Source organism: Collinsella sp. AF23-2 (assembly GCF_003459245.1).
Lineage (GTDB): Bacteria > Actinomycetota > Coriobacteriia > Coriobacteriales > Coriobacteriaceae > Collinsella.
The window spans coordinates 1-57671 of record NZ_QRVG01000012.1 but is presented as its reverse complement, the minus strand read 5'-3'; the positions used below and the strand labels follow the sequence as shown (position 1 = coordinate 57671).

Below are 57671 nucleotides of genomic sequence, written 5' to 3'. Positions count from 1 at the left end.
ACTGCTCCAGGCAGTACTCGATAACGTTGGCCTCGGGGTTGTTGTGCAGCGGGGCGAGCGGAGCGACCTCGCGGATCTTGGCGAGGACATCCTCGTCGACGAGGGAGGAATCGCCAAAGTACCAACCGCCCTGAACGATACGGTGGCCGATACCCTCGATCTTGACGCCGTTGGCCTCGAGGTCCTTCAGGACAACCTCGATGGCGACCTTGTGGTCGGGGAACTCGATGTTCTCGGTCACCTTCTTGGAGCCGTTGGCAGCATGGGTGAAAGTGCCGCCGGTAAAGCAGACGCGCTCGCAGGAGCCCTTTGCGGACACCTTATGGGACTTGGTATCGATGACCTGATACTTAAGGGTCGAAGATCCTGCGTTGACGACCAGAACGTTCATGTGTCTCCCTACTAACAGGCGGTGTGGCGCCGCCAGGTTACATACGCTTCAATAATAAACCCAAACGCCCTCGCGCTCGGGTTTATTGCGTTGATATATATGTTATCGGTGTCTAAATACTCATGTCCTTTGGCTTGTAAGACGAAAGAGCGCGGGGATATACACCAAAGAAGAGATTCCGAGTGCGACAAGCAATATGACTCGAATGCCCGCGATGCTGCTCAACACAGCATTGAACAGATAGAAAAGGATGGCGCCCACCGCCACCATCTGGCTTTGAACCGAAATCAGTGAACAGCGCATCGAAGAATCGGCTGCTTTTTGAAAAATTGAGTATTTAATTGGAGCAAATAACGAGTACGCAACCGTCTGCAGCACATAGAACACGGGCAGCAAATTAGCCGGAGTAAGGGGAATCAAAAACAAAGCTGTCAGGAAAAGGCGCACGATGCCGCAAATACGCGCAAAGCGGCCCTTGTCGACATGAGCAATCGCACAGGGCACAATAAGTCCCATGGAGGCCGAGGCAAGGAGCTGGACCGCAATGGTCACACCCGAAGCGACGGCATTCATTCCGCGACCCGCAAGCAGCAGTGAGAAAAAGTCTTCCAGGGCGACAAAAGCAAATGCCTGAGAACAGTCCATGATGAACGCTGAACGAAGAATGCCATTACCCGTAATAGCGGCACCGATCATCTTCGGGCTAATCCCATGTTCAGGTGTCGTCGCAGTGCCCCCTCTTCGCATCTCAGGAATGCAGACAACGACAACCAACGTCAACACCATTGCGATGATATCTGCCGAAAGACCAATGAGATATGCACCGACGGACGAAATGAAACCGCCCACGCAAGCGGAGATGGCATAAGAGGCATAGAAAACAAATCGCTCAACGACATTAAGTCTTACGAGCTGGTCATGAGAGACGCTGTCAATGTAAATCGCTTCGATGGATCCGCTCACACACGCAACGGCAAAACCCTTGAGAGCGAACGCACCGATTAAAAGCAGGGGAGAACGGACGAGAAGCAGGGCGGCGTAGTATCCAAGCATTCCCGCGACGCCAACGAAACCGCTTGTCTTTCGTCCAAACCTATCAGCAATATAGCCAGTGGGAACTTCAAGGATGAACTTGCTCACTTGATATGCAATCATCATGCTAGAAATCGATACCATCGAAAGTCCGACGAACTCAAGGTAGACAGTTAGAAAATACAAGATGGTGCTGAAGTTCGACAGAAAAACGAACGTCATATAAAGCAAAACCGTACGGTTTTTCATGCTCCGCCCTCCAAGAGTCAGCAATCTAAATCGGAATCTTGGAAAAGCATGAGGGCAAAGCTGTCAGCTATGTGTTACAAGGCGTCAATAATCACTTGATGCCTCGAAGCCAATTAATCTCACGAAGCAAGATGACGCAATAGGTGCAGAAAAACCGTCTGGTGTCGATCAGTCCAGGAATTTTGCCGATAGCAAAAGTAGATAGGCAAGGTTACATCACGCGAACCTTCAATGGAGCACTCACTCACTTCTGACCCATCCGATGCGAGAGAGGACCCAGACAAACTCAATATCAATCCCCCGGCTTGAAGAAACTCAGTCTGAGCCCTGCTTCCGTATTCAACATCACGGAAGCGAAAATTGACGAGCTGGGCTTCGGGACATTGATTGATTGCATTGAGACAGGGTGACAAATTAATGGGAACAGCGAGCCTGCCGCCCAGTAACTCGCGAATGGTCATGGCGCCCACAGATTGATGACCCGCTGGGCATGAAAGAACCTTGAGCTCCTTTTCACCCAAATATTTTGAAGAAAGGACGCTGTCCCGTGGTTCCTCGAATGAGATAGCCGCATCCGAAATGCCGAGCACAAGTGATTCAAAGCATGTAGCCGTTGGCTGATGCCACACATCAAGGTGAATCTGAGGGTGCGAGCGTTCAAACGAGTCATACCAGCTTTCGGCAAAAAGGCGCCCCCGCCCATGAAGGCAGGGGGCGTAAAGACGAAAGTGGCCATCGGGCGAAACGCCGTCGCCCCTCGATTGAGCGTACTTTTTGAGATCGTCGACTTGTGTCAGGATCACGCGTGCACGACGCGCAAATTCTCTGCCCGCCGGAGACAAAACAGCCTCCCCCGCCGATCGGTCGAGCAAAACAATCTGATACTCAGATTCCAACTTTTTGATTGCCGACGAAACGGCCTGCGGACTCACATGAACGGCGCGAGCTGCTTTGCGCACGCCGCCATAGTTCGCTACCGCTTGAAGGTATTCGAGTTGAGAAAGCTGCATAGATTACTCCAAAGGCAGCCAAGTCGACGGGCTACGCGTCCTCAGATGAGGTTCTCGCCCAGGCTCTTGCCACCGAGGACGTGCATGTGGAAGTGCATGACGGTCTGGCCGGCGTTAACGCCCTTGTTGGAGATGACGCGGAAACCGTCCTCCAGTCCCTTGGCCTTGGCGACCTCCTGGATGGCGTGAGCCATGGCGCCCATGGTCTCGGCAGGCACGTTGTCGGCGATGTCGCTGTAGTGCTTCTTGGGGATCACGAGCGTGTGGACCGGCGCCTGCGGGTTGAGGTCGTCGAAGGCGATGACCTGGTCGTCCTCATAGACAACGGTCGAGGGGATCTCGTGGTTGGCAATTTTACAGAAGATGCAATCGCACATAGCTGGTTCCTTTCTTACAGACCAAGGTAATTATATTTGGTCGAGATGCTTAGAACGAAAGGTTATCATCGGTGTTGGCGGCCTCGCCGTCGGCGAGCACGTCGTTGCCGTCGACGTCCTTAAGGAGCACCGAGACCTTCTGCTCGGCATCGGACAGGCGGGTGCGCAGGCTTTTGAGGAGCTCGACGCCGCGGGTGTAGCTCTCGAGCGACTCCTCGAGCTCCATATCGCCCGACTCAAGGCTGCGGATGATGAGCTCCAGCTCCTGCGAGGCCTGCTTGTACGTAAGCTGCTCTACCGGGGTCTTCTCTGCCATATCTGTTTCCTTTCCTAAGGGTCTATCACTGCGAAACGCGGTCTACTCGACCGTATCGACCGTTGCTGCCACGTTGCCGTCTGCCATGCGCACGCGAATGGCGTCGCCAGGCTTAAAGGTCTTGGCACTCGTAGCCACACCATCATCGCTGTACGCGATGGAATAGCCGCGAGCAAGCACTTTGAGCGGCGACAGGGCATCGAGCGACGCTGCCGCACGGCTCAGGTCGGACGCTGGCTTGCTGAGCATCGTGCGCCCTTGATGCTCTAGGCGGGAACTCGCAAGCGTGAGCGCATGGCGCTTACCATCGAGCCCCGAGGTGCTTGTAATCAGACGCTCGGGAAAGCGCTCAAAGTTGGAGCGGAATGTCCCGACCGAGCGTACTATGGCGCCCGACAGGCGATCGGCAGTCAGCGCAAGCTCCGATTCGCGACGCTCGACCATAAATGTGGGGTCGTTGAGGCACGGGCGACACGCAGCGGCATCGAGCGCATCACCCAAGCGAGCCGTATAGGTATCCCAGGCACGGCGACCGCGCTGATCGAGCATCTCCAGGTCGACCTGGGCCGACCCAATCATCGATGCCATCGCGGCACCCAGACGCTGATGGCGCGCCTCGAGCACATCGGCCAACTCCGTCATAGCCGGCGCCACCGATTCTGCCGCCGCCGTGGGCGTGGAGGCGCGTCGGTCGCTCACCATGTCGCAAATCGAGGTATCGGGCTCATGGCCAATGCCGGTCACCACGGGCACAGGACAAGCCGCCACCGCGCGGGCAAGCTCCTCGTCATTAAAGGTCATGAGGTCCTCAAAGGAACCGCCGCCGCGCACCAGCAAAATACAGTCGGGCGCCGGCGTAATGGAAGCGGCGCGGCGCAAGCCCTCAATGAGCTCGGCCGGCGCACCCTCGCCTTGAACCTTGGCGCCCACGCAAACGAGCTCGACGAGCGGGTTGCGACGACGCAATGTACGCTTGACGTCGTCGATTACGGCACCCGAAAGCGAGGTGACGACCGCCACGCGCGAGCAGAACACCGGGATGCGGCGCTTGCGCGCTTCGTCCATCAGGCCCTCGCGGCGTAGCTTTTCGGCCAGTTGCGCCACTTGTTGACGCAGCAGACCCTCCCCCGCCAGCGAAAACGAGCGAGCGACAAAGCTCATGCGGCCCGTGGCCTTATAGAGATTGAAGCTGCCCTTAAAGCTTACCTGCATGCCGTCGCGCAAGTCGAAGGTGCGCTTAAGGTAGGCGCCCTTCCAGATGATGCAGTCAACGGCGGCCGAGTCGTCTTTAATCTGGAAGTAGCAGTGGCCGCTTCGGGCGTTGGGACCACGGAAACCCGTGACCTCGCCCAGGACACTCAGCTGCGGAATGGCATCGAGCGCACCGGCGGCGATCTCTACCGCCTGGCTCACGCTGAGCTCCTTACGCTCCTGCTCGTCCGAACCGTCGAACTCGGCGGAAACGGCATTGCCGGTTAGATTCCAGCCTGCCACGCAGCCTCCTTTCGTCATCGTGCATAAGGGCTCCGGCCCTGCGCAAATTCAAGTCCAACACATAGTACAGCGCCGCGAGGACACGAATCCCCGCGGCGCCTGCCTGTCCCATTTGTTATCGGTTGGAGTTTCTGTTGTAGCGAGCCATAAGATAGAGCAGCTGAATAATCGAGGTGAGCGCAGCGGCAACATAGGTAAGCGCGGCGGCCGTCAGCACCTTCTTGGCACCGTTGACCTGCTTGGAACTCATGCCCGACTGCTCGATATACGCCACGGCGCGGCGGCTGGCGTCAATCTCGACCGGCAGCGTAACGAGCTGGAACAGCACGCTAAACGAGAAGAAGATCAGCGCGAGGGTCGTGAGTCCCGCGATGTTCATAAACAGGCCCAAGAGCAACACGATGGTCCAGGTGTTCTGGGTAAAGTTGACGACCGGCACGAGGGCGGTACGTACCTTCATCATGGCATAGCCGCTTTGACGCTGCGTGGCATGGCCTGCCTCGTGACAAGCGACAGCAACGCTTGCGACCGAGCCGCCCGAACGGTTGGAATCCGACAGATACAGGTTGTTGTCCTGCGGGTTGTAATGGTCAGTGAGCTCACCGGCAACACCCTTGATACCCACGGCATTGCAGCCGTTGGCGTCGAGCATGCGGCGAGCGACCCTGGCGCCCGTGTCGCCGTCCGAGCGAACCTTGGACCACGTCTTGTACGTCGAATTGATATAGCTCTGCGCGGCAAGGCCAAGCACCGTGCAGACAAGCACAACCAGCAGGTACAGCGGGTCGATGCCAAAGCCATATCCATAGTAATAGGGCATGCGAATTCCTCCAAATCGAGTTACACGTTGGAGGCATTTTACCCACTCAAGCGGCTAGGCTTCCTTACAGCAATTCAATTTTGCCATCTTTGACCGTCAACCCCATATTGCCCGAGAGTAAATCGTCCAGGCGCGAACCCACAAGCTCAAAACGCCAGCCTTCGCGCAGGGGGCTTTGCTCAGGATGCTCGATGTAATCGGCCAGATCATCGCGCGAGGCAATGACCGAGGTCGCCACCCCCGAGCGCTCGGCAACCAAGCGAATAAGCGCATACATCAGGTCCGTCACGCTCTCAAGCTCCGGCGAAATCTGGCGATGCCCGCGCACCATGAGCGGCAGGCGATCGTGCGGGCAGCTTGCGCCGCGCTTGATGGCCATGAGCGCGCCGTCCACGTCGCGCTCCCCCAGCTGATCGGTACCGCGGATGCTACGGAACTCCTCAACGCGAACGGGATTGCGCTTGACGAGCGCCAGCAGCGTATCGTCGGACATGACCCACTTGCGCGGGATGTTGCGGCGCTCGGCGCGGTCCTCGCGCCAGGCGGCGAGCTCGCGCGCAATGCCCAGCTGATGGCGGCTGCACGAGTTGATGCGCTTGACCTTGCGGAATGCCTCATGGCGGTCGGCGCGGTAGTGCGACTCGTCTGCCAGCGGGCGCAGCTCATCGAGCACCCAATCCACACGGCCCAGCTCGCGCAGGCGGCTCATCATCTCGGTATAGGCAACGATCAGATACTTGACGTCATCGATCGCGTACTCAATCTGCTTATCGGTCAGCGGGCGGCGCGACCAGTCGGTCAGCGACTCGGTCTTAGGCAACGAAACGCCGCAGAACGTCTGCACGAGCGCACCGTAGGAAATCTGCTGGCGCTCGCCCAAAAAGGCGGCGGCGACCTGCGTGTCAAAAATCGGACGCGGCAGCGCGCCCACGGTATGAAGCATGACCTCCATATCCTGCGAGCAAGCGTGGAAGACCTTGGTCACGCTCTCATCGGCCATAAGCTCGGCCAGCGGCGAAAGGTCGTCGATTACCAGGGGATCGACCGCTACGCTCTCGGCAGGGGTGGCAATCTGGACCAGGCACAGACGCGGATGGAACGTGCGCTCGCGCAAAAACTCGGTATCGACGGCAATCGCGTCGAACTCACGGGCGCGCTGGCAAAAGTCGAGTAGAGCCTGATGTGTGGAAATGTACATATCAACCCATCGAATAAGGTTAGGCCCGAAAAACACGGGTAGGATATCGGCATTGCCTTACAACTATACTCGGTTAGTCACAGAACGGGAACGTAAGTATGCGCTGCCTTATCATCCACAACCCGGCATCGGGCCCCAGCTCAGATGAAATCTACGCGTTCACGCACGCCCTCGCGCAGGGCGGCGACGAGGTCGTGATGCGTTTTATCGGCGATGGCATGGAACCCGAGGACGCCGTGGCGGACGTGCGCGAGTTTGATCGCGTGGTGATTTCGGGCGGCGACGGCACCGTCTCCAACGTGCTCGACCAAATGCGCGGATGCGGCGTCCCCACGCTCGTCTTCCCCTCCGGTACGGCCTGCCTGTTCTTCAATAACATCGGTAATGCCCCCGAGGCAGCGGCACTTGCCAAGGCCTGCCGCGCCGGTCGCACGGTCAAAGTAGACATGGGCGAGCTCTTTTGGCTCGACGAGAACGGCAACGAGAAGCGCCACGGCTTTATCATCATCGCCGGCTCGGGCTTCGACGCCGAGATCATGATGAAGGCCGCCCCCACCAAAAACGACATCGGCGAGATCGCCTACTTCCTCTCCGCGCTCGCCACGCCCAACCCCACGGTGGCGCACTTTACCATCGAGCATGACGGCATTGTCGAGGAGCTCGATGGCATCTGCTGCATGGCCGGCAACACCTCGGTCATCCAAAACGACATCAACCTGTTCCCCGATTGCCGCATGAACGACGGCATGGTCGACATCGCGGTCATCGAGCCCGTGCGCACCGTGCAGCTGCTGCCTACCGTGATCACCGCTGCGCTTGACCCCGCCGGCAAGGTACTCGGGCGCCCACAGTTCAAGATCATCCAGACCAAGGAAGCCAAGATCACCTGCACCCCGTCACTGGGCATGCAGTTCGATGGCGAGATTATCTCCAGCAATTCGGGCGTCTTTGGAGCCCGCGCGCTTCCGCAATGCCTCGACCTCATCGTCGACGAATTCTCCCCGCTCGGAAAATAGGAGGACCCCATGAACGACAATCCCCTGATCGGCTTTATTGTCATCGTCTTGGCCATGCTCGTCGGTTACGCCATCAACGTGATTCACCGCCGAAAGAAGTAAATCCACATTGGTATGATATTCATCCAGTTATCGACTCTCCCGCTGTTTATGCATTCGTCAAACAGCGGGGGATTTTCATTTCGGGCATTCCCAGCTACTTTATTCGGCTACAGTAATTACAGGGCGTCTTTATTAAAGTAAAGCTGCAAACTGAGTACGATTAACCGTTCATCGCATATTTCATCACGCTTATCGAGTAAGCTTCTTTCATAGATGAATATTGTTTCCAGTTCGTTACGCTAATGAGGTGTCTTTATTGGCTGAAGCCCTCTGGCGACAGAGGGCTTTCGCACGCTGGGAGGGAAAATGAGGAAAACTCGCCCCGTCAACGCGCTCAAGAAGCTAGGCATAGGCCTCGCCTTTGGAGCTGCGACCATCATGTCCATGCCGACATCTGCGCTCGCCTGCACGCAGATGTACATGGGCAAAAACCTAACAGCCGACGGCAACACATATTATGGTCGCGCCGAGGACTTTGGCCCGCGCTACCTCAAGCACTTTGGCATTGAGCCGTCGCATGCCCCCGGGTATACCTACGGCTCAGACGAGTCCGACTTCTCATACAGGTCGACCAAGACTACATATCGTTATAGCTACGTGCGCGATCATCCTTCGCAGTGGCACGGGCGCTATGATGCCTACTCTGAGGCAGGCATCAACGAGAAGGGCGTGTCCTGCTCCGCAACGCTGACCACCAACATGAACGATAAAGCCGCCAAGGCAGACCCCCTGACCGACACTGGCATTGGCGAGTATAGCTACGGCAGCGTTATCTTAGGCGAAAGTGCCAAAGCACGTGAGGGTGTCGAGCTCCTCGGCAAGATCATCGACGAGCAGGGCGCCAACGGCAACGATCAGATTATCATCGCCGACAGCAACGAGACTTGGCTGTTTGCCGCACTTTCCGGCCACCAGTGGATCGCCATGAAGCTCGCCGATGACGTCGCCTCACTCAACCCCAACATCGGCGGACTCAATTACGATGTCAACCTTGATGACGCCGAGAACTGCCTCCACTCCGAGGGCATCCAGACCATGCCCGAGAAAAATGGCTTCGCCGAGTACACCGACGGCAAGTTCGACGTTGCCAAGACCTATGGCAAAAGCGTCGCCGATTCCGGCGTTCATCAGTGGACTCGCTATGTCCAGGGCCGCGATTACTTCATGGCCCCGTTGACCAAGGGTGCAGATTACGACATCGTCACGGTTAAACCGGAAAAAGGCCCCGACCAAATCGGAGCCATGGTCAGCGAGATCCAGCCCCTGTTCTTCAAGCCCGGCAAGTCCGACTGGAACACCTTTGAGATGATCCGTGCATTTGGCAACCGCGGCGAAAATGTCCCCGGCCTCAACGCCAACACCGACGGTGTCTACGCCATCGGCACCGAAAGAAGCACCGAGACCAACCTCTTCCAGATCCGTCAGGGCATGGACCCCGAGATCGCGACCATTCAGTGGGAGATGCTCTCCCGCGCCGCCTACTCCGTCGCTATTCCTCTGTACTCTGCACTGCTCACCGAGGTCAGCCCCTACTTCAGCAATCAGGATGTCTCCTACGATCACTGCGAAGAGACGGACATCGTGAACAACGAGGAGCCCGAGAACTCCATCAACTACGTCCTCATGGACATTAGTTCCCTCTGCTACGAGCACCGCGAGCAGCTCGGCACCGGCGTTCGCGCCTACCTCGACGCTCTCCAGAACGAGCTCATCGAGCAGAACCTTGAGGTCGATGCTGCTATGCAGGCCGAGACCACCACTGAGGGCCGCACCGCCCTGGCAAACAAGGCCGGCAAGGCTGCCACTGAGAACACCTACGTCAAGTGCAAGGCCCTTCTCCAGGAGATGCGCGCTTATCTGAAGGCTGAGGATTTCAGCACGCCCTTCACCCCGAGCGACCTGAACACCGAGACCAACGGCCTCAAGGTGTCCATCACCTACGCCAAGGACGCTCTTGCCACCGACCCGGTAACCCCGGATCAGCCTGGCACCCCCGAGCAGCCTGGTACTCCTGAGCAGCCCGGTACCCCCGAGCAGCCCGCTAAGCCCGAGCAGCCCGCTAAGCCCGAGCAGCCCACCACCAAGCCCGAGAAGCCTGGCAAGTCCGACACCACGACCACAGTAACCACCAACAAGACGAACACCAAGGGCGGCCTGCCCACCACCGGTGATCGTTTTGATGGCCGCGTGGTGGCTGCATTCGCCATCGCTGGCGTTGCCGTCATCTCCGCAGGCGGTTACTTCCTCTACCGTCGCAATAAGGAGTAACGTCTTAGCTGAGCGGGCGAGGCAGCAATGGCAGCCTCGCCCGCTTAGCCCGCTCTTTTGACCGACGGGAAACCCACCTGAAATCTTTTTAAAAAAGATTTCCCCGCACACACTTCGCTGTGCTATAGTGCAGCGCAACAGCAACTAGGTGCGACCGCGCCACGGCATCACGAAAGGAGCCACCAACATGAAGAACACGATGAAGTCTCTCAACAACTGGTGGTGGCGTGATGCGAATACGATCGGTCGACAGTGAGTCCCTCACGCCTGTTTTTGCGCTCTAGGTGATTGGAAGGCCTCCGGTTTCGACCGGGGGCCTTTTTCTATCTCGAGCCCAATCGCATTCGCATCACGCGCCTCCGCTTTTCCCTTGCAATCCCCTTCCGAAAGGATTTTCACCATGTCTCAGAACACCACCGCCACCCAGCCCCGCACCGTCCAGACCGCCGACCGTGGCAAACTCGATGTCCGCGCCCTCGTCCTGCTCGCCATCCTGCTCGCCGCCGGCTTCATCCTCAACTTCACCGTCGGCAAGGCAATCTCGGGCATCTCGGGCGGCATGATCAGCCCCGAGTTCATCATCTCGGCCTTCTGCCTCACCATCCTAGTCGTTCGCCCCAATATCGGCCAGGCGCTCGTCATTGGCCTCATCTCGGCTGCCGTGATCCAGATCACCACCACTTCGCCGTTCGTCGATTTTGCCGCTGAGGGCATCGCCGCCATGCTCATGGCCGGCATCGTCAACGCCGCCGGCAAGAACGGTCAGGTCAAGCCCGCCATCGCCATTGTCGCAACCTTCCTGACCACCTTTGTCTCAGGTGTCATCTTCATGGTCATCAAGATGGCCATGCTCGGCGTGGTCGGCGAGCTCGCCGCCGCCATGCTGCCCGTCGTCGCCATGACCGCCGTCTTTAACGCCATTCTGGTCGGTGCCCTCTACCTGCCCATTCAGAAGGCCCTGAAGCTCAACTAACCCACTCGGCTTTACGAGCCACCCCATCTTGGCGTTCATTCGTCGCTCGCGTACCCAAGTACGCTTCGCTCCTCTTTCGCGCCAACCTGGGGCCCCTCGTAAAGCCGTATCCGTGCTCCACCACCAAAGACTGTCCCAAACAACTAGCTCTTGGGGACGTTCTCAAACGACTAGTCATTAAAGAACGTCCCCAATGACTATGAAAGGTATCCATGGAAACGATCATCAACGTCGACGATGTCTCGTTCTCCTATGGCACGCAGACCGAGCAGGCGCTCAGCCACATCTCGCTCAGCGTGAACAAGGGAGATTTCATCGGCATCATCGGGCCCTCGGGCGCCGGCAAGTCCACGCTTGCCGCCTGCCTGTCGGGTGCCGTGCCCCACCACTACACCGGCACGTTCTTTGGGTCCGTCATGGTTGACGGCCACGACACCTGCGAAGCCTCGCTCACCGACGTGTCGCAAATCGTCGGCAGCGTGCTGCAGGATATCGACACGCAGATGGTCGCCTCGGTCGTCGAGGACGAGATGCTCTTTGGCCTCGAGAACTTTGGCGTTCCCCACGACCAGATCGAGCAGCGCGTGAGCGAAACGCTCGAGACCGTCGGCATCAGCGACCTGCGCGACCGCGAGATCGCCACCCTCTCGGGCGGACAGAAGCAAAAGGTAGCCATCGCCGCCATCCTAGCCATGCGTCCGCGCGTCTTGGTTCTCGACGAGCCCACCGCGGCACTCGACCCCGCCAGCTCCACGTTGGTCTTCGAGACGCTGCGTGAGGCAAACCGCACACTTGGAATCACCATCGTCGTCGTTGAGCAAAAGGTCGCCCTGCTCTCGGAGTACTGCAACCGCGTGCTCGTGCTCAACCATGGCGAAATCGCGCTGCAGGGCGAACCACACGAGGTCTTCGCGCATACCGACGAGCTCCGTGCCATCGGCGTCGACTGCCCTCGCGTCACGCGTATCTTCAATAGCCTCGAGGCCGATGGCCTGGTAAGCGGTACCCCTTGCTTGGATGTCGATGAGGCCGAGCGCCTGATTTCGGGCATCGTCGACCCCGCACACGCGGCCAGCGAAGCCCAGGCGCCCGCCGGCTCACCGCACGCACCGTCGTTGCGCCCTCATGCCAAGGACGCCGAACCCGTACTCACCTTCGACCATGTTGAGTTTGCCTATCCCAATGGCGGCGCCGCCGTACACGACCTCAACCTGACGCTCTATCCCGGCGAGCTCGTGGGCATCGTCGGCCAAAACGGTGCCGGCAAGACCACGCTCACCAAGCTGCTCACAGGCCTGCTCAAGCCCGCCTCGGGCAGCGTGCGCGTCACGGGACTGGATACCGCGGCCGTTCCCACGAGCCGCATCGCCCGCGAAGTCGCAACGCTCTTCCAAAACCCCGACCGCCAGATCTGCAAGGATACCGTACTCGACGAGGTCGCTTTTGGCCTGGAGCTTGCCGGCATCGACCGTGCCGAGGCTCTGCGTCGTGCTCAACTCGTTATCGACCGCTTTGGCCTGCCTGCCGATGAGGCACCTTTCTCACTTTCGCGCGGCCAGCGACAAATGGTGGCGCTTGCCTCCGTCGTAGTGGTTGAGCCCAAGATCGTCGTGCTCGACGAGCCCACGAGCGGCCTTGATTACCGCGAGTGCATGACCGTCATGGAAACGGTGCGCACCATGGCCGAGCGCGGCTGCGCCGTGATTATGGTCTGCCACGATATGGAAGTCGTCTCGGATTTTGCCGAGCGCATTGTGGTAATGGCCGACGGTTGCATCCTCGACCGCGGCCGCACGCACGAGCTATTCTCGAACATCGATCTCATGCAGCGTGCCTATGTTGAGCCGCCCCAGGTTATTGAACTCTCGCGCCGTCTGGCATCTTCCGTCTCGCCCGCTTTTGCGCAGGTGAGCGAGGTCACCGATGTCGTTCGCATTACCAAGGAGATGGTCCGCCGTGGTTAACGTCATCGACTACATGCCAGGCGATACGCTACTGCATCGCCTGAACCCCGTCGTCAAACTGGGCCTCGCCGCCGCCATCATCGTCGGCATCTTCTTGTCCGACACCTACGTGGCGCTGCTGGGCTTTTTGGCACTCACCCTTGCACTGGGTGCCTATGCCGGTGTCGTCGACCGTCTGTTCTCGCTGCTCAAGTTGCTGATTCCGCTCGCGCTTATCATGCTGGTACTCCAGCTAGCCTTTATGCGCGATGGCAACGTGGTGTGGGGCTTTATCACCGACACGGGCCTCATCACAGGATCGAAGGCCTGTCTGCGCCTGCTGGGCGTGGCGCTGCCACTCATCCTCATGCTCATGGTGACCAAGCTCAACGACCTTGCCAACGCCTGCGTCGAGGTGCTGCACGTACCGTATCGCTATGCCTTCACCTTTACCACGGCGCTGCGCTTTGTTCCGGTGTTTGGTCAGGAGATGAACGCCATCATGGAGGCGCAGACCGCACGCGGCGTCGAGTACGACACCAAGAACCCCATCAAGAAGCTTAAGCTCATGCTGCCACTGTGCGTGCCACTGCTCATCTCGAGCGTGGGCAAGACCGATGCCACAGCCTTGGCGGCAGAACAGCGCGGCTTCTATCTGCGTACACGCGTCAGCTCGTACAAGCGCTACCCCATCAAGGGCCTGGACATCGCCGTACTCATCGTCAGCATCGCCCTCATCGCCATCGGCTTCCTGTTCTAGTTCGCTACCGACAGCAACCGCCCAACGCAAAAGGCCTCGGCTCGCACCAAACGAGCCGAGGCCTTTACTGTTTCACCAGATAAAACCTACCAAAATTAACCTGTCCCTTTTTGACAGGTCGGAAGCTAGAGGCGGTAGGGGGCGCCGCTGCGGATGATGGATTCGCGCACCAGGACATCCATGGCATCGAGGGTGATCTCGGGCATCTCTCGATACTTCTGCAGCACCGATAGCTCGGTGCAGGCCAGAATGACACGGTCGCAGCCGCTACGGGCGAACTCCCACATCACGCGGTCGAACTTATCCATATCGGGCTCACGTCCGGCTTTCACATCATCGTAGATAAGCGACATCACATCGTTCTGACGTTTCTCGCTGGGATAGACGACCTCAACACCCGCAGCCTCGCATTCGCGGCCGTAGACGCCCGCGCCCACGGTTCCGTCGGTGCCCATGATGCCAATCTTGCGCACCGGCTCGGCCGGCATACTCAGGTTGGGGTCGAACTCGCACTCCCCCATCACCGCACCCGCAAGGGCATAGCGCACCGACTCACGCGGCATGTGGATAATCGGCACCTTCGTAAACGACTGGATCTGGTCGTAGAAGTAGTGTGACGTGTTGCAGGGAATGGCAATGTGCGCACAGCCCAGCGACTCGAGTGCCTGGGCACACTCTTTCATGGTCGCCAGCAGCTTGGCGTGCTCGCCGGTCTTAATGGCCAGCGTGCGGTCGGGCATGGTCGACTTGGAGAGCACCACCATGTCGATATGTTCCTGATCGCAGGCAGCAGCCGTATGACGCACTACCTGGTCGTAGTAATACGACGTGGCCTCGGCGCCCATGCCGCCGATAACTCCCAGCTTTTCCATCGCCGCCTCCTTGGTGACGCTTGCGCAATTGCGCGTATCATACCCGCGCCCGCCCGATGTAAACCGGACGGGCGCCGCACTCATCTACTTGTAATACGTCTTGAACAGCTTAAAGTGGCGCAGCTTGGTGTGCCACATGCGCAGCCAGCGGTTAAAGACAAAGTCGCCCTTCATAAACGAAGGGTCGGCGCCCTTGCCTTCCTTGTCCAGGCGATGCACCTTAGCGCGCAGCTCGGGATCCTTGACGTACTTGTCGACGACGCCCATGGGGACGACCATCCACAGCGCCTCGTCCTGCGCCGTCACAAATTCCGGCTCAAACGGGCGGTTGAACACATACTCGTCCACCACATACTTGGCAACGTTAAAGCCGCTGTTAGTGACGTAGTAGTTGCTGCGACCTTGGCGCGTGTTGAAATCGAAGAACTTAAACGAGCCGTCGCGCTCGTCGTACTTAACGTCAAAGTTGGAATAGCCCACAAAGTGAAGGTCCTCGAGCAACTTGCGCACGCCGCCCATGAGCTCGTCATTGGGCTCGGTGATGATACAGGCGTGGTTGCCGACACCGTGAGGCTGATGCTCCTCGAGCAGCACGTGACCCAAGCACATCATGCGCACCTTGCCGTTGCGGTCGGAATAACTGGTGAGCACGCGCATGTACTCGTCGTTGCCGGGCACGCGATCCTGCAAGATCAGGTCGTCGGTGTAGCCGCTGGCATACGAGTCGCGAATGACCTGTTCCAGCTCGGCACGGTCGGCAATCTCATAGGCCTTTTTCTGGCCCTCGAACTCGTGCTGCCACCACATGATGCCGTCAGAAGGCTTCAGAATCATCGGATAAGGGAAGTCGATCTGGTCGAGCACTTCGGCAGGCGCCTCGCCTTTGGCGTTGAGCATCGCCATGGTGAAGGTAAAGGTATGCGGATAGGGCACGCCATGCTTCTCGCACAGCTCGTAGAAGATCTCCTTCTTCTGACACTGCTCAAGCATGCTATAGGGAGCGTAAGGCGCGACGATATTATCCGCCAACTCATGGGCATCCTTGGCCTGAGCCACGAGGGCAACATAGTTATCGCCACAGCCCACAAGGACAATCGTCTTATCGGCATGCGCTTGGGCAATGCCGTTGACGGTCCTGAGCATCACGGGCATGGTATCGATATCCACGTTGGGCGTGTAGTCGATAATCTGGCTGCGGTACGCGGGACCCGTCTGGTACTTGCCAAAGACCAGACTCTTGACCTGGTACTCCTCGTAGAAGGCGCGCGCCACCGAATAGGCGTTGATGTCGCCACCGAGCAGCACGGGAATGAACTCGCGCTCTGTAAATTGCAATGCCATGGAAACTTCCTATCATGAACTGCCCACACAACGGGCGGTCTTTGCGCAACTGATTTATTCTAGCGTGCCAAGCCGCCGGCGCCCAAAGCTCCACCGTATCTATGGCAATCGACGTAATCGTCCAGCATGAAGACGGCGCTCACCGTTGTATGACAATGGGCAATGAACCTACCATTGTTGTAGGATTCAGCGTATTGACATCCTCAAACGAAAGGCGCGCACGTGCCCCAAGACCATCCGACCGATAACCCCATCCTCAATGCCGCGAAGCGCGAGCTGGCGGAACGCGCACAAACGGCCGTTCCCCTACGCACAGCAAACGATGCCTACGACAGGCTCGCCCGCATTGTCTCGATCAACACGTCGGCGCGCAAGGGCACGCGCAAGTCGCCCGTCGCGGATGGACACGACACCGTTACAGAGCAATTTGGCCTCGCCTCCGACGCACACGCCGGGCATTGGCACCGTCAGGTTTCCTTTTTGGCCGAAGAGTCCATCCAGACGGCGCAGGCCCGCGGACTCGATGTGCGCCAGGGTGACTTTGGGGAGAATTTCACCACGCAAGGCATCAATCTACTCTCGCTCCCCTTGGGCACGCAGCTCAAGCTTGGCAGCGAGGTGCTTGTCGAAATCAGCCAAATCGGCAAGGTCTGCCACACACGCTGTGCCGTCTACTATCTCGCCGGCGACTGCATCTTTCCCCACGAGGGCGTTTTTGGCGTGGTACTAAAGGGCGGAGAGGTCCATATCGGCGACGACATCCAGGTGGTCAAGTTCGGCGACGGCACCTGCTCGTTCACCCCTGCCGAGGCCCTCGAAGAGATTGAGCGGGCTCGTCAGGAGGGCACGCTGTAGTTGTAAAACCCCACGTTGAGATAGCTTTTACAGCCCAAAACACCTCTCAAACAGGGCTCTGTAACGTTAAAGTTGAACTCTATGGTTTCTCAACAATTCATCATAACTGCAGGTCAAAGCCAAAGCCTCAAGTTCAACTTTACCCTTTGGAACCTTTAAGGTTCAAGTTGAGGTCGAAAGCAGTAGTAGAATACCGTTCGAACCATAACCTACGATTGATTGCAGAGGGACTGGATGCAGCATTCGAATCATCGCACCGCAGCGCTCATTGCGTCGAAGCCGGCTCGTATCATCACGAGCGCCGCGCTCGCCGTTGCGCTGACGGCCACGCCGATGCTCTCCCCCGTTGCGGCGTATGCCGCCTCGCAGGCAACGCAGGACCAGCTTTCCGCAGCCCAGCAGAAGATTGAAGCCGCCACGAGCGCCTACAACGAGGCCCGCACCAAACTCGATGACCTGCAAAAGCAGATTGACTCCAATGAGGCGAGCATCGAGGAAATCGAGGCTAAGCTTCCCGAGCAGCAGGCCAAGGCAAGCTCCGCCATGCGCGATCTGTACAAGTATCAGAAGGGCACCAATCCCATTGTGAGCTTCCTGGTCAACGCGCAGAGCCTAGGTGAGTTCATCACGACCTGTAAATACACCAACCAGATCACGAGCTCGAGCGTCGACGAGATCGAACAGCTCAATAACATGCAAACCGAACTCGAGCAGAACAAGGCTGAGCTCCAGCAGGCCAAGTCTCAGCTTGAGACAGAGCAGAAAAACGCCGAGGATGCGTTGGCTCAGGCCCAGCAGCTCCGCAGCGAGGCGCAGGCAAAAGCCGAGCAGGAAAATGCCGCCGAGCTTGCCAAGCTTGAGGCCGATAAGGCCGCTGCCGCCGAGAAGCTCTCGGGCGAGGGCGTAAGCGGCAGCAATTCCAGCAGCCAGGCCACCAACACCAACACCACCATCGACACCACGGTGAACAACGCCAATACCGGTAGCTCCGATTACGATTCGTTCATCAATGAGTGGACGAGCCGCATCGACAATTATCTCGCCGGCTCCCCCATGGCAGGCCAGGGCTATAACTTTGCCGTCGCCGCTTGGAATACCGGTGTCGACCCCCGTTGGTCCCCCGCCATCGCCTGCATCGAGAGCACCAAGGGTGCTTATTGCGCCAATTCTTACAACGCCTGGGGCTGGAGTGCCCGTGGCGGCGGTTGGCGCAGCTTTGGCAGCTGGAGCGAGGGCATCTCCGCTCACGTTGCCTATCTGGGCGCCAACTACGGCTCCACCCTTACCCCGGCAGCGGCCAAAAAGTACTGCCCGCCCACGTGGCAGGACTGGTACAACAAAGTCGCCGCTCAGATGAACCGCATCTAAGCGCAACTGCAAAGGGCCCCAATGGGGCCCTTTTCTTTTAGGTAGCGGAGGTATCGACGACGCCGGTCGCATTGGCAACCGCGACTATGACGATCATGCATAGGAGCAGCACACCCAATGCCTTGAGCCAGAGTTTCGCGAGTTTCTTGCCGCGATAGCTGTCGAGCAGTGCGAATCGCCGACGAAGACGGCGCTTATCGAGCAGCGCAAAATGCATAAGCACCATAAGGCCATCGACAAAGAAAAAATACTCGATTACGAGAAGCCACGTCGGGTAGCTTTGGTTTGCTCCCGTGGGGTGAAAGACGGCAAAGTGACTTCCGGCAAAGAACACAAGCAGCGAGAAGCAGACAAGCGTATTCCAAATGCGCCCCAGAGACTCCGGAACGCGAGAGAGCAGACCGCATGCAGCGGAGGCGGCAGGCCTAGGAAGCCCTGCGGGGTTCTGGAGCCCTTGGGGCGTCAGCTCCGTCTCCGATGCCGGATTACGGACAGGCGCAGGCGCAGGGGGCCGCACGGGGCGACTCAGGTCGTATGCCGCGCGCGTCGCCCGTCCCAATGCCTCCGCACTCGCAAAACGCTTGGCCGGGTCGAGCGCCATCGACATGCAGACGGCATCGGCAAGTGGAGTGGGAATGCCACGCGCCTCGCATTGCTCGCGCATGTCGAGCCCTGGTTTAGGGTCGACTCCCGTCAAGCAGAAGAACAACAGGGCGCCAAGTGCGTAGACGTCGCTGCGCACACTCGTCTGCCCAAACCCATACTGCTCGGGCGGCGCATAGGGTCGCGTGCCAAACTTGACGGTGTCGGCATCGGCGCCATCGCGCCATACGCGCGCGATCCCCAAGTCGATAATCACCAGCGACGAAAACGTCAGGCCGTCATCAGACGTATAGTTGGCACCCGTCACGATGATATTCGACGGTTTGAGGTCGCGATGGATCACCGGCGCCGACGTCTCCCCCGCCATTGCAAAACCGGCATGGAGCTCGCCCACGGCATCGCATAGGGCAGGATACATTTCGTGCGCATAATCGGGGGTGGCTCCCAGACGGTCCACCAGCGCCCCGAGCGTCTCCCCTTCGATGTATTCCATAACCACGTTGAGCTCGTCGCCCACACGACGACAATCGACGATTCTGGGCAGGTGCTCAAAACGCCTGCCTGTCCGCTGGGCGGCAAACAGACGCTCGTATGCCCCGCCGATTTGAGCCGAGGCATCGATGCGCTTACGGACAAAGGGGCCGAGCGAACCACCACCGGTTCCTTCAAAGTACACGAGCTCGGTTGTTTCAACGGACGAGCGCTTAAGCACACGCTCCACGCGATAGCTGTCGTCGCGATCGAGCGACGCCAGATGTTCGGCAAGTGCTGCGGTCAGCTCGTCATCGAAATATGTTGGGGTCTGAGTATCCATAGCCTCCATCATAGCGCAGGGCGCAGACACCCCATGGCATCCGCGCCCCGTTCGCTTGCATCGTTGTTCGGCAGCCCCGCCGGCTCAGATATCAGTCGCTAACTCACCGTCTCCTCGCCAAAGCGATACAGCTCCTCGTTGACCTTTTGGAGGCTGCACCCGCGATCGATGCAAAAGATGATAATCGCATCACGGCGATCCTTGCAGTTGAGGACGCTTACCCCGGCAGCCGTCAGTGCACGGTTGGCCTCTTTGAGCGTCAGCGCCATCGCAAAGGCAATCTGCAGCACCTTATTGCGACTCGGGTGACGCGCACCGGTAAAGATCTGATAGCCAAAGGTCTCATTGAGATCGGCCATACGAACCACGCGCGAGCGCTCCAAGCCCTTTTCCTGCAGCAGCTGCTTCAGGTAGTCCGAAAGCGACGGGGCGGCAAAGTCGTGCTCCCTGATATAGCCATCGATGTTCGGCGCATCGAGAAGCTCATTGAGCAACTCCTCGGTCAGCTTTTTATCGGGCATACGACTTCACCTCCCCCAGTGCATGCAACATGCTAGAAACCGCTTACGTCCGAACGCTCCCAGCTAGCAACCTGGTCGGGAGACACCGTACCCAGTGCCTCGAACTTCCAGGAGCCGCCCGCCTTCAGATGGTTGGTGTTTGCAAGAGCCGTTCCAACCTGGTTGCCATCGGCATCATACAGAACATACTCAATCTGAATGTAGCTCTTTTCCTTGTCCGTGTTATTGGTCAGCGTGCCCGTGATCTTATAGGCAAACTGACTGGAGGTGTCTTCAGCCTCGTCAGCAATGGTATACGGTTCTTGCGGTTCTTTTTGCTCCTCAGCCTGCTGTGTCGCCTCGGCAGGTTTTGCCGAATCGCTCGCAGACGAATCGGTTGAATTGCCACCCATAGAACCCACGGCACCGACGATAATCAGCACCACGATGACGCCTAGGACAATCTTGCCGATCGGCTTCTTTCCCTCTTTTGCCATTATTCATCCTTCCTACGATCCGGCTACCGTGCCGGCACACAGCACATCGTAGAAAGGATTGAACTTGAATTCATTAGCTGAGAGCTAAGGTTGCGGTAAACGGCCAATGCAGCTATCCAGACGCCGAGCAAACGCACTTTGCGTGACCGTCTGCTGGCAGCGCATCAACCCACCATGACGGATTTCCCGGTAAAGGCACTGATCATCATTAGAACAAAGAACACCAGGTAGCTGATGCTCAATAGGTAGGCGACGACTAAAAAGATGGTCCATCCAACATTGGCCTTACCGTCGGCGCGGCGCTGCCCGCGACTGCGATAAAGCCAAATCGTCACGCCGATGGCAGTGATAAACAGTACGAGTGCCGCCGCAGCCAGCCCAGCAAGCACAAACATCACGCCAATGCTCACAGCGATGACCGGAAGCAGCAGCAAACCGCATCCGCATCCACCCGGGCTATATACGGCAGACCGTCGGCGTCGTTCCATCGTCACTCCAAGCCAAGCAATCGTTTGTAGACATCGAGGCCTTTGAGTAGGATTTCCTCGTCGAAGAGCATGCTATCGGTATGCAGAGCGCTTGTGGCATAGGCGGGGCAGCCATCCGAATCACTCGGGTTGTCTTGGTCCTCTGGCATACCCGTGCCCAGCAGGAAAAATACGCCCGGCAGATGGCGTTGATAGAACGCGAAATCCTCGGCAATCAGCAGCGGCTCGTCCACGAGCTGTAACTCGGGCAGAGCAGGCGCGATTCGATCAAACAACTCGGGATCGTTGTCGACCGGCGGATAGCCCTCGGCAAAGTCGAGATCGTACGTGCAGCCCGTTGCAGTGCATGCCTCATCAAGCACGCGGCGCACACCCTCGCGTGCACGGTCGAACATGCCGTCCGTAAACACACGCAAGCTGCCGGCCACATGGGCCTCCCCCGCCACCGCGTTGCAGACGGTACCGGCCTGCAGCAGGCCAAACTTGCCGATACAGGGCTCGTCGGTGCCCAGTTCGTCCATCAGCTCGCGCTCGGTAACCAAAAACTTCGCTGCCGCCAACGCGGCATCGTGTGACTCCTCAACCGGCACACCATAAGTCTTAGCAATATGGATACTCGCACCGTGAATATGGATATGCGTCTCGCTCGAACGCGCCAGCAGCGGACCAGAACAACTCGCCAGCGTGCCGGCAGACAGATCGGGCCACACATGGAAGCCAAAAATGCGGTCGGCCCCATAGCGCTCGAACACACCACTCTCGCATACCGTCTTGGCACCACCGGTCGTTTCCTCGGCCGGCTGGAACACAAAAAGCACGTTGCGTTTAAGTGAACCCGGCTGCTCGCGAATCGTGCGGTCGACATACGTCGCGGCGGCGAGCGCCATGGCCATGTGTCCGTCGTGCCCGCAAGCGTGCATCTTGCCGGGATGAGACGAGGCGAAGGCCGCACCCGTCGCCTCGGCAATGGGCAGCGCATCCATATCCGCACGAATCGCCGTGGCATGCGTGGCACCAACGCCAGCGTCAAAGAAAGCGCAGACGCAGCTGGGGCACGGATGGGTCACCTCGCAGGCAAGCGACGCCAACACGCCCTCGATATAGGCGATCGTCTGCGGAAGATCGAAGTCGAGCTCCGGGATCCTGTGCAAGTCGCGACGATAGCGACGGAGTTCTTGGAGCTCGGTCATAGAGGTTCCTTTCATTGGTGTGCGCCGGTTGCTATCTATTGTGCCGCAAGATTGCCATACCCTTATTTCCAGCATATCCCTGCATTTTTTAAACGTTATATACGAATACTCTTGTTTGGTAAAGTGCAACGTGATAGGGTCTTTACCACTTGATAGAGGCGCGGGCACGAAGAGCCGCGGGCGAGCCAGCAGGCTTTGACCCCGTGGGGAGGCGAAACCCGCCGAACTGGGTTTTTCGGGCACGAACAACCTGGTGGGCCTGTGGGAAACACCCACAGGACTGTCTGCAGCAATGCGGGAGCGCTATCCGGACATTGGGTCCACGCTATGCGGATTCGATGCGCAGATGGCGCCGTCTGGATAGCGAGGTTTACGGGACATGGCATTGACCCCCAACGAGGCATATGCGGCCAAGCAGCCGTTTGTGGACAAGGAGACACTCGAGCATATCGTCGAGCAGTTCCCCACGCCGTTTCATCTATACGACGAGGCGGGCATCCGCCGCAACATGCAAGAAGTGTGCGACGCCTTTGCATGGAACCCGGGCTTTAAGGAATACTTTGCCGTCAAGGCCAACCCCAACCCGGCGCTCATCTCCATTCTCAACAAATACGGCTGCGGCTGCGATTGCTCGAGCTATACCGAGCTCATGATCGCCCGCTCGCTGGGTATCACGGGACACGACATCATGTTCTCGTCCAACGATACGCCGGCTGCCGACTTTGAGCTCGCCGACAAGCTGGGCGCCATCGTCAACTTTGACGACATCAGCCACATCGAGTTCTTTGAGCGCGTTGCGGGGCCCATCCCCAAAACGGTCAGCTGCCGCTTTAATCCAGGCGGTCTGTTCCAGCTCTCCAACGGCATCATGGACAACCCGGGCGACTCCAAATATGGCATGACCACCGAGCAGCTCTTCGAGGCCTTCCGCATGCTCAAGGCCAAGGGCGCCGAAAACTTTGGCATCCACGCATTCCTTGCCAGCAACACCGTCACCAACGACTACTACCCCAAGCTCGCACGCATCCTCTTTGAGCTTGCCGCACGCCTGGAGCGCGAGACCGGCGCGCACGTCGCCTTCATCAATCTGTCCGGCGGCGTCGGCATTCCCTATCAGCCCGAGCAACAGGCCAACAACATTCACGCCATCGGCGAGGGGGTACACGCTGCCTACGACGAGATCCTGGTTCCTGCCGGCATGGGCGATGTGGCCATCTGCACCGAGATGGGTCGCTTTATGATGGGTCCCTACGGCTGCCTGGTCACCAAGGCCATTCACGAGAAGCAGATTTACAAGGACTATATCGGTGTCGATGCAAGCGCCGTCGACCTGATCCGCCCTGCCATGTACGGCGCTTACCACCACATTACGGTGATGGGCCAGCCGGGTGGCGACGACAAGACCACAGCGCCCGTCACAGACACCTACGACATCACGGGCAATCTGTGCGAGAACAATGACAAGTTCGCCATCGACCGCGAGCTGCCGCATATCGAAATGGGCGACCTGCTCGTGATTCACGACACCGGTGCGCATGGCTACTCTATGGGCTACAACTACAACGGCCGCCTGCGCTCCGCCGAGGTCCTGCTGCGCCCCGATGGCTCGGCCGACCTCATTCGACGCTCTGAGCGCCCGGGCGATTACTTTGCCACGCTCGACGTGCTGCCGTGCGGCCGAGAGCTGCTGGCCAAGTCGCGCGCCGAAAGTGCCCGCCGTCGCGCCCAAGACGAGCGCCTAGCAGTCGCAGCTCAATGGAACAAACGCATCCAGATCGCGAAGGCGAAGGAGAAGAACATGGACATCCGCACTCTCGAGGGCTCAATCGTCGCCCTAGTTACGCCGTTTAAAAAGGACGGCAGCGTCGACTTTGACGCGCTCGAGCGCCTTATCGATTTCCACCTGCAAAACGGCACCGACGCCATCCTCACCCTGGGCACCACCGGTGAGAGTGCCACGATGACCGATGACGAGGACAACTCCGTCGTCGCCGCCGTGGTCAAGCATGTTGCAGGACGCGTCCCCGTCATCGCCGGCTCGGGCTCCAACTCCACGCAGACCATGCTCACCAAGTCGCTCACCTATCAGGGCCTGGGCGCCGACGGTCTGCTGCTCATCACCCCCTACTACAACAAGTCCAATGAAGAGGGTATCTATCAGCACTTTAAGACCGTCGCCGATGCCGTTGACATCCCCTGCATCCTGTACAACATCCCCGGCCGCTGCGGCTGCGGTATCAGCGAGCGCAACGTAGAGCGCCTAGCCGCGCACCCCAACATCATGGGCATCAAGGAGGCCTCGGGCAACGTCGCCTACGCGGCCAAGATCGCCCACCTGCTGTCCGATGACTTCCGCATGTACTCGGGCGAGGATGCACTCACAGTGCCGCTCATGAGCCTGGGCGCTTCGGGCACCATCAGCGTGTGGGCCGACGTGCAGCCGCAGCTCGTACACGACATGTGCCGCGCTTATCTGGACGGCGACGTAGCGCGCGCCCGCGATATCCAGATTGCCGGCCAGCCGCTCATCAACGCCCTCTTTAGCGAGGTCAACCCCATCCCCGTCAAGGAAGCGCTCGCCCAGATGGGCATGATCGAGGCAAACTACCGTATGCCGCTGTGCCCCATGGCAGACGACACGCGAGCCGCACTTACCGATGCTCTGAAGGGAGCTGGTCTGCTTGATTAAGACCGTCATTATGGGAACGGGCCGCATGGGCTCGCTCATCCGCACTACCGCCGAAGGCATTGTCGACGCCGGCGGGCAGCCCGTTTTTGATATCGTCGCCCAGATCGGTTTTGATCTGTCCGGGCTCGAGAGCGCCCCGGCAGCCGATGTGATTATCGACTTCTCGAACGTCGTGACCTTCGATGCCGTCGTCGCCTATGTCGAGCGCACGGGCGCGGCGTTGGTCTCAGGCACCACAGGCTACACCCCCGAGCAGATGGACCGCCTGCGCGAGCTGGGTCAGAACGCCCGCGTCATGCACTCGGGCAACTACTCCATCGGCATCGCCGCCCTGCGTCATCTGGTGGCCCAGGCCACACGCGAGCTGCCCGGCTTTGACTGCGAGATCGTCGAGACGCACCACAACCAAAAGGTCGACGCCCCCAGCGGCACTGCCAAGTTGTTGCTCGACGCCGTCGTCGAGGCCGAGCCCGAGGCAGGCTACCACCCCGTCTATGGCCGCGAGGGCATGTGCGGCGCGCGCGACCCCAAGGAAATCGGTATGCACTCGCTGCGCGGCGGCACCGTAGCCGGCGTGCACGAGGTGGGTTTCTTTGGCCAGGACGAGGAAGTCACGCTCACCCACCGCGCCACGAGCCGTCAGATCTTTGTCAACGGCGCCCTGGCAGCCGCGCAGAAGCTCGTCGCCCGCGAACCCGGCTTCTATACGTTCGACCAGGTCATGTTTGCCTAACCAGGTATCAACCGAATCCACCCAAAGGAGAGATAGCAAATGAGCAACGCAGCCGAGATGGATGCACAGGAGATTATCAACTACATCGCCACCGCGCCCAAAAAGACGCCCGTCAAGCTGTACGTGCGCGAGAAGCCGGGCATGAAGGTTGCCTGGGGCGACGCACATGTCTACGGCGGTCGTCGTGGCAAGACCGTCTTTGGCGACTGGGATGAGCTTAAGGCCATCCTGGACGCCAACGCCGACTCCATCGATTACTACGACGTTGAAAACGATTGCCGCAACTCCGCCGTGCCCATGCTCGACCTTAAGGGCATCAACGCCCGCATCGAGCCGGGCGCGATCATCCGCGACCGCGTCGAGATTGGCGACCGTGCCGTCATCATGATGGGCGCCATCATCAACATCGGCTCCGTTATCGGCGAGGGTTCCATGATCGATATGGGCGCCGTGCTGGGCGGTCGCGCCACCGTGGGTAAGAACTGCCACATCGGCGCCGGCACCGTGCTGGCAGGCGTCGTGGAGCCCGCCAGCGCCACGCCCGTCATCATCGAGGACGATGTCATGATCGGCGCCAACGCCGTGGTTCTGGAGGGCGTGCACGTAGGCAAGGGCGCTGTCGTTGCCGCCGGCGCCGTGTGCGTCGAGGACGTCCCCGCCGGTGCGGTCGTGGCCGGTGTCCCCGCCCGCGTCATCAAGATGCGCGACGAGAAGACCGACAGCAAGACCGGCCTGGAAGAGGGCTTACGTCAACTTTAATAGTTACGCGGTTTTGACAAACCGCGTTTTCGCTGACTTATGCTCAACCTGCGGGGCAATTCATCCCCAAACAAGAAGGCCGAAGCCCCAAAGAGCTTCGGCCTTTGCTTTCTCGCTGTAGACGTAACGCAACTTATCGATTCTCGATGCTGCCGATATTCTTGAGTTCGATGGAGATGAGGCCGTTGGGCTCATTGACGAACTCAATGTACTCGGAATTCGAACCCATCTCGGCCGGGAAGCTGATCTCGATGCCCGTATCGGTACGAATCTTGTGATTGCGCACGGCCGCGCGCTCGACCTGCTTGCGCTCCACAGGAACGCGCTCAGGAACCTTCTCCTCGGTCAGTGCCGCGCGCACGCTCTCTTTGATGACCGGCTCGTCCTCAAAGACCTCATCGACGATATCCCAAGGCGGCAGCTCCTCGTCATCCTCGACCTTCTCGGCAACGGCAGCCTTAACCTTAGCGAGCGCTACGGCCGTATTGGCACCGTGTTCCTCGGCGACTTCCTCGACCACACGCGTCACGGTGTCGATGACCTCCTTACCCGATACGCCCGTGTCGCACTGCAGCAGGCCATCGGGGATAAGCATACGATCCTCGCCGGCAATCTTGCGCTTCTTGTCCACGTAGCCGATCTCCATGGTGCTCGCGCGCACGATGGCATAGCTTGGCACCTTTTGCGAGGGATTCGGCAGAATAGCGTAGTGGCGCGCGATGTCGTTGCGTACCTCCCCTTCCTCGCGGCCCACCTCGTGCATAAAAGCCTGCTTGGAGCCCAGCAGCATCACGGCAAACCAGCGGGCATCCTCATCGTCGTCAAAATCAGCCACGAGCACATCGGTAGACTCGGCTTTCTCGGCTTTGGTGAGCTCGGAGGAGATAAACTCCGCAATCTGCTGCGACAGGTCCACGAATTCGCGCTCGCCAAAGAAATAGCCCTTGAGCTCGCCGCCGAACGCAGAGTTCTCGGCAAACGTGGCGCGTTTATTGTCGGCCGAGGTGCGTGCGCGGCGCAGATGCGTGGTTACGAAATTGCGCACGGTACGACTTTCGATATCGAGCTCGCGCTGGCTCATGACGTTGACGGCAGAGTCAAAGTCCAGGATATGCAGAATCGCGTGATTGATTTTCATATACGGCATTCCGTTCTAGATCGATTTCGGCACGAACCAGTATAGCGGTCGATCCCGCCCCAGGCGCATCGAAGATTGGTGCATCGGGGACAGGTTGCTTTGCACCAATGGTTAGCGCAGGAGCTCGGACTGCCAAGCCTCGAGCTGTTCTGCCAAGCTCTTGCCGGCAGCGGGCATGTCGATCTGGGGACGTTTGGGCAGAAGCGCACACTTAAGAATCGCAACGATAGTCTGCGAGACAAAGCGTCGTGTATCCTTGTCAAAGCCTTGCGCAGCCTGGAGCATCACGGGCAGGCTCTCGCGCAGATTCCCAGCGATATCCGCAAACCGCTCAGCACCCGTAGCCTCAAGCACGGAGAACAACGCATCTACAAAACGCTCGCGCTCGCTAGGCGACACCGCAAGCAGCATCTCGCGAATGGAGCCATCAACGTATCGAGCACCGGCGGACAGGCGCTCACAGTACACGAAGTCGCGACCATCAACCACCCAGCTAAAGGGATTATGCTGAAGCAGGCTGAACTCGGTGCTCTCAACGATGGCATAGTCCTCCTGTGTCTCGAAAATCATGCCAAAGATCGACGACCGAGGTAGCGTCTTGTCGATTCGACCGGATAGGTCGGCGAAGGCGTTGCCGCTCAGAAACTCCTCGACGAAGCCCGGACCATCATGGGAATACGCCCGTTCGATTCGCTCACGGGCGACATCGGGGCACATCGCCGCACCGTACACCGCAAGGTTTCCACCCTTGGAATGACCTCCGCACAAAAGCGGCCCGTCAATCGCATCCGCCGCCTCGTCCACATAACGCGTCGCGGATTCCTGGGCCGGCACAGGACACCGGAACGCCATGTTAAAGTCCTCTTTCCAGCCCACAATCGTGCTGTCGGTCCCCCGGAAGGAAAGATAGCTAAACCCCGCCGGAAACCGGAACGCCATGGCTGCAAACTGCTCTGTCGCCACCACATCGCTCACGGCACGATAGCCGCAAACGTGCACGCCACGGTAGCGAGGGCTTGCTGCCACGGCCTCCAACAAGGCCCTGCTCCCCTCTGGGTCCCACAAGTCGTCAATCATGTCCCGGTAGCACTCGGCACGCAGCAGCTCGCGTACGTCTAGGCCCTGCCAGTCCGTCAGCTCCGCCATATCACCCGGCAAACGCAAATAGGACAGCCACGCAAAGACCAGGCTATCCACCGCGCAGAACGGCCGCTCCTCAAACGGATCAAACGCCGTCTGGGCATAGGTCAAAAAATTAGGCGAATCCGACATGGCCCTCCCATCAACTATGGTGCATTGAGGTCAGGTTACTTTGCACCAAAAAGGCGCCCGGGCCGTGTGGACCCGGACGCCTTCATTGTAGCTTTTCGCTCTGGCGAGCTTGATTTAGCAGGAGAAGTCGACGCTGTCGATGATGTCCTTGAGGGCCTTGGCGGAAGCGGTGAGCTCATGCTGCTCGTCATCGTCCAGCGGGACGGGGACGCGGCAGACAACGCCGTCGCGGCCAACGACAGTCGGCATGGAGATGGCGAGATCGGACAGGCCATACTCGCCCACCATGAGCGAGGAGACGGGCAGAACGGTCTGCTCATCGCGCATGACGGCGGTGCAGATGCGCTTGACGGCCATGGCGACGCCATAGTAGGTGGCGTGCTTCTTCTCGATGATGGTGTAGGCGGAGTTCTTGACGTCCTCGGCGATACGCTTCTCGGCAGCCTCATGCTCCAGGTGGCCGTGAAGCTCACAGAAGGTGTTCAGCGGAACGCCGGCAACCTGAGCGCTGGACCAAGCGACGAACTCGGAGTCGCCGTGCTCACCCATGACATAGGCCTGGACATCGCGCGGGTCAACCTCGACGTGGGCACCAAGCATCTGCTGCAGGCGGCCGGTGTCGAGCACGGTACCGGAACCGATGACGTGGCCCTCGGGCAGGCCGGACATCTTGATGGCGGCGTAGGTCAGAACATCGACCGGGTTGGAGACGATTAACAGAATGCCGTCGAAGCCGGACTTCTTAATCTCGGGAATAATGGACTTGAAGATGCTGACGTTCTTGTTGACCAGGTCCAGGCGGGTCTCACCGGGCTTCTGGGCAGCGCCAGCAGTGACGACGATCATGGCGGCGTCGGCGACATCGGAATAATCGCCGGCGTAGATCTTCATCGGCTCGGCAAACGTCATGCCGTGCGCGATATCCAGGGCCTCACCCTCGGCACGGTTCTTGTCCACGTCGATGAGGACCATCTCGGAGAACAGACCACTCTGCATCAGTGCGAACGCCGAAGACGAACCGACGAAACCGCAGCCGACAATAGCGACCTTCTTCTCGTTAACCATTAGAAACTCCCATCTCTCTCCACAAACAAGCCGCCCGGGAACGACCCGAGCGGCTTGTCGTAATCCCAATACATCCAATCGGGACTTTGATTATGCCCCTATTCGCAGCCAAAAATCGACCGTTTACCGAAATTGTTTGCAGAATTCGTAAAATAACTGCACGAAATCGGTTTCGAGCTATTGACGGGTCGAAATAGGTTTCTAATACAGGCCAGCCTCGCGAATGGCCTCGACAGCCAAAGCGATCTGATCGGGCGGCAAGACCAGTGCCATACGCACGTGCCCCTCGCCCGAAGGGCCAAAGCTCGCGCCCGGCGTCACCACAACGCCGGCCTTCTCCATAAGCTCCTCGCAAAACGCCATGGAATCGGTGCGACCACCGGGAAGCTTGGCCCACACAAACATAGAGCCATGCGCGTTGGGACGCTCCCAGCCCAGGCCCTCAAGACCGTCGCACAGGGCATCGCGGCGTTCCTGGTACTTCAGACGCTGCGCCTCGACCTCATCGCGCGGACCGTTCAGGCAGGCGATAGCAGCCTTCTGGATCGGGAAGAACATACCAAAGTCGATCTGGCCGCGCAGCTTGGCAAAGGCAGAGACCACGTCCTCGCGGCCGACCAAAAAGCCGATACGCGCACCGGTGACGTTAAACGACTTGGAGAGCGAGAAGAACTCCACGCCCACCTCGAGCGCGCCGGGATACTGCAAGAAGCTGCCACCCGGCTCGCCGTCGAACACGATGTCGGAGTACGCGTTGTCATGGACGATGAGCAGATCGTGCTCGCGGGCGAAAGCGATGATCTCCTCGTAGACCTCGGGCGTGCCCACCGAGCCGACCGGGTTCGCGGGCAGCGACACGATCATATACTTGGCACGGTCGGCAACCTCGGGATCGATACCCGCCACATAGGGCAGGTAATTATGCTCGGCAACCAACGGATAGTACTCGAGCTTGGCATCGGCGATCTTGGCACCTGCCTCAAAGACCGGGTAGCACGGATCGGGAACCAGAATGGTGTCACCCGGATCGAGCAGGGCCAGGCCCAAATGGCCCACGCCCTCCTGTGTGCCGTTGCACGACTGCACCATGGACGGCGTAATGCCCGAAACGCCAAAGCGGCGCTCATAGTAATCGCACACGGCTTGCTTGAGTTCGGGCAGGTCGCGCAGGGCATACTTCCACATCTCGGGATCTTGGGCTGCCTGCGTGAGCGCCTCGACCACGTGGTCGTACGGCTTAAAGTCGGGCGTGCCCACGCTCATGTTGTAAATGGTCTTGCCCTGAGCCTTCAGCGCGAGAAGCTTATTGTTGAGCGAGGCGAAGACCTCCGCGCCAAAGCGGTCGAGACGCTGCGATGCCTGCATGGTGCCACCTTTCGATATAAAAAACGCGGCGCTCCGACAAGAGCGCCGCGCGATACGGGCCATCAGATTTCAAAAGTGTAACGCTTACAACCCCCGTATTGGTTCAATTTAGCCAACCTTAGTCAATTGGATTGAGGGCGTCGATCTGCGCGAGCCACAGACGTGAGCTTGCGTCACTCGGCATACGCCAATCGCCGCGCGGGCTGAGCGTCACCGAACCCACCTTGGGACCATCGGGCAGGCAGCTGCGCTTAAACTGCTGGGCAAAGAAGCGACGGTAGAACGTACGTAGCCATGTGTGGACGGTCTTGACATCGTAGACGCCCTCAAAGCTCTTGAGCGCCATGCGGTAGATCTTGGCCGGCTCAAAGCCAAAACGCAGCAGGTAGTAGAGGAAGTAGTCGTGCAACTCGTATGGGCCCACCAAATCCTCGGTCTTCTGCGCAATCTCGCCGTCGCCCGTGGGCGGCAGAAGCTCGGGGGACACCGGCGTATCGAGGATATCGAGCAAGACCTCGGCAATGCGCCCGCCAAAGACATCGGCGGCATAGCGCACCAGATGGCGCACAAGCGTCTTGGGCACGCTCGCGTTGACGGCGTACATGCTCATGTGGTCGCCGTTATAGGTAGCCCAGCCGAGCGCCAGCTCCGACAGGTCGCCCGTGCCAATGACAAAACCGCCAGCCTGGTTGGCCAGGTCCATCAGAATCTGCGTACGTTCGCGCGCCTGGCTGTTCTCGTAGGTTACGTCCTGCACGGCCGGATCGTGCTCAATGTCCTTGAAGTGCTGCTCCACAGCCGCGTGGATCGAAACCTCGCGGAAGCTCACACCCAAGTCGCGGGCGAGCGACTCGGCATTCGACTTAGTGCGGTGCGTCGTGCCAAAGCCGGGCATGGAGACTGCCGTGATGCCCGTGCGCGGCAGCCCCAGTGCATCGAAGGCACGCACGGCTACAAGCAGTGCCAGCGTGGAGTCCAGGCCGCCCGAAAGACCGATGACTGCAGCCTTGGTACCCGTATGGGCAAGGCGGGTCTTGAGGCCGGCAGTCTGCAGGTCGAGGATGGTCTCGCAGCGCTCGGCCAGGTCGCCGTGGTCGGCCGGCACAAAAGGCGCGCGAGGGAAAACGCGGTCGATATCGCAGGCATCGCGCAGAACAGGCTCTTTGGCCAGCACGCCCTCAAACGAAAACTCAACGGTCGTGGCCTCCGGCGCATCGTCCGCGCGCGCCCACGTCGTCGAGCGACGGCGCTCGGCAACCAGGCGGTCAAGGTCAACGTCGGCGATGGCCATATCGCAGGTAAGCAGTTTGGTCGCGGCGAGCTTGGAGCCGTTTTCGTAGACGAGGTTCTCGCCCGCAAAGACCATATCGGTCGTGGACTCGCCCTCACTCGCGTCCGCATAGGCATAGGCGCAGTACAGGCGCGCGCTCTGGTTGGATATGAGGCTGCGTCGGTAATCCGCCTTACCGATAATCTCGTCCGAAGCCGACGGATTGAGGATCACCGTCGCACCGGCAAGCGCCATCTCGGTCGAAGGGGGCGCCGGCACCCACAGGTCCTCGCAGACCTCAACGCCCAGCACCATATCCTCGGCACCTTCATCACAGCAGCGGTAGACAAGCCCCGAACCCAGCGGAACCGGACCCTGACCGGCAAACTCGACCCACACAGAATCTACGGGCGCCGGAGCAAACCAGCGGCGCTCATAAAACTCACCGTAATTGGGCAGATACTTTTTGGCCGTGAGGCCCAAAAGCTCGCCCGCGCAGCACACGGCGGCGCAGTTGTAGATACTCTCGGCAACTGCAACGGGAAGACCGATGGTAAAGACAATCGGCAGCCCGCGGGTTTCATCGAGAATATGTGCCAGTGCGGTCTCGCAGGCATGCAGTAATGTGCGGTTATGGAACAGATCGGCCGCGGTATAGCCAGTCAGATTAAGCTCGGGCAAAACCAGAGCACGAACGCCGCGCTCGGCAGCCTCGCGAACGGCCGCCAGCGCAACCTCGGCATTGCCCTCGACATCGGCCACGCGAATCCGCGGCGACGCCGCCGCCACACGCAAAAAGCCATCGTTCTTATTAGCCGAAACGCAGCATTGCTTTGTTGATCTGGACACTGGAGGCCCCTTCTACCCTGAGATTCAGTCTAACGGACGTTCACATATCTCTAACTAGCCAAAGCAACCTCCCAGTTTACTGAGAGGCCAACCTGTGCTAAGAGCATGTATTTCAAAATTAAGGCATATCAACGTCACATCTGCATATCAACGTCACATCTTTCGCAAATAATTCAATTGAAACACAACTACCATCATAATTGAAAATACACCAAGTCCTGTAACGAGAATTGAGAACATCGCGATGCTCGTGAACAGCGAAACAAGGAGTGTTGAAATAACAACAGCAACCGATTGCAAAGACTCCCTAATTGAAAACAGGCCTATCGATTCAGATCCGTCTCTCGCCAAATCCTGCAGCGATGTTATGAGAAGCACATCTTGAATGGCGTTTCCGGCACCGACGATAAAAAGGAAAATAAACGATATCCCAGACGCATAGCGATAGCCAAACGCCAGATACGCACCGAGCGCAAGATACGTCACAAAACAATATGATTTAACGCAATCGGAACCACTGATTAAACGACCATATATTGTATTTCCGAACAACAGTCCGATTGTAAGACTGCTCTGAAGGAATCCGTATTGTATCGATGACGAGTCAAATTGCAATTGCGCTATAGCTGGCAAAAGAGAATTCAGAGAGCCGAATGCCACGCCACTAGAAATATCGATTAATAGGAAACCAATTGCCAAGTGCTTCGCGCTAAGATCACTAAATTCAGTCCTGTATTTTTCATTTTTGCTTATCCCCTCTTTATCATTAACCTCGATAACCGACGGAACATCTCGCAGCAACCAGAACGACGCGGCAAAAGATAGCGCGTCTAATGCAAGAACAGCCTCCGCCCCAAATTGAGCGACAACAAAACCGCCGGCAACTGGCCCCAGAACCATCATCAAATTCTGCAGAAACCCAAACGAATTATTAATTACGTCGCGATTGATACTATTCGTATTGGCTCTTAACAACGAGTAAAAGCAGGGCATTTCAACCGTTCGGCAAAGCGATACCGCGCACGTAATAGCAAACATACTCCATTTACTATCAACAAAAATATAGCAAATGAATAATCCCGCGCGAATTAAGTCTGCCAATCTCATGGCCTGCAGTGTCCCGATACCCATCTTCTGAGGCAGCTGCGCGAGCGCAACTGAAAACAGAGAGGGGGCAAATCTGCAGCAGACCATCAAAGCAGTTGCAGAAACATCGTGAGTTACCTCGTAAATCAGCATTGGCAAAGCAATATTCGCACACCAATTGCCTATTTCGCTTATCCCTCTAGCAATATATAGGACCCGAACCGGACGGCTAGCTCTCAATACCGTGAACATCACGATTAACCTCGTATTTCAGGCCTCGTTCATCCCTTAATAGGAATCCATAATCAACCAAATACCGCCTCAACACGGCATAATCAGGATAGAGCTGTGAAAGCACACGATTAACCTGAAGCTCCGTATAACTTGTATTTAATTCAAAGAAAGAGACGGCCCATAGCAGCATGATTCTTTTATAGCTTTCCTTTTTTGGAATTGAAACCAGCTCGCCATTCTTGAGAAATCGTTTTTTAAAGTCTATTAGCTCATCCATTCACATCCTCCATTTCATACGCATCTAATACTAAAAATGCATACGCTTTAGGTCATCGCATTCAGCTTCTTTATTCGAACTAATCTAAATAATTTGCTCAAACACTCTTCGAAAGCTCGTTTTTCACTCTGAGTAAAATGCCCTTCCCAGTCAGTCCACGAACAGGAAGGCAACTCACAACGAGCGGAGTCGAAGCCCTCTGCCGTCGGTCGTTCAAAATGCACGATAACCTTTTCGACATCGACATCTGTAATCAGGTCAGAATGAATGACCTCGGTACCGTCTTCGAATGTCATATACGGGTACATCACGTAAACCACCTCGCAATCGTAAGTCCAGTTTAGCATCAAGCTATTTCGCCAAAGACAGCAAGCCCCCCTTGATGAGTTGATGGTATCTGTTAAACGTCACGCACGATTCACATCTGGTGGGTACCCTGATGGCTACACGAAACGAAGCAGATTTACACCGGGAGGACCCCGTATGACAACCAAGTACACTGACGCGCCGCGCACGCGCGTTATGACGCCGGCATCGCTCAACAACGGCGTGCACGAGAACCACTCCATCGGACAGACCATGGCCATCGCGCCCAAAAAGGGCCTGTTCGACGACATTTCCATTCCTCAGATCATTGCCGGCGCCGCAGCCGCCGCCACGAGCGTCGCGCTTGCCTCCAAGATCGGTATCGCCGGATCGGTAATCGGCGCCGCCGTGAGCTCGGTCATCACCGTTGTGTCTTCGCAGGTCTACCGCCACTTTATCTCTGCCAGCGCCGAAGCCCTCAAAGGTACACACACCGCCGACGACTACCCTGCCGGCGCCTATGAACCCGTTGAGCTTGATGCCGAGGAGCACCTGGGCGGCGCCGCGACTACGCAGGAGATGCGCCAGATTGCGGGGCGCGCGACCACGGCGCGCGTCGCTCCCGACAGTCTGCGCGCCAAGGCGGCGGCAGAGCGCAGCCAGACGCAAAAGAAGGTCATCGTCTTCTCGATCGCCATCGCCATCGTCGCGGTCATCGCCTGCGCCGGCGCCATCCTTATAACCACCGCCGGTGAGGGTCTGGGCGAGCGCCCCGAGCCAATCCTTTCGTCGCGCACGACCGAGAGCGATGCAAATGGCAACACCCAGTCGCAGGATCAGCAGGCACAGGCGGACGGCACGCAAGACAGTTCTACCTCTGCCGATTCGTCCTCGAACACCCAAAACCAATCGCAGGGCACCGATTCCTCTACGGCCAACAGTGGCACGCCGTCCGGCACGACCGACTCAAGCCAAACGACTGACGGTTCACAGCCGAACACGGGCGACCAAACGAGCGACACCACGTCGGGAACGGGCGCAGCAGACAGTAGCAACACCAACAGCTCGAGCGGAACCGCTTCCGGCACGGCATCTGACAACTCGAGCCAAGGCACGGCATCGGGCAACTAAGCACATTTGTCTCTCATAGATAACCGACCTGTACAACGGGCGCGAATCGAAAGCGGTTCGCGCCCGTTTGCCTTGGGCGCCGAGGCGGCACGCCCCGTGCGATGGTAAGATGCTTTGGTGTGTAAAGAGGAGATTTGCCATGAGCAAGACAATAGTTAGGCCCACGCTTTCGCTGGGCAACCACATCTATCTGTATCGCCTGCTGCGCGATGCAATCGGATGCGGCAAGCAAACGTTTATGACGCAGGTCGAGGAGGCACTCGCCGCTGGTGACATGGCCGCTTATGACCTCGGCTTTGAGTCCACGCGCGAGCTGCTCGAGGAGCTCGACGACTGCATTAAGCTGACCGTCTTTAAGGGCGGTCGCCTGTATGCCACCGTCATCGCCAACGATGCCTGGGATGCCGCCCTTGCCAAGGGCGAGGACAAGCCCAAGGCAGCCAAGGGCGCTAAACAGTCCTACAAAAAGAAAAAACGCGGTGAGAAGGACCTCAAGGCCGTGCGTCCCAAGCACGTTAAGCGTCCCGAGCCCGTAGTTGAAGCTGTGCCCGAGCCCGAGCCCGAGATCGAAGTCGCTATTGAGGTAACGGCAGAAGCCGAAACCGAAATCGCCACCACGGCCGATCCCAAAGTCATATCCGAGCAGGAAGCCACTGCGGAGCTCAACGAAGCTCCCAAGTCGACAACCGAAGAAGCCGCCGACCAGCCCGAGACGTCTGCGTTCCAAAACAGCGATGTCTTTGGCGACGAGGCCGAGGACGATCAGCCTTGCGAGCCCGCAGAACAGGACGCTACCGAGGTGGCATCGGAGCCCGAGGCACCGCAGCCTGCCATCTCGCTCACGGTCGTCTATGACCCCGAGAACGCCAACGCCGGCATCACCACCATGGCCTCCACGCCCATCGAGGCAAAGTCGAGCGTCGAGAATCAGAGCGCTCCGCAAGTCGAGTTCGACACCGCGACCGCAGACGCACCCGCCATCGTCGAGCCCGCAGATTCCGCGGCGATGCCGAAAGCGGACACCGAATCAGTACTCGGCGCCGAACCCGCGCCCGTCATCGAGGTGACGCCCGTCAATGAGCAGGCCTTCGCACCGACGATGGTACCGGCCCCCGCACCCGTAGCGCCCGCCATCCCCGAGGACTTCCCCATCGATTTCGCAACCGAGGTCTTCTGCCCCGGTCCATTGCTACACCAGCTGTCGACCTATCTCCCCTACGGCGCCGATACCCTCGGCATTGTCGGCGAGTACTACTGGATCGCCCGCGAGCGCGGTACCATCGAGGCCGCGCGAAACCGCGCAAGCTTCCCCCTGCGTTACACGCAGGCAGGCGAGCGCCACGAAGTCACCGTGCGCATCCGCCGCAACACCACCGGCGGCCTCGGAGCCGCCTGGACCATCGACAAGGTCAACGCCCCGGTCGAGTAAAAAACGGCCTCGGATAGCCAATTGACCATCCGAGGCCGTTTAAATTCAGGCCTTTTAGTTGTCATCGGCGCATATAGACACCAGAGAAGCAAGCTCCTCCTCAAGTTGCGGAGCAAAATACCTAAAAGAAACTTGTGCTCCAATCGGTATCGACTCAATCATATTCGCAGCATTATCTGAAACACGGTACGATGCAGTTTCACCTGTCTTTAATTCCTCTATTGAGCAGACAGCGTCTTCAGCATCAATCGACCTAAGCATGCCTTTACCTTGCAACATCACATCGGCATGCCCACCAGCTATTTCCAATGAATCTGAGTTTGTCACAGACATTTCTCCGGAATCTCCGCGCGGCATCTCTTCTTTTGTTGAACAGCTCACCAATAAAGCCATCAACACCAAAGACAGGACTAAACGAATCGTCCTACTTCGAAAAAGTCGTTCCATAAGTCCACGCATAATAACTCTGATCATACTTCAGGAAGGATAAGGATGAATTCCAGCCGTCCGCTATGCCAATCATCTGCCTTGTCTCTCCAGTTTTCTTACCAGTAAGTGTGGCGTAAGCCTCCGCTGTTACAGAATGGGCTGATCCGTTGTACAAACTCGCATGTAAAACATTCGGTCTATTAGAGTTAATCTCATTTTGAATGTTCACGATAGCCGGGGAGGAGACAGTGCGAGCGATAAGATTACTCCCTCTGCTTGCGCAGTAATTTGTAAACCCCGTTGCACAGGTTGAAATCGGCGTTCCGCCCAAAACAACACCGGGAACAGTCTGTTCTTCATCGGAAAGAGCATGGGTATTGGTGTAATTCCATATCTGCATATATTGCGAAGGGTCGCTATATAAATTGGCAATGCCATACAGTTCCGCAACGTTCGAAAAAGCTGTCACCATACAAGCATAGTGGGCGGTAAGCCTCTTAATCTCGCTTTCATCATATGACATAAACTGAGAAATGGAACGAAATCCAGATACTGTGTAATCCTGCATTTGAGTTGCGTAAATTACAACATCGTTCCAGCTTGAAGGTTTATTCGATAAAACGACAGGCCGTCCTTCTATGGAAACAGCCGGGATTGTTCTTCCGCAATTTGTTGTTATTGAACCGTCCAAAGATTGCACGCCGAATTCGAATGGATTGATCATTACGACTGGGTTATTGAAAGAATAAGGCTCGACACCAAGATCTCCTCCCCGATCCATAGGGCTGACTAAGCCGTCTCCAAAACGATATCCCGTAAGTATTTCATCATCTGAAGCATCTAAAACCAAATAGCCCGCGGCTCTATTGGATGTCACAACCGGAACAATGTAACCAAGCGGGGACCCATCAACGTCTACAAAAGGAATAGGGTCAGAAGGCGTATACGAAGAGCCGAGGAGTCCCTTTATATATTTATCGGCAAGCTCTTGCGCAATTTCAGAAGTAAATTGTATCTGCTCACCATCAATATTGCCCGTCGAAGCAAAAACCTCTTTCGGACGTGCGGCTAAGGCGACAATTGAAGACGCGACAAGTTGCAGAAAACGACGACGCGAAAGCATATGTTCTTCTTTCTAGAGGAGCGACTTATAAGATACTCCTATTCTATAACCTTTTTTGTAACGTTACAGCACTGGTTATATTTCAATTCGATTCGCTTATGTCCTTGTAACCCAATACGTCTTTACGTTTTAAACGGAATTAGAAAATCACTCATAGCAAAAACGGGCTTTAATCCCAAAGAGATGACTTTGATTATGAATCAAACCAGCAGCCAGGGCATAGCTGCAGTGCAATTGCTACAAGAAAGGCCGCCCTTGCTGGCGGCCTTTCTACTTGCTACTAGTCACGCGTCAGCTTGCGGTGAATACGATGCGGCTGGGCTGCGTCCTCGCCCAGGCGCTCGATGCGGTTGGCTTGATAGGCCTCGAAGTTGCCCTCGAACCAATACCAGTTGCCCGGATTATCGTCGGTGCCCTCCCACGCCAGAATGTGCGTGGCGACGCGGTCCAGGAACATACGGTCGTGGCTAATGACCACCGAGCAGCCCGGGAACTCGAGCAGCGCCGCTTCGAGCGAGGACAGCGTCTCGACATCGAGGTCGTTCGTGGGCTCGTCGAGGAGCAGCAGGTTGCCGCCCTGCTTGAGCGTAAGCGCCAGGTTCAGACGGTTGCGCTCGCCACCGGAGAGTACGCCAGCGCGTTTCTGCTGGTCCTGGCCCTTAAAGCCAAAGCTCGCCACATAAGCACGGCTCGGAACCTCGGTCTCGCCGACCATCATGTGGTCCAGGCCGTCCGAGACGACCTCCCACAGGTTCTTGTCGGGGTCGATGCCGGAACGGTTCTGATCGACATAGGAGATCTTGACGGTCTCGCCCACCTCGAGCTCGCCCGAAGTCAGCGGCTCCAGGCCCACGATGGTCTTGAAGAGCGTAGTCTTGCCCACACCGTTGGGGCCGATGACGCCCACGATGCCGTTACGCGGCAGGGTGAAAGAAAGGTCGTCGATGAGCACGCGGCCATCGAACTCCTTGTGCAGATGATGGGCCTCGAGCACCTTGTTGCCCAAACGCGGGCCCACAGGGATGCGGATGTCGGTCCAGTCGAGCTTCTGGCTTGCGCGGGCCTCGGCCTCCATCTCCTCGTAGCGAGCCAGACGGGCCTTGTTCTTTGCCTGGCGAGCTTTGGGCGAGCTGCGTACCCACTCGAGCTCGGCCTCCATGCGCTTGGCAAGCTTGGCATCGCGGTTGCCCTGCGCCTCGATACGGGCGGCCTTGGTCTCCAGATACGTGGAGTAGTTGCCCTTGTAGGGATAAAGGTGACCGCGGTCGACCTCGCAGATCCACTCGGCAACGTTATCCAGGAAGTAGCGATCGTGCGTGACGGCCAGCACCGCGCCCTGGTAGTTGTGCAGGAAATGCTCAAGCCACAGGATCGACTCGGCGTCCAGGTGGTTCGTGGGCTCGTCGAGCAGCAGCAGGTCGGGAGCCTCGAGCAGCAGCTTGCACAGGGCCACGCGGCGGCGCTCGCCGCCGGAAAGCACGTTAACCGGCATGTCGGAATCGGGCAGCTGCAGGGCGTCCATGGCCTGGCCGAGCTTGGAATCGATATCCCAGCCGTCAGCGGCGTCGATCTCGTCCTGGAGCTTGCCCATCTCGGCCATGAGGGCGTCCATGTCGCAGTCCGGGTCGCACATCTCCTCGCCGATCTTGTTGAAGCGATCGACCTTGGCAATCATGTCGCCAAACGCCATGCGCACGTTCTCGATGACGGTCTTGTCGTCGTCGAGCGGCGGCTCCTGCTGCAGGATACCCACGGTGTAGCCGGGGGTGAGCCTGGCATCGCCGTTGGAGACCTCCTCGATGCCGGCCATGATCTTGAGCAGGGTCGACTTGCCCATACCGTTGGGGCCCACGACGCCGATCTTGGCACCGGGGTAGAAGCTCAGGGTCACGTCGTCAAGGATTACCTTGTCGCCATGGGCCTTGCGAGCCTGATACATCTGGTAGATAAACTCCGCCATTTGTCTGTTTTATCCTTTCTACCTGCTGTTTCCATATTCTTGTTTCGCTTTAGTGGAAACGAAATGAGGAAACCGGCTCTGAAACTTAGCGAAAAAGGGGCATGGTTGCCCACACCCCCTAATACTACCTGGGAAAAGTCCCCCGGGACACACTATGAACTGCGTACGCTAGTTTTCCGCAACCTTAACGAACAGCCCGCTGAGATTTGCGCCACAGCAGATACGAGTAGACGTAGACGGCTCCGACCGAACCAAACGCCAGAACCGCAATCACCGCGGCGACGACTTCACTCGAAAGCACCGCACCTGCCACGCCCATCGCAATCAGGCCAACACCCAGCACCATAAAGCAGGCACCGCCAAAGCGCTGCGTACGGCGCCAGTTCTCGGGATCGGCAAGCGCCCAAGGCGTCTTGATACCGAGCGTATAGTTCTGCTTCACACGCGGCAAGTAGTTGCCTACGCCGATGAACAGCAAACCGATAGCACCGGAAATCAGCACGTTGACCGAACCGACCGCCGGCACCACGCCCCAGACCGTAAGCTCACCCAACCAGCTTACGGCGCACATGAACAAGGTGAAGGCGATTACGAAGCCCTGATAGAACTTGCCCGAGGTTCGATATGCCTCACCTTTGGGATCGATGCGCGGCACCACGCAGAACATTGCGAGAAGCACCAGAGGCAGCACGCCGAGCGCGGAGGCCATCCAGCTGGGACCCCAACCGTCGACGGCGCCGTTCGCGCCCCAGTGCGTGGGAATCTGCCCAGGCAAGCTCGGCATCACCATGAGGTGCGCTACGACATTGGCGACGCACAGAGCGATCAGCGCAATCCACACACGCCGCGATACCCCCGTGGCGTGAATGCCCTTGTTTTCGTTATTCATCCTTATCACCTTCCGTGTTTGTAAAGCCCATAAACCAACCAATCAAATCCTGCATGACGGTGGTATTTAAGCTGTATACGATGTTTTGGCCATGGCGCTCGTCGGTCACCAACCCGGCGTTTTTGAGCGTCGCCAAGTGATGGCTCAACGACGGCTTGCTGATGTCAAAATGCTCGGCAAGCTCCCCGGCCGTGCGATTGCCCTCGCGCAGCAGTTCCAAAATGTGACGCCGTGTAGGATCGGCCAGCGCCTTAAAACCCTCTCCCGGCATAAGACCTCCTCTCATCATTTCGTTCGACGCGCACACTATACTCGATATTTAGATGTTTGTCTAACTATCTAACCGCAATGCTTCAAACCACATCAAAGCAAACGCCATCGCAGCCTATGGGCGATTACCTATAATGGCGATAGCTAGAACACGATTCACTTCCCCATCGGAGGATGTCTATGACTGAAACCACAGCCGCAACTCCCAACGAGACACGCGACACCAAGCTCGAGATCATCATGGGCCGCGAGGCACTCGATAAGCTCGCTGATGCCACGGTGCTGGTGCTCGGCTGCGGAGGCGTGGGATCTAACTGCTGCGAGGCACTTGCCCGCGGCGGCATCGGTCATTTCGTCATTCTGGACAAGGACATCGTCGCGCCCAGCAATATCAATCGCCAGGCTATCGCCTTTCACAGCACCGTCGGCAAACGCAAGGTCGATGTTATGGAAGCCATGATTCGCGATATCAATCCCGCCGCCACCGTTATCAAGCGCACCGAATACCTGCTGAGCGACAACATCGACGAGTTCTTCGCGAGCGTTTTGGAGCAAACAGACGGCAAGCTCGACTACGTCGTCGACGCCATCGACACCATCTCGGCCAAGCTCACCATTGCCAAATATGCTCAGGACCACGGCATTCGTTTGGTTAGCTCCATGGGCGGGGCCAACAAGCTCCATCCCGAGTGCCTCCGCTTTGCCGACATTTTCGATACGGTACGTGACCCCATGAGCCGCATCATGCGCAAAGAATGCAAGAAGCGCGGCATCAAGAGCCTACATGTACTGTTTAGCTGCGAGGAATCGGTTAAGACACAGCCCCGCGACCCTTCCAATATCCACGAGCGCACCGAGTTGGGCACCGCCAGCTTTATGCCGCCCATCATGGGCCAGATGATTGCCGGCGAGGTTATCCGCCAGATCAGCGGGCGCGGCACTGAGCGCGTACGCTCCGATGGCCAGCGCCTGGACTAGCAGGATGCCCTGCGATGGAACCGCGATTCTTTGACACGCATTGTCACCTTGATTTGATGCTCAGCCCCGATGCTGCAGCCAGTGAGTCGGCGGCGTTGGATCTGGGGCTCTTTGACTGCGGGGTCGACCCACGCGACTTCGCGGCAGCAAAAAAGCGGGCCAGCCGCTACCCAAACATTATCGCGGGCGCTGGCCTCCATCCCTGGTGGCTCGCCGACGGCCGTTGCGGTCCTGCCGAAGTCAATCTGCTTTGCGAAGTTGCTGACCAAGAGCGCTATATCGGCGAGGTAGGACTCGACTTTTCCGCGCGCTTTGCCGGAAGCGAACCGCTACAAATACAGGCATTTGACCGGCTCTGCAATGCCCTCGTGCAGCATCCTCTTGCAGGTCGCGTGATATCAATTCACGCCGTTCGTTCAGCAGGAGCCGTACTGGACGTCCTCGAATCGCATGGGCTACTCATCCCAAACCCCGACTCCCCCGCTATCATCTTCCACTGGTTTAGCGGCACTTCGGACGAACTCGCCCGCGCGCGTAATGCGGGCTGCTATTTTTCCGTCAACGAACGCATGCTCGCGACCAAGCGCGGTCGCGAATACGCACGACAGATTCCACTCGACCGCCTGCTGCTCGAGACCGATGCGCCGGCCGAGCCAAACACAGAAACAAGCGCGCAGTCGCTCATCAGATCGCTCGCAAGGACCTCGATGCGCATTGCCTCACTCAAAAACTGTGACGCAAAGCGCATCGAGTCGGTAGTTTTAGCAAATGCGCACTCTGTTTTTGACCTTCGCTAACCCCTGTGGGCAAAAATGCCAAGGGGCATGCGAATCGCACAACGCAGTCCCTATTGGTAGGCAGTACAATTCGGCAGCATTACACCAATTCGTGCATGAGATCACGGTTGCGTGCATACAATTCGTCAAAGATATGACGGCGCGACGCATATAACTCGTGGGCAGCCATATCGGGCACGATTGTTTGCGCAACGCCAAGGACTTGGGCGAGCTCATCCCATGATGCATAGGCGCCACCTGCGAGAGCTGCCATGATGGCATCACCGAAGCATGCACCCACCGTAACCTTGGCAACCGAGACCTCGCGCCCGCATACGTCGGCGATAGCCTGCATCCAAACTGGATTCTTGGTTCCACCTCCGACAAGCATAATGCGCCCAATTGGCAGTCCATGCTCTCGCTCGATAATGTCGACATGGGATGCAACGGTATACGCGACGCCTTCCAAGGCGGCGCGAACCATATGGGCTCGCGTATGCCTTCCGGTCAGGCCAAAGAAGACGCCACGCGCCTCGGGATCGTTGAGCGGAGTACGCTCCCCCGCAAAGTACGGCAGACACAGGAGCCCATCGGCACCCGGCGCCACATCGGCGGCATCATGCGCCATAACCGAATATGCATCGGGGCCACCGTGGTCCTCGGCCTCTACGGCGTCGCGATACAGCTCTTGGCGCAGCCACGATGTGAGTGCACCCGCCGTATTGGTCCCCGCGCAGATCCCGTAAGTTCCGGGAATGATAAACGTCCCCGGCCACAGGCGGGCATCATCGATCATATGATCGGCTAGGTAGATGAAATACGCCGTACTCCCCAACTGAATCATCATATCGCCGGGACGGAATACACCCGTCGAAATGGCCTCGGCACCAGAGTCGCCCGTTCCCACTAAGACAGGTGTCCCTGCCGCGAGCCCCGTCGCCTCAGCCGCACGCTGCGACGCTCGCGGACCTCATCGGCAAGCTCGCCCGAAGCACCACGACCGGCAGCCGAACTGCCGATGACCATCGCATCTGGAAGACAATTAAAGAGAAGTGAATCGGCAATGTCCGCAGTCGTGCGGTCGTCGAGATAAACCTCCCCCCCCCTCGCTCGTGATGAAGTGAAAAAGCTTGAGGTCGTCCAGGCGCAGCGCCGTCTTGCGACGCATGGTGTGAGTGAAATCTCGGTCAATCAGCCCGAGATCACCGGCCCAGGCACCGCAAAAAATGCAGCGCGTGAACTGCGCTTGGCGGCTTCCACGACTTGCGACACGCTTCCGCCCGGATAATACAACGGATCACCTGGCAGAGGACGCAGACTAAACTGAAGGGACTGACCCCGGAGGAGTTCCGGAGCCAGTCCCTTGCGGCGTAGTTCTTATTTAAGCCGTCCAAGTTTTGGGGTGCAGCTCATTATTGCAGGAACGTTATTCCCCCAGCACCTCGACGTACACTTTTCGCTTCTGCGGACCGTCAAACTCCGCAAGATAGATGTTCTGGGCACCTCCGCACACGATGTGGCCATCTTGGACGGGAAAGAAGCAACTGTTTCCACAAATCATGCTCTTGATATGCCCACAGGAGTTGTTGCCGGTGGCTCCATAGCTCGGCAGGAAGTGTGCATGCGCATAGGGAGCATCGAGTGGGGCGATGCGATCAAGCGTCTCCATAAGATCCGTCTCCACGCAGGGCAGCCCCTCGTTTACCACGATTCCACAGGTCGTATGCGACAAAATAATCGCTGCCAAGCCATTCGTCACCGAGCTGCGTTCGATGGCAGCGTGCACGTCTTCGGTAATATCGATGAACTGGTCCGGAGCAGTCGATAGATAGCTCAATGTCTCGAGCGTCACCATGTTCACTCATCCCCTTCAAGAAAACGCAGGGCATTACCCCAGTAGAGCCTTTCTCGCGCATCATCGCGCATGGACACGGTATCGAGCGCCCGCTTGAGTTTGAACGCACGGAAGCGCGGCGTATTGCTGGCGAACATCACTTGATGCGATAGCGCACGCTCATACCACAGCGGCCCCATATCGACCGTGAAAAGACGCTGCATCATCTCCTCGGGCGAATCGATGTAAGTGATAGAGGTGTCCGTGTAGCAGTTGGGATACTTGAGCAGCATCGCCACGGTCTCGCGCACCCAGGGCCAGCCAAAGTGAGTCAAACTAAAGCGCACATTTGGATGCGTTGCGATTGTGTGCTCAAATGCAAGCGGGTTACTGCGCGAGAGCTCTGCGCCAGGCTCCCAAGACATACCGGCATGGAAAACCACCGGCTTGTTATAGCGCTCGCACAGCTCGTAAAGCGGCTCGGCCACAGCATCATCGGGGGCAAAACCCTGCTTTGCAGGATGCAGGCAAAGCCCCTTTGCCCCCAACTCGGTAAAGGCGCGCTCCAATTCGTCTGCGGCACCGCTCACCTGCGGGTCTACGCTCGCAAATCCCCACAGACGATCGGGATGCGCGGCAACCAGCATGGCAATCTGGTCGTTGGTGCCAAAGTGTCCTCCGCATGCCGTGGTTACATCGAGCGGCATGAGCACGCTCTTCTGCACATCGCAGACGTCCATCTCGACTTGAAGCTCATCCCAATCCATGGGGCCCATATGCCCCATACCAAATTCTCGTGACCAAAAGCCGAATCCATCAGGCTCATCACCCGGCTTACAGATCTCGCCGTAGAGCATAGGATGGACCAACATGTCGATAACCATTTCGTACTCCTTTCCAGGCATTTGACCCTAGTACGGCTCAAACGAACCAATCACTCGGGACGACAGCTCAGCGCCCGCTTTCATACACGCCGGAATATCAAGGCCATCGATCACGCCCTTGGTAAACCCGGCAATATACGAGTCGCCGGCACCCACGGTATTAACGACCTTCTCCGCCGGTACGATCCCGCACTCATAGAAGCGCTCACCGTCATAGGCAATGCTTCCCTTCTCGCCAAGCGTGGCAACCGCAACGCGCGGTCCCAATTCCTGCACGTGGCGTACCCAGTCTCGCAGCTCCGGAGTGTCCTCTTCAAACGACATGAACGCATAGTCTACGTAAGGAAAATGAGCCTCGCATGCATATTCGGGATCCTGGCTGAACACCGAGAAGTCCATAACCACCGTCCTGCCCGCATCATGCCATTCGGGCAGGAGGTCCAAACAATTGCCAAACAGGTCGGTATGAATGATGTCATGCTCTAGGATAAACGCCCGGTCATCTTCATTCGGACGATATGTCTCCATTACGCCATCGATTGCCTCGAGATGCACGCGATCGACGCCGTCTTTCAATGCCATGAGCATCACCGAGGTGTCGCCATCCTCCACCCGCAGATGTGAGATATCGAACCCCTCAGCGGCCAGCGCCTCTCTCATCTTGTCTCCGTACTCGTCCTTGCCGACAACCGACACGGCGGATACCGAAACGCCCATTCGTGCAAGATGGATACCCCAGTCAATGCCGTTACCAGTCGGATAGAACACGCCGATGTTCTGATAGACGTCCGCGCAGCAAAAACCAGCCGCGCACGCTTTAATACCCATGGTCTTCTCCAATGTTCAAAAGGGGACCCACCACATGGCGAGCCCCCTTTTCGCGTTTTGCTTATTGTTTTGCATCGGCTGTCCAAGACCTCATAGCCAGACCGCCGTACGCTTTCTTAAGCTATTCGACGATTGGCGCTCCGTGGCCCCAAGAACCTTCCATGCCGCACACGGTCGAGGCAAACCCGGCAGCAAAGTCGAGCGCGCGCTCGATGGCCTCGGCGCCATCCTCACCACGCTTGGCGGAATCGAGATAGCACATCAAAAACGAGGTGAGGAACGAGTCGCCCGCCCCCATGGTGTCCTTCATGTCCGTTACCGGTTTAGCCAGCTGGCGGTAATAACGCTCGCCGTCGTAAGCAATGCAGCCCTCGGCGCCCGCCGTAGCCGACACAAAACGCGGACCCAGGCCCTTCACCCATGCCAGACGCTCGCGAATCTCGTCCTCACTCGCGGCATCCGCCGCACTAAAGAAAGCGAAATCGACGTAGGGCGCAATCTGCTCGTAGTACTCGTCGGTGGAGTCGTCCGAAAAGTCAAAAGAGACCGTGACGCCCGCAGCCTTCAACTTGGGCAGCTCGCGCTCGGTAAAGCAGTAGTTGCCCGAATGAACCACATCGAACTGCTTCATGTACGCAAGGTCAAAGCGATCAAGGACATAGCGCACATCGCCACGGATACCGCCCTCGTTGGAGCCAAGGAAGACACGGTCACCGTCAACGACGGTCACGCGAGCCGCCCCGTTCTCGCCAATCATCTGCTCGCACTTGTCAAGCTCGATACCCTCATCCTCGAGGCTTGCAATGACATGCTCGGCAGCGGCGTCATTGCCAAAAATGCCCATGTATGCAGAGCGTGCGGCACCGCATTTCTTGGCATAAACGGCGAAGTTCACCGCATTGCCGCCGGGATACATGGTGTGGATATGCTCGTAGCGATCGACGACGTTGTCGCCAAATCCGAGCGCGTTAACGTTAAATGCCATGGCCTTTGCTCCTTCTAGTACTCGACAACACCCATATAGCGACGGAAATCGGGATCGTGATCAAACACCTTGCCGCGTGCGGCACGCAGCTCGCAGTTCATGGCATAGAACAGCACCGGGTCCAGATAGGCACGGACGCTCGCCGGCACGGCTTCCATACCGTACTCCTTGGCATCGAGCACCATCAGCGTATCGGTATGCGTCTTAAGGAACGCCAGGGCGCGCTCGTCCATAGCACGGCACTCGCTGGAGCCCATCTGCAGGAAGTAAAAAACGCCATCCTGAGTAGCCTCGAAGGGGCCATGGAAGTACTCGGCAGAGTGGATGTAGCTGCAGTGCTGCCACTGCATCTCCATAAGAGAGCAGATAGCGAAACCGTAGGTCTGGCTAAAGTTGGGACCGCTGCCCAGAATATAGAAGAACTCGTGCTCCTGGCAAAGCTTGGCAAAGCGATCGCCCAGCTCGGCATTTACCTTCTCGCGTGCCGGGGGAAGAATCTTATCCATCTCGGCGATACCGGCATACATATCGGCAAGATCGGCGTAACCCTCCTGCTGATCGAGCAGCTCTGCCGCAAGCGACAGCGAAATGCCAGCGGGGACCTCGGCCTGCGGCACGCCCTCGCCCCACGGGTAGACCCACGTGGTCCATTTACCGGTGTCGATCTTAGATCCAGCGTTGTCGGTCTGGGCGATCACCGTAGCGCCGGCAGCAAGGGCAATCTCGCAGCCCTCGACGACCTCAGGGGTGTTGCCACTGTGGCTACAAGCGATGACCAGGGACTTCTCGCCCAGACGACGCGGACGCATGATATCGAACTCGCGAGCCGTATAGATATACGAAGTGAAGGTGGTTGCCTCGCGCTGCAGAAGCTCATGGGCCGGGATCAAATCAATCATGGAGCCACCGCAAGCAATCCAGTAGACGCTGTCGAACTTGCCCTTCTCGGCAATTGCCTCTTTGATCAGATCGTGTGCGTTCATATCCAGTTCCTTTCTTGTTTGGCCGCAATCAATGACGTTGGCTGCGTGGCCGATAGTTGTTTTAGTCAATCAGATATTTCTCGAATGCGGCCATGTTCTTGGCATCTGCCGCCGCCGGATCATCGTAGTAACGACCGTCCGTGATTTCCTGGCCCAGCATGCCGTCGAAACCATGGGCGTTGAGCGTGGCGACGAAGGCGTCCATATCGTGCTTGCCATCGCCCCACACCAGATGGCCATACGGGTCACCGTCGATAAAGTGCATCTCGTGAATTGCCCCATCACCAAAGGCGGCAAACCAGTCCTCGAGCGTCTCGCCTGCAACGCCCATCGCGGTTGTATCAACCATAGGCTGTAAGTACGGGCTCGCGACCTCGTCAATCATGCGCTTCGCATCGGAAACCGTCGTCACAAGGTTGCTCTCCTCGGGACGCAGACTTTCCATCGTAAGCACCAGACCGTGCTCGCCGGCATACTCCGCCAGAATGGACAAGTGCTCGCGGCTGCGCTTCCAGGCTTCCTCGCGGTCCTCGTCCCAGTCGCCCCAGCCCGAGTTGACGGACATACGGTCGCACCCAAGTACCTCGGCAAGCTCAATGCCGTGCTTAAAGTACGCCAGGCTGCGCTGTTCATGCAGCGGTTTGCGTGCGCAGTACTGCCAAGGATAGACAACATTCTCGGGGCACAGAGTACGATACCTAAGCCCACGGTCTGCAGCCTTTTTCGCCAGGACCTCAGCCTCAAAGTAGCCCGTGTGGTCGAGCGTCACATGCGGCTCCGCACACCACAGCTCAATGGACTCAAAGCCCAAGCGCTGCTGCACATCAAGGAAGTAATCGAGCGACCACATGATGTAGTGGATATTCATGCCCGCAATCTGCTCGCGGCGCAGCGTCGGTTTGGATTCAGGCATCTTATGCCTCCTTATTTCGATCGAACACGATTTGTCCGTCCGACATCGTCATGTCAACCGCAAGATCGCGTGCGTCGCGATAATCGAGGTCGAACACATCCCGATCGAGCACGCAGATATCGGCAAGCTTGCCAACCTCAAGCGTACCCAGCTCGTCTTCGCGCATCAGGTCGTACGCGCCCCCGGCAGTCCAAGCGCACAAGAGCTCGACAAGCGTCAGCGTGTTGACCTCATTCACGGGCAGTCCGTCGTCGAAGTATCCGCCGCACGCACTGTAGATTGACTCGCCCAAGCTCGGAATCAACAGCGGCAAATCCGTGCCACAGCACACTGTGCATCCGGAATCTTCCATGCCGCGGCGATTCCAGCTGTGCAAAAGTCGCGTCTCGCCAATTTGTCGACGCATCATCGACAGGCAATCCTCGCGCCGGTCCAGCGTCAGAATCTGCGGATAGACCTCGCAAATTCCACCTAACTTGCCAAACTCGACAAGATCGGTCGGGCCAGAGTTCTCGAGATCGGTAATCGCATGACGGCGAAGCATCCGTCCATGCTCGTCTCGAGGCAGCGAGGCATAGAGCGCCACGGTGCGACGAACGGCGCCATCGCCCTGGCAATGCAAGGAATATCGGAAGCCGTCAGCATCAATTGCACGCAGCTCGTTCTCAATCAGATCCCACTCTGGCTCCTCGACGACCGTCTTGCCGGCAGCGCCCGCATCGGCCGAGTCCTCATAGGGGTCAATCATCTCGGCAAGCCCCGCCCATACGCCGCGATCGGTCATACGGTTGAAGCCAGAAAAACGAACGAACGGTCCCCGGAAGCGCGCTCGTGCCTCGCGGGCATATGCCAGATTTGCACCGGCACCCACCGGCTGCGACATCATAGAGACGCGAACCGTCAGCTCACCAGATTCCTCACGGCGAGCCATTTCGTCGGCAAAACCGTAGTAGTCATCAAACGCCATCTCCTTGATGGCGGTAACGCCGCGCTCGTTAAGCATGCTCATGTAGTCCGAATACCCCGCACGTACCTCGGGCAGCGCGAGGAAATCGCTCATCATGCGCCAGATCTTCTCGGCATAGCACGCCTGGGGTGTAAAGCCGTATCGTGCACTGGCGGCAGCATTGAGAACGCAGGTCTCCGCACCCGGTGTAAAGCAGACGACAGGAATATCGCCAAAACAATCGTCAAACACAGCTGCCGTATTTGCGTTCTCGGCATCCGATGCCAACGTTTCGGGTAGGCTGTGGCCAAAAGCCGCCGCGCAATCCGGATGATCTTCTTTCCATGCACGCAAGAGCGACACGGCCTCTTTGGCATCAGCGATGCCGGACAGATCAGACCCCAACGTCCGCAGCGCCCAGCCTGTATAGAAGGTATGCACATCGATCAGGCCAGGCATGACGGTGCGGTCGCCCAGGTCAACTACCTCGTCCGCTTGGGTCAAATACGAAGCTACCTCACACTTGGTGCCAACAGCCTCAATTCGATTGCCACGGACCGCTACGAAACCTTCAAACGGCAGGTCACCCGTACCGGTAAAGACGCTCTTAGACGTCAGGACCGTCAAACGATCAGACATCACAACCACCTACACCGGAAGCATGCCAGAGATTGCCGTTACGATCAGGCCAAAGACGACCATGAAAATGAAGAACTTCCAAATGGTCTTCCACCATTGGCCAAACGAAATCTTAGCCACGGCAAGGCCGGCGACCGTCATGCCCGCCACGGGACTGATAGTGTTGATGGTCTGATTAGCAAACTGGAGCGCGGTAACGGCAGCCTCGGGATTGAGGCCCATAAGCTCGGTCAGCGGACCCATGACGGGCATGGTGAGCGCCGCAAGTCCAGAACTCGAGGGAACCAGCAAAGAGAGCAGGCCAAGGACGATATACATAAACGTGGTGTAGACGGCGGCGGGTGCACCGGCGAGCGCAGTAGCGAGCGCCTGGAGGATGGTGTCGATGATCATGCCGCCCTCGGCGATGACCAGAATACCGCGAGCGATACCGATAACGATGGCAGCGTACGCAAAGTCGGCAAGACCCTTAACGAACTCCTCTGCGATCGTCTGCTGGTCAAGACCGCCCAGGATACCGGCAAGCAGGCCCATGCCAAGGAACACGGCGGAAATCTCATTCATGTACCAACCCTGGGTAACAAGACCCCAGACGATAATGCCCATACCGCAAGCAAAATCGATAAGCACGAGCTTCTGACGGATAGTGAACTCTTCCTCGATGGAGGCATCGGTCACGGAAAACTCAATACGCTTGAGCTTATCGTCCTCGTACGTAATGGACGACTCGGGGTTTTTCTTGACGCGCATGGCATAGCGCATGGCCCATGCGATACCGACGGCAGTGAAGATGACCCAAGAAACGGCGCGCAGCCACAGTTGCGGATTGCCCTCGATGCCAATGATGCCTTGGGCGATCAAAACATTAAACGGGTCGATGGTCGAAGCACAATATCCCAGGTTGGGACCAAGGAAGCAGATGATGAATGCCGTCATCGAGTCATAGCCGATACCCATCATGATGGGAATGAAGATGGCATAGAACGGCAGGGCTTCCTCAGACATACCAAACGTAGTGCCGCAAATGGACAGCAACGTCATCGTGATGGGAATGATGAGGATGTCCTTGTTCTTGAGCTTTTTAACCACACGGCTCATGCCGGCATTCAAAGCATTGGTCTTGGTGATGATTGCGAACGATCCGCCAATCAATAAGACGAACGCAACGACGTCGGCAGCTTCTTGGATACCCTTGGTGGGCGCTTGCAGGACCGCGAAGATATCCTGGCCCAGATTGATGGTCTCGCCGGTCTCGGAATCGGTGTAGTTCTTATCGACCTGTTCATAGGTTCCAGCAACGGCGACTTCACGCTCGCCCGCCGCTGTCGAAATCGTCTTGCGCTGATACTGACCAGAGGGAACGATCCAAGTCAGGACCGCAAAGACAACGATCAGCAAGAACATGATCGTATAGACATGCGGTAATTTGAACTTAAAACGTCTGTTTGTCTTCTTCGCCTTCGTATCTGACATAGATACCTCCAAAGAACTCGAGACTGCATCGCATCTCGCTTCAACGTTTGCACAATGCAAACGTTCTATGACGTCCCATAGATTACCAGCAGCTTTTCTCGTCATCAAGATAATTTCAAACTGATTGCCGCGACACGGTTGAACGGTTGCGTTCGCGCCGTGAACGGTATGGTGACGCCCGGTGAGATGATCCACCGGGCGTCTCCATTCGCAATGTCCTAGATGTCAAAAACGTAGCGAGACCCAACGATCCGCTGACGACCGATGATAAACGGCCGCCGCTGCTCATCGAAAAAGAAGGCATCCATGTAAAACAAGGGTTCGCCAACGGAAACCGCCAACAGCCGAGCGACCTCGGGCGAGGCGCACGCGATCTCGAGCGTGCACGGGTCGGTAAACGCGGGCGTACGGCCCGTCCGGTTGCGCACGAACTCAAAAATGGATTGGTTAGATAGAGGTGCCGTTGATAGATAAGCGTTGTCCTCGTAAACGTATATGTTGTTCTCAAGCATGACGGGGACCCCATCGGCAGTACGCACACGCTCAACGCAAATCAAATCAGTTCCAACGGGAACACCAAAGAACTGCGCTTCGGTGGAATCCGCCGGCAGTATCTTTCTCGAAATGACGCGCGCCCCCGGTTCCATTCCGTTAACGCGGCATGCGTCCGAAAAACTCTGGACGTCATCCTTCTGGCGAATCTTGCGCTTAAGCTTGGGGGCATTGACAAACGTGCCTTTCCCCTGTCGCTTCGTTAGATAGCCCTGCTGGACAAGCTCCTCAATAGCGCGCCGCACGGTAACACGGCCAACTTTATAGCTTTCAGCTAATTCAAATTCGTTGGGAATCCGCTCGCCCGCCTTGTAGGCACCGGAGTTGATTTCGTTTTTGATGATATCGATAACCTGTTGGTACAGCGGTATCGCAGCTTTACCGTCAGTTAGCCCTTCAGTCGGTGGCATATACCCTCTCCCAGCGCAATTAAGTCTAAAGCGGGCTCAAGGACATTCAACAAGCCCTTGAGCCCGCATTAGCATAAAGTATGCTTGCTATCGCACCAAAATGTCGGGTATTTACTCATCTGACCCGAAAAACGCGCAACTACCGCGCTCCTAAGAAAGCGTGAGCAGCTCCGGCAACTGGTCGATAATCTTGTCCGCGGCATCCTGGCTAAAGCCGAAGCGCTCCTCGCGCTTGGCAATGACCGTCAGGCCGGCTCGCTTGCCGGCAGTGATGCCGGGCACCGAATCCTCAACGCAGCAGCAGCGATTCGCGGGCAGCCCCAGCAGGTCCAGCGCATGCAGGTAGATGTCGGGCTCGGGCTTGCTCTCCTTAAACTGCTCGCCGCTCACCACATACTCAAAGGCATCCGACAGCCCGCACGCATTGAGCACTTCCTCGATGCTATCCATGGGAGACGAGCTGGCAAGCGCCACGCGAACGCCCCGGCGCGGCAGCTCTCGAATCGTATCCACGGCGCCTGGGTTAATCAAAGTCTGATAGTCGCGCGGACGCTCATGCGCCCACTCATCCCAACGGGCCAACGCTTCCTCGCCAGTAAAATGCCCCTTACCGGCGCGCTCAAACCAATCGACCAGCATATGCAGGAAGAACTGATGCGAGGTACCAACCTGCCCATTCAACTCCTCTTGAGTCAGGTTAAGCCCAAGCTCCTTGGCAAACGCGGCAGTCTCGCCCAGGTAGTAATACTCGGTATCGACAATGACGCCGTCCATGTCAAAGATAACGGCGTCGAACGGAAATGCGGACACGGCACCCTCCCTAACAAAAGGGCGCCTGTAAGCAGGCGCCCGAACCATGCATTATCGGCGATTCTAACCCAGCAGCTTATCCAACGCCACCGCAATACCGTCTTCGTTGTTATTGGCGGTCACCATCTGGGCTACCGCCTTAACCTCATCGACTGCGTTGCCCATGGCAACACCGGTGCCGGCCCACTCAATCATGGACTTGTCGTTCTGGCCGTCACCAAACGATACGACCTCGCTGGCATCGATACCGAGCTTGGGCAGGGCGCCCTCGAGCGCGCGGGCCTTGTCGATACCAGGCGCCGTGTACTCAAAGTACCAGTCGGCCGTAAACATGCCCGAAAGCGTCTGGGTAAAGGGCGCATACATCTCCTCGTAATGCGCCTGCAGGTAGGCCGGATCGCCCGCCGTCAGCAGCTTGTCCACGGGATAAGCGTCCGCGACCTCATGCAAGCTCTCGACCTCGCGGATCTTAAGGTCGCACGCATCGCGCTCGTATTTGACGATGTTTTTCTGCGAGCCATCCGGCAGCGTAATCATGCAGCGATACGAATCCTCGACATGCAGATCGCGACCGAGCGAAATCATAGGGATCACGTCGAAATTGCGCAGATGATCAATCAGACGGTGCAGCTCGTCAGCCGGCATGGCCTGGTCAAAAAGGACCTCATCGGTCTGAGCGTCGACCACATGCGCACCATTAAAGGCAACTAGCAGACCGTCATGGTTTTGAAGGTCGAGCTCCTGCGCCAAGGCGTGCAGCCCCCATGCGGGACGGCCCGAAGCCAAGATGAGCTTAATGCCCGACTCCTGCGCCGCGAGCAGCTTCTCGCGCGTACGCGGGCTGATGACCTTTTGGTCGTTGGTGAGCGTACCGTCGATATCCATTGCGATGGCTTTGATTGCCATATATGCCTCCCTGTCATTGAATAACCTTGTCTGAGTCATCATACAGAACAGCCACCGCGACTCCGTTTGCAACGGGAAAAATGTCATATTGTCCCGAACATGAACGGCGTGTGGTCGTGAAGCTTTATCGCTCAGGTCAAATACGTCTGCTAGCGACGCTCATCCGTCGGTGCGCCCTCGACGATCGCGATGCCCGCCGATGCACCTAACGCGCTGGCGCCGGCCTCGATGAATGCGCAAGCCTCTTCGTAATTATGGATACCGCCCGCCGCCTTGATTGCCACGGCATCGCCGAGCACCTCGTGCATCAGCCGCACGTCCTCGAGCTTAGCACCGCCAAAGCTTCTGCCGGTCGATGTCTTAAGGAATCCCGGCTTGGCCTCCAGCGCGATCTCGCATACACGGCGCTTGGCGGCGTCGTCGCCGTCCAGCTTGCACATCTCGACGATTACCTTGTCAGTGATGCCATGCGCGCGACAAAAATCAGCAATGGTAGTCATCTCGCGCTCGATGGCATCAAAATCGCGGTTCTCGATCGACCCCTGATTCAAAACGTAGTCAATCTCGGTAAAGCCACACGCAGCGTATTCCTCAAACCTCGCAAGCTTCTCCTCAAGCGTCATAGTGCCCTGGGGAAAGTCGATGGCGCCGGCAAGGATGATGTCAGAGCCCTCGAGCATGGCGCGGCCCGTCTCGTACTCCTGAAGGTTCGCAAATACGCAGCGAAAGTTGTACTTTAACGCCTTCTCGACATACTGCTCAAACGTGTCCTCGGGGGCATCGATATAGTCGATGTATTTATTGATGGGTTTGGCAAGCGTCATGCTGGGCCTCCTTGTTCAGGACTGACAACCGATTCGTGGTTTCACGCGAAAAACCACGTTCAATGTACGCCCGACATGCAAGGACAGCGTCCGCATTCCGACAAGTGGTATGAAATTAGCTGTAAACGTATATTTACAGACAGACACTATGACCCAATCCGAGGGCACTAAAAAGATAG

General features: G+C 57.8%; 55 protein-coding genes and 1 riboswitch (1 of these 56 running past the window's edge). Of the genes, 15 read left to right on the top strand and 40 right to left on the bottom strand.

Translation table 11 applies throughout. The features are described from left to right. The 8 genes from DWY03_RS06310 to rnd all read right to left on the bottom strand — a co-directional run. Positions 1–391: the start of an acetate/propionate family kinase gene (locus tag DWY03_RS06310; RefSeq protein ID WP_117840207.1), read on the bottom strand. 788 nt of this gene lie to the left of the window's left edge; only the first 391 of its 1179 coding nucleotides appear in the window; the start codon lies at positions 389–391; the stop codon falls past the left edge of the window. 120 nt (positions 392–511) lie between these two features. Further along, positions 512–1672: an MFS transporter gene (locus DWY03_RS06305; protein WP_117840206.1), complete on the bottom strand. Its 1161-nt coding sequence runs from the start codon at positions 1670–1672 to the stop codon at positions 512–514. Between the two features lie 119 nt (positions 1673–1791). Next, entirely contained in the window at positions 1792–2682 is an 891-nt protein-coding gene (locus DWY03_RS06300) for a LysR family transcriptional regulator (RefSeq protein ID WP_117840205.1), read from the bottom strand. A gap of 41 nt (positions 2683–2723) precedes the next feature. Further along, the gene (locus DWY03_RS06295) at positions 2724–3059 is read right to left on the bottom strand and encodes a histidine triad nucleotide-binding protein (protein ID WP_117820684.1); all 336 of its coding nucleotides are present in this window, start codon (positions 3057–3059) and stop codon (positions 2724–2726) included. A gap of 49 nt (positions 3060–3108) precedes the next feature. Next, positions 3109–3375, bottom strand: coding sequence for an exodeoxyribonuclease VII small subunit (xseB, locus tag DWY03_RS06290; RefSeq protein WP_006234311.1), 267 nt, complete (start codon positions 3373–3375; stop codon positions 3109–3111). A gap of 42 nt (positions 3376–3417) precedes the next feature. Beyond that, complete coding sequence (gene xseA / locus DWY03_RS06285) at positions 3418–4869, bottom strand: exodeoxyribonuclease VII large subunit (RefSeq protein WP_370446049.1); 1452 nt, start codon at positions 4867–4869, stop codon at positions 3418–3420. Positions 4870–4984: 115 nt separating this feature from the next. Then, positions 4985–5689, bottom strand: a complete 705-nt coding sequence (locus DWY03_RS06280; protein ID WP_117840204.1) for a zinc metallopeptidase — start codon at positions 5687–5689, stop codon at positions 4985–4987. Between the two features lie 64 nt (positions 5690–5753). Beyond that, a complete protein-coding gene (rnd, locus tag DWY03_RS06275) occupies positions 5754–6887 on the bottom strand; it encodes a ribonuclease D (protein WP_117806506.1) in 1134 nt (377 codons plus the stop codon). Positions 6888–6985: 98 nt separating this feature from the next. On the opposite strand from rnd, the gene DWY03_RS06270 reads away from it, so the two are divergent. From DWY03_RS06270 to DWY03_RS06250, 5 genes are all read left to right on the top strand, one after another. Then, positions 6986–7903: a diacylglycerol kinase family protein gene (locus DWY03_RS06270; RefSeq protein ID WP_117637502.1), complete on the top strand. Its 918-nt coding sequence runs from the start codon at positions 6986–6988 to the stop codon at positions 7901–7903. A gap of 408 nt (positions 7904–8311) precedes the next feature. Further along, the gene (locus DWY03_RS06265; RefSeq protein ID WP_117840203.1) at positions 8312–10273 is read left to right on the top strand and encodes a C69 family dipeptidase; all 1962 of its coding nucleotides are present in this window, start codon (positions 8312–8314) and stop codon (positions 10271–10273) included. A 400-nt stretch (positions 10274–10673) separates the two neighbouring features. After that, positions 10674–11246 carry a hypothetical protein gene (locus DWY03_RS06260; protein WP_117840202.1) on the top strand — a complete coding sequence of 191 codons (573 nt, stop codon included), beginning with the start codon at positions 10674–10676 and terminating at the stop codon, positions 11244–11246. 212 nt (positions 11247–11458) lie between these two features. Continuing rightward, a complete protein-coding gene (locus DWY03_RS06255; protein WP_117840201.1) occupies positions 11459–13210 on the top strand; it encodes an ABC transporter ATP-binding protein in 1752 nt (583 codons plus the stop codon). Continuing rightward, positions 13203–13949: an energy-coupling factor transporter transmembrane protein EcfT gene (locus tag DWY03_RS06250; RefSeq protein ID WP_117840200.1), complete on the top strand. Its 747-nt coding sequence runs from the start codon at positions 13203–13205 to the stop codon at positions 13947–13949. The genes DWY03_RS06255 and DWY03_RS06250 overlap by 8 nt, the downstream gene beginning before the upstream one ends. A 125-nt stretch (positions 13950–14074) precedes the next feature. Here the strand turns inward: DWY03_RS06250 and DWY03_RS06245 are convergent, their stop codons facing one another. Next, positions 14075–14821 carry an aspartate/glutamate racemase family protein gene (locus DWY03_RS06245; RefSeq protein WP_229028173.1) on the bottom strand — a complete coding sequence of 249 codons (747 nt, stop codon included), beginning with the start codon at positions 14819–14821 and terminating at the stop codon, positions 14075–14077. An 84-nt stretch (positions 14822–14905) separates the two neighbouring features. Next, positions 14906–16162, bottom strand: a complete 1257-nt coding sequence (locus DWY03_RS06240; protein WP_117840199.1) for an ATP-grasp domain-containing protein — start codon at positions 16160–16162, stop codon at positions 14906–14908. A 222-nt stretch (positions 16163–16384) separates the two neighbouring features. Between DWY03_RS06240 and DWY03_RS06235 the strand changes: the two genes are divergently transcribed. After that, a complete protein-coding gene (locus DWY03_RS06235) occupies positions 16385–17017 on the top strand; it encodes an MOSC domain-containing protein (protein WP_117840198.1) in 633 nt (210 codons plus the stop codon). Between the two features lie 234 nt (positions 17018–17251). Continuing rightward, on the top strand, positions 17252–18385 hold the full coding sequence (locus tag DWY03_RS06230) for a glucosaminidase domain-containing protein (RefSeq protein ID WP_117840197.1): 1134 nt from the start codon (positions 17252–17254) through the stop codon (positions 18383–18385). A 37-nt stretch (positions 18386–18422) separates the two neighbouring features. On the opposite strand, the gene DWY03_RS06225 is transcribed toward DWY03_RS06230, so the two are convergent. The 5 genes from DWY03_RS06225 to DWY03_RS06205 form a co-directional block, all read right to left on the bottom strand. Beyond that, positions 18423–19802, bottom strand: coding sequence for a protein kinase (locus DWY03_RS06225; RefSeq protein ID WP_158558630.1), 1380 nt, complete (start codon positions 19800–19802; stop codon positions 18423–18425). A 98-nt stretch (positions 19803–19900) separates the two neighbouring features. Next, on the bottom strand, positions 19901–20323 hold the full coding sequence (locus DWY03_RS06220; protein WP_117637494.1) for an XRE family transcriptional regulator: 423 nt from the start codon (positions 20321–20323) through the stop codon (positions 19901–19903). A 32-nt stretch (positions 20324–20355) separates the two neighbouring features. Further along, entirely contained in the window at positions 20356–20799 is a 444-nt protein-coding gene (locus DWY03_RS06215; protein WP_117840195.1) for an FxLYD domain-containing protein, read from the bottom strand. Positions 20800–20963: 164 nt separating this feature from the next. Further along, a complete protein-coding gene (locus DWY03_RS06210) occupies positions 20964–21287 on the bottom strand; it encodes a hypothetical protein (RefSeq protein WP_147334515.1) in 324 nt (107 codons plus the stop codon). Positions 21288–21289: 2 nt separating this feature from the next. Continuing rightward, positions 21290–22477, bottom strand: a complete 1188-nt coding sequence (locus tag DWY03_RS06205; protein ID WP_117840193.1) for an N-acetyldiaminopimelate deacetylase — start codon at positions 22475–22477, stop codon at positions 21290–21292. Positions 22478–22622: 145 nt separating this feature from the next. Further along, a riboswitch (Lysine riboswitch) is annotated at positions 22623–22791 on the top strand. Positions 22792–22856: 65 nt separating this feature from the next. Between DWY03_RS06205 and dapA the strand changes: the two genes are divergently transcribed. Genes dapA through dapD form a run of 3 tightly spaced genes read left to right on the top strand, consistent with a single transcriptional unit; the run spans position 22857 to position 26658 of the window. Then, positions 22857–25166 carry a 4-hydroxy-tetrahydrodipicolinate synthase gene (dapA, locus tag DWY03_RS10230; RefSeq protein ID WP_117840192.1) on the top strand — a complete coding sequence of 770 codons (2310 nt, stop codon included), beginning with the start codon at positions 22857–22859 and terminating at the stop codon, positions 25164–25166. Next, on the top strand, positions 25159–25899 hold the full coding sequence (dapB, locus tag DWY03_RS06195; RefSeq protein WP_197032804.1) for a 4-hydroxy-tetrahydrodipicolinate reductase: 741 nt from the start codon (positions 25159–25161) through the stop codon (positions 25897–25899). The genes dapA and dapB overlap by 8 nt, the downstream gene beginning before the upstream one ends. A gap of 39 nt (positions 25900–25938) precedes the next feature. Continuing rightward, positions 25939–26658 (top strand): 2,3,4,5-tetrahydropyridine-2,6-dicarboxylate N-acetyltransferase, encoded by a 720-nt coding sequence (dapD, locus tag DWY03_RS06190; RefSeq protein WP_099431491.1) that lies wholly within the window; start codon positions 25939–25941, stop codon positions 26656–26658. A gap of 133 nt (positions 26659–26791) precedes the next feature. On the opposite strand, the gene DWY03_RS06185 is transcribed toward dapD, so the two are convergent. The 7 genes from DWY03_RS06185 to DWY03_RS06155 form a co-directional block, all read right to left on the bottom strand. Then, positions 26792–27796 (bottom strand): nucleoid-associated protein, encoded by a 1005-nt coding sequence (locus DWY03_RS06185; RefSeq protein ID WP_022094136.1) that lies wholly within the window; start codon positions 27794–27796, stop codon positions 26792–26794. 111 nt (positions 27797–27907) lie between these two features. After that, positions 27908–29068, bottom strand: coding sequence for an Mbeg1-like protein (locus DWY03_RS06180; protein ID WP_117840191.1), 1161 nt, complete (start codon positions 29066–29068; stop codon positions 27908–27910). Between the two features lie 114 nt (positions 29069–29182). After that, positions 29183–30133 carry an L-lactate dehydrogenase gene (locus tag DWY03_RS06175; protein WP_117564413.1) on the bottom strand — a complete coding sequence of 317 codons (951 nt, stop codon included), beginning with the start codon at positions 30131–30133 and terminating at the stop codon, positions 29183–29185. Between the two features lie 201 nt (positions 30134–30334). Beyond that, positions 30335–31498, bottom strand: a complete 1164-nt coding sequence (locus DWY03_RS06170) for a pyridoxal phosphate-dependent aminotransferase (RefSeq protein WP_006234344.1) — start codon at positions 31496–31498, stop codon at positions 30335–30337. Between the two features lie 118 nt (positions 31499–31616). Then, the gene (locus DWY03_RS06165; protein WP_117840190.1) at positions 31617–33617 is read right to left on the bottom strand and encodes an NAD(+) synthase; all 2001 of its coding nucleotides are present in this window, start codon (positions 33615–33617) and stop codon (positions 31617–31619) included. 153 nt (positions 33618–33770) lie between these two features. Then, positions 33771–34955 (bottom strand): MFS transporter, encoded by a 1185-nt coding sequence (locus DWY03_RS06160; protein ID WP_117840189.1) that lies wholly within the window; start codon positions 34953–34955, stop codon positions 33771–33773. After that, positions 34933–35214 carry a DUF2087 domain-containing protein gene (locus DWY03_RS06155; protein WP_055251466.1) on the bottom strand — a complete coding sequence of 94 codons (282 nt, stop codon included), beginning with the start codon at positions 35212–35214 and terminating at the stop codon, positions 34933–34935. The genes DWY03_RS06160 and DWY03_RS06155 overlap by 23 nt, the downstream gene beginning before the upstream one ends. Before the next feature lie 483 nt (positions 35215–35697). On the opposite strand from DWY03_RS06155, the gene DWY03_RS06145 reads away from it, so the two are divergent. Together DWY03_RS06145 and DWY03_RS06140 are read left to right on the top strand one after the other, a co-directional pair. After that, positions 35698–36651, top strand: coding sequence for a hypothetical protein (locus DWY03_RS06145; RefSeq protein ID WP_117840188.1), 954 nt, complete (start codon positions 35698–35700; stop codon positions 36649–36651). A 139-nt stretch (positions 36652–36790) separates the two neighbouring features. Continuing rightward, complete coding sequence (locus DWY03_RS06140) at positions 36791–38080, top strand: hypothetical protein (protein ID WP_117840187.1); 1290 nt, start codon at positions 36791–36793, stop codon at positions 38078–38080. A gap of 54 nt (positions 38081–38134) precedes the next feature. Here DWY03_RS06140 and DWY03_RS06135 read toward each other — a convergent pair whose 3' ends face one another. The 5 genes from DWY03_RS06135 to DWY03_RS06120 all read right to left on the bottom strand — a co-directional run bounded on the left by DWY03_RS06135 (position 38135) and on the right by DWY03_RS06120 (position 42752). Beyond that, positions 38135–38473 (bottom strand): hypothetical protein, encoded by a 339-nt coding sequence (locus tag DWY03_RS06135; protein ID WP_147335439.1) that lies wholly within the window; start codon positions 38471–38473, stop codon positions 38135–38137. A 31-nt stretch (positions 38474–38504) separates the two neighbouring features. Continuing rightward, positions 38505–39632: a hypothetical protein gene (locus tag DWY03_RS10000; protein WP_147332645.1), complete on the bottom strand. Its 1128-nt coding sequence runs from the start codon at positions 39630–39632 to the stop codon at positions 38505–38507. A gap of 280 nt (positions 39633–39912) precedes the next feature. Next, complete coding sequence (gene ettA, locus DWY03_RS06130; protein ID WP_117840185.1) at positions 39913–41592, bottom strand: energy-dependent translational throttle protein EttA; 1680 nt, start codon at positions 41590–41592, stop codon at positions 39913–39915. 184 nt (positions 41593–41776) lie between these two features. Further along, positions 41777–42481, bottom strand: a complete 705-nt coding sequence (locus tag DWY03_RS06125; protein WP_117840184.1) for an SdpI family protein — start codon at positions 42479–42481, stop codon at positions 41777–41779. Next, positions 42474–42752 (bottom strand): autorepressor SdpR family transcription factor, encoded by a 279-nt coding sequence (locus DWY03_RS06120; RefSeq protein ID WP_147332646.1) that lies wholly within the window; start codon positions 42750–42752, stop codon positions 42474–42476. Before DWY03_RS06120 ends, DWY03_RS06125 begins: the two co-directional genes overlap by 8 nt. A gap of 179 nt (positions 42753–42931) precedes the next feature. Between DWY03_RS06120 and DWY03_RS06115 the strand changes: the two genes are divergently transcribed. Both DWY03_RS06115 and DWY03_RS06110 read left to right on the top strand, forming a co-directional pair. After that, entirely contained in the window at positions 42932–43729 is a 798-nt protein-coding gene (locus DWY03_RS06115; protein WP_117840182.1) for a ThiF family adenylyltransferase, read from the top strand. 14 nt (positions 43730–43743) lie between these two features. Beyond that, positions 43744–44526, top strand: coding sequence for a TatD family hydrolase (locus tag DWY03_RS06110; protein ID WP_117840181.1), 783 nt, complete (start codon positions 43744–43746; stop codon positions 44524–44526). A 79-nt stretch (positions 44527–44605) separates the two neighbouring features. Here DWY03_RS06110 and DWY03_RS06105 read toward each other — a convergent pair whose 3' ends face one another. Then, positions 44606–45412, bottom strand: a complete 807-nt coding sequence (locus tag DWY03_RS06105; protein ID WP_231500795.1) for an FGGY-family carbohydrate kinase — start codon at positions 45410–45412, stop codon at positions 44606–44608. A gap of 356 nt (positions 45413–45768) precedes the next feature. Between DWY03_RS06105 and DWY03_RS10335 the strand changes: the two genes are divergently transcribed. Beyond that, positions 45769–45879 (top strand): IS3 family transposase, encoded by a 111-nt coding sequence (locus DWY03_RS10335; protein WP_368131375.1) that lies wholly within the window; start codon positions 45769–45771, stop codon positions 45877–45879. Positions 45880–45931: 52 nt separating this feature from the next. Here the strand turns inward: DWY03_RS10335 and DWY03_RS06095 are convergent, their stop codons facing one another. The 12 genes from DWY03_RS06095 to deoC all read right to left on the bottom strand — a co-directional run bounded on the left by DWY03_RS06095 (position 45932) and on the right by deoC (position 57492). Beyond that, complete coding sequence (locus DWY03_RS06095) at positions 45932–46360, bottom strand: secondary thiamine-phosphate synthase enzyme YjbQ (protein WP_117735290.1); 429 nt, start codon at positions 46358–46360, stop codon at positions 45932–45934. 2 nt (positions 46361–46362) lie between these two features. Further along, positions 46363–47223, bottom strand: coding sequence for an amidohydrolase family protein (locus tag DWY03_RS06090; RefSeq protein ID WP_231500796.1), 861 nt, complete (start codon positions 47221–47223; stop codon positions 46363–46365). Positions 47224–47250: 27 nt separating this feature from the next. Then, positions 47251–48051, bottom strand: coding sequence for a fructoselysine 6-kinase (frlD, locus tag DWY03_RS06085; RefSeq protein WP_117840179.1), 801 nt, complete (start codon positions 48049–48051; stop codon positions 47251–47253). A 121-nt stretch (positions 48052–48172) separates the two neighbouring features. Then, positions 48173–49036 (bottom strand): PfkB family carbohydrate kinase, encoded by an 864-nt coding sequence (locus DWY03_RS06080; RefSeq protein WP_117840178.1) that lies wholly within the window; start codon positions 49034–49036, stop codon positions 48173–48175. 14 nt (positions 49037–49050) lie between these two features. Further along, positions 49051–50019 (bottom strand): SIS domain-containing protein, encoded by a 969-nt coding sequence (locus tag DWY03_RS06075; RefSeq protein ID WP_117800382.1) that lies wholly within the window; start codon positions 50017–50019, stop codon positions 49051–49053. A gap of 61 nt (positions 50020–50080) precedes the next feature. Further along, positions 50081–50932, bottom strand: coding sequence for a sugar phosphate isomerase/epimerase (locus tag DWY03_RS06070; protein ID WP_117840177.1), 852 nt, complete (start codon positions 50930–50932; stop codon positions 50081–50083). 1 nt (position 50933) lies between these two features. Further along, positions 50934–52517 (bottom strand): amidohydrolase, encoded by a 1584-nt coding sequence (locus DWY03_RS06065; protein ID WP_117840176.1) that lies wholly within the window; start codon positions 52515–52517, stop codon positions 50934–50936. A 9-nt stretch (positions 52518–52526) separates the two neighbouring features. Then, positions 52527–53990, bottom strand: a complete 1464-nt coding sequence (locus DWY03_RS06060; protein ID WP_117840175.1) for a YfcC family protein — start codon at positions 53988–53990, stop codon at positions 52527–52529. A gap of 218 nt (positions 53991–54208) precedes the next feature. Continuing rightward, positions 54209–54952 carry a GntR family transcriptional regulator gene (locus DWY03_RS06055; protein ID WP_117840174.1) on the bottom strand — a complete coding sequence of 248 codons (744 nt, stop codon included), beginning with the start codon at positions 54950–54952 and terminating at the stop codon, positions 54209–54211. A gap of 150 nt (positions 54953–55102) precedes the next feature. After that, entirely contained in the window at positions 55103–55762 is a 660-nt protein-coding gene (locus tag DWY03_RS06050; RefSeq protein ID WP_334199550.1) for an HAD family phosphatase, read from the bottom strand. 63 nt (positions 55763–55825) lie between these two features. After that, complete coding sequence (locus tag DWY03_RS06045; protein WP_197032805.1) at positions 55826–56668, bottom strand: Cof-type HAD-IIB family hydrolase; 843 nt, start codon at positions 56666–56668, stop codon at positions 55826–55828. A gap of 149 nt (positions 56669–56817) precedes the next feature. Next, complete coding sequence (deoC, locus tag DWY03_RS06040) at positions 56818–57492, bottom strand: deoxyribose-phosphate aldolase (protein ID WP_022094433.1); 675 nt, start codon at positions 57490–57492, stop codon at positions 56818–56820. Positions 57493–57671 lie beyond the last annotated feature (179 nt).

Bases quoted from the DNA above. Each gene is read 5' to 3' on its own strand.
- DWY03_RS06305 (WP_117840206.1), bottom strand. From the start codon at position 1,672: ATGAAAAACCGTACGGTTTTGCTTTATATGACGTTCGTTTTTCTGTCG.
- DWY03_RS06300 (WP_117840205.1), bottom strand. From the start codon at position 2,682: ATGCAGCTTTCTCAACTCGAATACCTTCAAGCGGTAGCGAACTATGGC.
- DWY03_RS06295 (WP_117820684.1), bottom strand. From the start codon at position 3,059: ATGTGCGATTGCATCTTCTGTAAAATTGCCAACCACGAGATCCCCTCG.
- xseB (WP_006234311.1), bottom strand. From the start codon at position 3,375: ATGGCAGAGAAGACCCCGGTAGAGCAGCTTACGTACAAGCAGGCCTCG.
- DWY03_RS06280 (WP_117840204.1), bottom strand. From the start codon at position 5,689: ATGCCCTATTACTATGGATATGGCTTTGGCATCGACCCGCTGTACCTG.
- rnd (WP_117806506.1), bottom strand. From the start codon at position 6,887: ATGTACATTTCCACACATCAGGCTCTACTCGACTTTTGCCAGCGCGCC.
- DWY03_RS06270 (WP_117637502.1), top strand. From the start codon at position 6,986: ATGCGCTGCCTTATCATCCACAACCCGGCATCGGGCCCCAGCTCAGAT.
- DWY03_RS06265 (WP_117840203.1), top strand. From the start codon at position 8,312: ATGAGGAAAACTCGCCCCGTCAACGCGCTCAAGAAGCTAGGCATAGGC.
- DWY03_RS06260 (WP_117840202.1), top strand. From the start codon at position 10,674: ATGTCTCAGAACACCACCGCCACCCAGCCCCGCACCGTCCAGACCGCC.
- DWY03_RS06255 (WP_117840201.1), top strand. From the start codon at position 11,459: ATGGAAACGATCATCAACGTCGACGATGTCTCGTTCTCCTATGGCACG.
- DWY03_RS06245 (WP_229028173.1), bottom strand. From the start codon at position 14,821: ATGGAAAAGCTGGGAGTTATCGGCGGCATGGGCGCCGAGGCCACGTCG.
- DWY03_RS06240 (WP_117840199.1), bottom strand. From the start codon at position 16,162: ATGGCATTGCAATTTACAGAGCGCGAGTTCATTCCCGTGCTGCTCGGT.
- DWY03_RS06230 (WP_117840197.1), top strand. From the start codon at position 17,252: ATGCAGCATTCGAATCATCGCACCGCAGCGCTCATTGCGTCGAAGCCG.
- DWY03_RS06225 (WP_158558630.1), bottom strand. From the start codon at position 19,802: ATGGATACTCAGACCCCAACATATTTCGATGACGAGCTGACCGCAGCA.
- DWY03_RS06220 (WP_117637494.1), bottom strand. From the start codon at position 20,323: ATGCCCGATAAAAAGCTGACCGAGGAGTTGCTCAATGAGCTTCTCGAT.
- DWY03_RS06215 (WP_117840195.1), bottom strand. From the start codon at position 20,799: ATGGCAAAAGAGGGAAAGAAGCCGATCGGCAAGATTGTCCTAGGCGTC.
- DWY03_RS06210 (WP_147334515.1), bottom strand. From the start codon at position 21,287: ATGGAACGACGCCGACGGTCTGCCGTATATAGCCCGGGTGGATGCGGA.
- DWY03_RS06205 (WP_117840193.1), bottom strand. From the start codon at position 22,477: ATGACCGAGCTCCAAGAACTCCGTCGCTATCGTCGCGACTTGCACAGG.
- dapA (WP_117840192.1), top strand. From the start codon at position 22,857: ATGGCATTGACCCCCAACGAGGCATATGCGGCCAAGCAGCCGTTTGTG.
- dapD (WP_099431491.1), top strand. From the start codon at position 25,939: ATGAGCAACGCAGCCGAGATGGATGCACAGGAGATTATCAACTACATC.
- DWY03_RS06185 (WP_022094136.1), bottom strand. From the start codon at position 27,796: ATGAAAATCAATCACGCGATTCTGCATATCCTGGACTTTGACTCTGCC.
- DWY03_RS06180 (WP_117840191.1), bottom strand. From the start codon at position 29,068: ATGTCGGATTCGCCTAATTTTTTGACCTATGCCCAGACGGCGTTTGAT.
- DWY03_RS06175 (WP_117564413.1), bottom strand. From the start codon at position 30,133: ATGGTTAACGAGAAGAAGGTCGCTATTGTCGGCTGCGGTTTCGTCGGT.
- DWY03_RS06170 (WP_006234344.1), bottom strand. From the start codon at position 31,498: ATGCAGGCATCGCAGCGTCTCGACCGCTTTGGCGCGGAGGTCTTCGCC.
- DWY03_RS06160 (WP_117840189.1), bottom strand. From the start codon at position 34,955: ATGTTCACGGTATTGAGAGCTAGCCGTCCGGTTCGGGTCCTATATATT.
- DWY03_RS06155 (WP_055251466.1), bottom strand. From the start codon at position 35,214: ATGGATGAGCTAATAGACTTTAAAAAACGATTTCTCAAGAATGGCGAG.
- DWY03_RS06145 (WP_117840188.1), top strand. From the start codon at position 35,698: ATGACAACCAAGTACACTGACGCGCCGCGCACGCGCGTTATGACGCCG.
- DWY03_RS06140 (WP_117840187.1), top strand. From the start codon at position 36,791: ATGAGCAAGACAATAGTTAGGCCCACGCTTTCGCTGGGCAACCACATC.
- DWY03_RS06135 (WP_147335439.1), bottom strand. From the start codon at position 38,473: ATGGCTTTATTGGTGAGCTGTTCAACAAAAGAAGAGATGCCGCGCGGA.
- DWY03_RS10000 (WP_147332645.1), bottom strand. From the start codon at position 39,632: ATGCTTTCGCGTCGTCGTTTTCTGCAACTTGTCGCGTCTTCAATTGTC.
- ettA (WP_117840185.1), bottom strand. From the start codon at position 41,592: ATGGCGGAGTTTATCTACCAGATGTATCAGGCTCGCAAGGCCCATGGC.
- DWY03_RS06125 (WP_117840184.1), bottom strand. From the start codon at position 42,481: ATGAATAACGAAAACAAGGGCATTCACGCCACGGGGGTATCGCGGCGT.
- DWY03_RS06120 (WP_147332646.1), bottom strand. From the start codon at position 42,752: ATGCCGGGAGAGGGTTTTAAGGCGCTGGCCGATCCTACACGGCGTCAC.
- DWY03_RS06115 (WP_117840182.1), top strand. From the start codon at position 42,932: ATGACTGAAACCACAGCCGCAACTCCCAACGAGACACGCGACACCAAG.
- DWY03_RS06110 (WP_117840181.1), top strand. From the start codon at position 43,744: ATGGAACCGCGATTCTTTGACACGCATTGTCACCTTGATTTGATGCTC.
- DWY03_RS06095 (WP_117735290.1), bottom strand. From the start codon at position 46,360: ATGGTGACGCTCGAGACATTGAGCTATCTATCGACTGCTCCGGACCAG.
- DWY03_RS06090 (WP_231500796.1), bottom strand. From the start codon at position 47,223: ATGGTTATCGACATGTTGGTCCATCCTATGCTCTACGGCGAGATCTGT.
- frlD (WP_117840179.1), bottom strand. From the start codon at position 48,051: ATGGGTATTAAAGCGTGCGCGGCTGGTTTTTGCTGCGCGGACGTCTAT.
- DWY03_RS06080 (WP_117840178.1), bottom strand. From the start codon at position 49,036: ATGGCATTTAACGTTAACGCGCTCGGATTTGGCGACAACGTCGTCGAT.
- DWY03_RS06075 (WP_117800382.1), bottom strand. From the start codon at position 50,019: ATGAACGCACACGATCTGATCAAAGAGGCAATTGCCGAGAAGGGCAAG.
- DWY03_RS06070 (WP_117840177.1), bottom strand. From the start codon at position 50,932: ATGCCTGAATCCAAACCGACGCTGCGCCGCGAGCAGATTGCGGGCATG.
- DWY03_RS06065 (WP_117840176.1), bottom strand. From the start codon at position 52,517: ATGTCTGATCGTTTGACGGTCCTGACGTCTAAGAGCGTCTTTACCGGT.
- DWY03_RS06060 (WP_117840175.1), bottom strand. From the start codon at position 53,990: ATGTCAGATACGAAGGCGAAGAAGACAAACAGACGTTTTAAGTTCAAA.
- DWY03_RS06055 (WP_117840174.1), bottom strand. From the start codon at position 54,952: ATGCCACCGACTGAAGGGCTAACTGACGGTAAAGCTGCGATACCGCTG.
- DWY03_RS06045 (WP_197032805.1), bottom strand. From the start codon at position 56,668: ATGGCAATCAAAGCCATCGCAATGGATATCGACGGTACGCTCACCAAC.
- deoC (WP_022094433.1), bottom strand. From the start codon at position 57,492: ATGACGCTTGCCAAACCCATCAATAAATACATCGACTATATCGATGCC.